Source organism: Myxococcus sp. CA051A, assembly GCF_013336705.1.
GTDB lineage: Bacteria > Myxococcota > Myxococcia > Myxococcales > Myxococcaceae > Myxococcus > Myxococcus llanfairpwllgwyngyllgogerychwyrndrobwllllantysiliogogogochensis.
In genome coordinates, this window is the sequence record NZ_JABUMS010000001.1 from 514,087 (window position 1) to 570,996 (window position 56,910).

Sequence of the window (56,910 nt, forward strand, 5' to 3'; positions counted from 1 at the left end):
CTTGCGGTTGGCCTCCATCGACGGAGTCACGGACACGGTGGTGTCGTCGAACGTCCTGCCGTCGTTGTGCTCCTCGTTCGCGCTCGTCGACAGCACCGTCCGCTTCTTGCCCGCCAGGTCACTTTCATACGCGGTGACGTCCGTGAAGACGTGGGTCGAACCACCCGCGCAGGTGGCGTAGGGGCGAATCTGGAGCGTGGGCCGAGGGGCCTGGGCCTGGGCGTTGTCGGCCTGCTGGGCGCCCTTGCCTCCGGCGGTGCGCGAGTCCTCCACGTGGAGGAAGTGGTCGCAGTTCCATTCGGTGGGCTTCGGCTGCGGACCTCCGCGCACGGCCTTCGCCCGGGCGACGTCCAGCGTCTTCAGGGCGCGCGAGAAGTCCTTGGGAGGCGTCTGCTGTGCCACGAGCCCCTTGGCTCCCGCGGCACCTTGCGCGGCGACAGCCTCCTGGAGCCGGTGCTTCGCGTACTCGTAATGGTCGTCGTTCGCCAGGTCCAGCTCGACGAAGTCCTCGTGCGGCGTGCGCTTCTCGAAGTGCGCGACGACGGCCTCGCGTTGCTCTTCGACAGTCTTGGGCTTGGGTTGAGGTTTGATAACCCAGGGACACCCGGGTAGCAAAGACAGGCATGTAGCGAGAATGGCGAGACGGGTCGCACGACGACCGTGAGTAAAATTCATGACTCCCCCTCTGAGCAGGCCCTCGGTGAGCCCGGATAAGTACTGTCATACGCTCCGTGTTGAAAAGTCAACGTCTGACATATGGCATTGTGTATCGGTCAGGGACGACCCATCCCGTCGCATCGTGATGTTCGCTTCCAATGTGAAGGATTGTCTCGTCGAGCGTAGAGGGCCGGGCGCCCCGTGTTTTCAGGGGTGCTTCAGGGACAGGCTCACGCGCACATTGACTCCGTGCGCCGCATGAGGGACGGGGTGAGGCCATGGCGCTGCAGAAGGTCCCTGTCCCCCACGAGGTCGCCGGAGAGCGGCTGGATCGGTTCATCTCCAAGCACGTCCCCGGCTTCTCGCTGGAGCGCGCCCGGGCCCTCATCGAGGCGGGTGGGGTGCGCATCCGGGGCAAGAAGTGTCAGCCCACGCGGAAGCTGTGGGGCGGAGAGGAGCTCGAAATCGAGCGGCCGGAGCCGCGCGCCTCGCCGCGTTCCTCCGTGGAAGGGCCCACGCTGACGGTGCTCCACGACGACGCGGCGCTGGTCATCGTGGACAAGCCGCCGGGCCTCGTCGTGGAGCCGGAGGGGCGAGCGGCCTCCGTCATCGACCTGCTCGCCGCGCAGCGCCCTCCCTTCGACGTGGAGGGCCAGGCGCTGCCGGGGGTGGTGCACCGCCTGGACCGTGAGACGAGCGGCTGTCTGGCCTTCGCCCGCACGGACCCGGCGGCGGCGGCGCTCCTGCGAGCCTTCCAGGAGAAGCAGGTGGACAAGCGCTACTGGACGCTCGTGCTGGGCCACCCTCCGGAGCACGGACGCCTGGAGGGGCCCTATGCGCGCAATCCCCAGGACCCGCGCCGCTTCACCACGAAGGTGCCCTCCGCGCGGCGGGCGGCGCTGTCGTTCGAGGTGCGCGAGCGACTGGACGGAGCGGCGCTGCTGGAGGTGGACCTGGACACGGGGCGCACGCACCAGATTCGCGTGCAGCTCTCCGAGGCGGGCTTCCCGGTGCTCGGCGATACGCTCTATGGGACGGAGGCCGCGCGCGAGCATCCCGCGGCGAAGGCGCTGGGGCGTCAGGCGCTCCATGCGTTCAGCCTGGAGCTGCCGAGTCTCTTGACGGGTCAGCCCGTGCGAGTCCAGGCGGAGTTGCCCGAGGACTTCCAGCGCGCGCTGGCCCTGCTGCGCCGCTGAGCGCGGGCGCGGGGCCGGACTCCACTCGAAGGCGTGGAGTCCGGCGGACGGCGAACTACTTCGGGTCCACCACGAGGACCATCCAGCGGTCCGTGGAGTGGTCGATGCGCACGTTGGCGGCACCGGCCTCCTGGAGCTGCTGCACGATGCTCTCCAGGAAGGTCAGGTGCTCCTTGGGCGCGTCCACGAAGACGTTCTTCGAGCCGGTGCCCTTGGCCTTGGGCTTCTTCGCGGGGGCGGCGCCGTTGAGCGCCTCCGGCGTCGCGGCGGCCTTGAGCTGGGCGGCGGCGTCCTCCACCACGGTCTCCGGCGCGCTCTCGACCTCGACCTCAGGCTCCTCCGCGACGGGAGTGGAAGCGACCTCCTCCTCGGCCTCCGCGCGCAGCTGGTTGAAGGTCTTCAGGTTGATGGTCGCCCCGAACTTCGTCTTGAAGGACTCCAGCGCATCCTTGCTGCTGATGTCCGGTTGCTGGCGGAAGAGGGTGAGCAGGAACGCGTGGCGCTCCTGGGTCTGCTCCTGGGAAGTCCTCGGCATAATCAAAACTCCTTCAACCCTTGGAAATGAAAGGCGGCGCAACCTAGCCGACGCTGTCCCGGGAGGAAAGGTGGTCGGGTGGACGCGGGGGCGGTGACTCTCCTGGTCCCTCGGCGGGCGAGACGGCCCGTGTGCCTGCCAGCCCTGGGCGCCAGCAGGGCGCTTCGTGTCCACCCTGGAGCCTCATGGAGACCGCTGCCGAGACGAACGTGCCCTCCCGTGAGTCCGCCACGTGGGTGGACATCTCCGTGCCCCTGCGGGACGGGATGGTGCACTGGCCGGACAACCCGGAGGTCCGCATCACCCGGGTGCAGGCCCTGGAGCGTGGAGACGACGCCACCGTCTCCCACCTGTCCCTGGGGGCGCACACCGGCACGCACGTCGATGCGCCCGCGCACTTCGTCCAGGGCGCGGAGGGCGTGGACGCGCTGGCCTTCGACAACCTCCTCGGCGTGGCCCGGGTGCTGGAGATTCGAGACCCCCGCGCCATCCGCGTGGATGAGCTGAAGGCGCATGCGGTCCAGCCCGGAGAGCGGGTCCTCTTCAAGACGGCCAACTCCTCGCGGGGCTGGGCCGCGCAGCGATTCCTGCCGGACTTCGTGTACCTGTCCCTGGAAGGCGCGCGCTACCTGGCGGAGCGGAGTGTTCGCACGGTGGGCATCGACTACCTCTCCATCGGCAGTCCGGAAGAGGGCGTGCCCACCCACCAGGCACTGCTGGGCGCGGGGGTCTGCATCATCGAGGGGTTGGACCTGTCCTCGGTGAGCGCGGGCACGTACGACCTCGTCTGCCTGCCTCTGCGAATCGCGGGAGGCGACGGCGCCCCGGCGCGCGCCATCCTCCGGCGGCGCTGAGGCTCGGGCCCCACGGGCTTCAGGGGCTCGTCGCGCGGCGCTTGCGGCGCAGGTAGAAGGCGGCGCCGAGCACCGCCGGGAAGAGCAGCGCGCCGCCCAACATCATCAGTCGTTGGCGCTTGCCCAGCGCCTGTTGGGCTTGCTGGGCGCGGACCTTCTCGAAGTCCGGCTCGGGACAGGAGTGCCCGAAGGACCACCAGGGCTCGTCGATGGCGGCGCCCACTTTCAGGTACGTCTGCCACAGCCGCTGGACGCGTTCTGGCTCGCTGCTGGAGACGTAGCGCGCAGCGTGGCAGAGCATCATCGCGTACGCCTGGCTGCGCGGAGGAAGGAGGGCCGCGCCCCGCTGGGCGAGGTCCGCCGCCGTGGAGCGATAGTGGAAGCGCCACGGATACGGGGGCGCATGCGATTGCACACGCTGCTGCTCCGGCACTCCGAGGAGCGGTGTTCCGGACAGGGCCTCCCGGGACTGCTCCGCCCCGGCTGAGAGCTCTTCTTGTTCCTCGTAGGTGCCCAGGTCGTAGTTTCCATCCACCCAGCCCCAGTCCGGGGCGACCTCCGTGCCCAACATCTCCAGGCCCAGGCCGCGAGCGAGCTTCGCCGCCGTGAACAGCGCCTCCGCCTGAGTCACGGCGTCGTGGGCCTGGGTGCTCTGCTTCAGCGCGTCGGCGTACTGGCGCGCGGGCCCTTCCCACTGCGTGCCCCGGAAGTGCTCCAGCGCTTCATCGGCGCGCCCGATGCGCAGCAGGCGCCGCGCGAGCAGCAGGCGCAGCCGCTGAGACAGGTCCGCCCCTTCGCCGACGTCATCGTCGTACCAGAGCTGCCCCACCTCGGGCTTGCAGCGCTCCTCGCCGGAGGGCGGGTGGGCCGCGACGAAGCGCTGGAGTTCGTCCACGGACAGCACCCGCTCCGCCACGTAGGCCAGGTCCGGCCAGGAGCAGCTCGCCAGCATCCGCTCGGCGGCCTGGAAGAAGTCACCTCGCGCGAGCGCGAGCACCCCGCGCTCTCCCTCCACGCGGCAGAGGGGACGGCGCGGCACCATTCCCTCGCCCACCCAGTCCTCCGACGCCGGGAGCCCGCGCGCGGCCTCCGACAGATAGACCTCCGCGGACGACGGGTCTCCCCGGCGCAGCGCCAGCTTGCCCTTCACCCACGCCGCCAGCGGGGTCTGCCCGTGCTGGGCGAAACGCTCGGCCAGGTCGAACCGACCCGCGCGCCAGGCTCCCGCCGCCAACCGGTCCGCTCCCGCCAGCCCCTGCACCGACGCGAGCGCTTCCAGCACGGCGGCGAGGCCACCGCCCGATGGGTCCTCGGACCAGTACCACTCCTGGCCACGCGTCCACACGAAGGTGGTCATGAGCCGCTGCGCCAGCGGGTCCTTCAGCGCGGCGTGGAGCCGGGCCTCATCGCGGGCGAGCGCGCGTGCGACCATGAGCAGCGAGGTCACCGCGCCTCCGCTCCCATGAGCGGCCTGCTCCGCGTACAGCCGGATGGCGCCAGCATCGTCTCCCGCCCGGAGCAGGCCGCGCGCCTGCTCGCCCAGGCTGGCGACCGCGAGGCCCAGCGGGTCGTCGAAGCCCTCGCGCGCGAGCTGCCGCGTGCGCTCGAAGCCGTGCTGCGCGTCCTGCTCGAAGCCCGCGCCCGCGTTGCGGCCCAGCATGAAGGCGGCGAAGGTGGAGTAGTGGCGGCGCTCCCCGGCCGGCAGCGCGAGCACGTCGTTGAAGCGGGCGCGCGCCGTCTGCGCATCTCCGCTTGTGAAGGCCCTGGCGCCCGCCTCGTACAGCTCCGTCTCCCGTGCCCCGCCGCCTGTGCGTGCATCGACGGGCTCGTCTCCACCCTCCATCACCCGGAACGACTCCAGGGGCTTGGGAGCCAGTCGTGTGGCCTCGAGCGAGAAGGCGCCGTCTGGCAGCTCGCCGAGGGTGCCCGCGCGGTCCACGAGGAGTCGATGGGGAAAGTCGGGTCCGCAGGCATCGGCCGAGCGCACCGGCGCGAGCAGCATGAGGACGAGCAGGGAGGCCAGCAGACTACGGAGCCACAAGTGACACCTCGGTTCCCCGCACGAAGCCGATGACGCGTCGTTCGCCAGCGCGCAGGCGGGGAGGCGTGCGCGCCACGAGTGAGGTCCCTCGCGGGGCATAGCCGCCCACGCCGTCGAGGACCTCCAGGTTTCCAGAAAGGGTGAGGCGCGCGGGCGCCTCGGTGTCCACGCGGCCGGTGTTCTCGAGGACGATGTCGAGCGTGCCGCCTCCCGCGTCCACCAGCCGGGGCTCCAGTCGGGGCGTGAGCTTCTCGCCGCGCACCACCGCCGATAGCGTGCTCAGGCTCCAGGACTCCGCGTCGCCCGCGTGTCCGAGCCGGAACCAGACGATGCCCTTCATGCCCTTCACCGGGTGCTCCCGCAGTTGGGTGAGCAGGCGCGACACCTCGTGGGGCTCGGACGTCAGGAGCCGTCCGTCGCGAAGCCGCGCGCGGTAGGTGGGCAGGGCAATCCGGAAGGGATGGGGCGAGGCCTTGGCCCACGCCTCGATGAAGCCGCGGGCCTCCTCGGGGGCGAAGAGGGAAGGGGCGCGCACGGCATGCACCTGGACGACGATGTCGTCGGGGATGGACGTCAGGCGCTCCAGGGCGGGCGAGTTCGCCCAGGTGGGCAGCGCGGTGATGGAGAGCGAGAGGTCTCCGAGCCCGCTCCGCTCACGCGCGAGCCAGTCCGCGTAGGCGGGCAGGGAAGAGGTCGCGCAGTCGTGGTCCACCTCCACGCCTCGGACTCGCACGCCGCGCGCCTTCCAGTCGCGGGCGAGCGTCGCCACTTCCTGGAGCGACACGCCGTCGAGCGGCGCCGTCCCGTCCACGCGGAGGACGGCGACCACCTCGCGCCCCGTCTTCGCCAGGGCCGGCACGTCCACCGCCACTGTCACGGGGACCCGCGTGGCCCCGGAGCGCTCCCGCGCGAGGATTCGCAGGGCGCCCAGCTCCGAGGGCAGTTGCGTGAGCGCGTGCCCGAGCTCCGGGCTCCAGTCCCGCTGCCACACGTAGACCTCGTGTCCCAGCGGGGGCGCGGGGGCGCGGGCACAGCAGAGCAGGAGGCACAGCCCCACGCTCGCGAAGCTCGCGAGGACTCTTGGCCAGGACAGGGGTGGGGTGCTCATGCGGAAGCGCTGGAGGGCTCGCGGGGCTCGTCGAAAGGCGCGTGAGCCCACGCCTCACCATGGTGCCACAACGGCATGACGTGGGCTGCACCCCCACGTTCCGCCTGAATGCCAGGCGGGTCCGTTCACGTGCCGTGGGGGCCCTTCCCCCTCTGGACGGACCTTCCTCGGCTCCTACCGGCCATCCACCCAGTAGCGATAGCCGTTGACCCGGTAGGGCACGCCCAGCTCCATGCACAGCTCGGCGATGACATCCGGGGTGAAGAAGTAGTTGCGCACCCGGACGATGCGCTCGCCGTCCGTCTCCACGGCCATCACGGTGCGAACCAGGGGGCCCTCTTCGTGCTCGTACCAGAAGACCAGAATGGGCGAGCCGCGATACGCGCGGACTTCGCAGCGAGGGCTGGTCGACAGGTACCCTTCGAGCAGATGGGGGGGGACGCCTCCCCGCTCGTCGAAGGTGATGGGCGCGAGCGTTCCGGCGAAAGACCCGGTGTCCGGATTCTTCGGTGCGTCCTGGCCGTACTCGGTGACGACGCCGACGATTTCCACGCTGGCGCTGTCGAGCAGGAGGTCGGTCAGTCGCTCCAGGTTCCGGGCATTGAACGCCGCACAGAACGCGTCCAGCACCGCGGGCGCGGGTGCTCGAGTCATGGGCTCCTCGGGCACCGCCAACAGGCCCCGCCCCCGATGGAGCGCGGACTTCACCGCGCCCACCGTCGTCGAGAGTGCGTCCGCGATTTCCTGGAGCGAGAAGTCGAACACATCCTTGAGGACCACCGCGGCCCGCTCCTGGGGAGACAGCCGCACCAGCAAGGAGCCAGCGGCCTCGCGTGGTGCCCGAGGGTCCGGCTCCGTCGCTGAATCCACGGGCGCCTCGAAGGTGAGCTCGAGGCGCATGCGCCGCATGCGGTCCACCCAGAGGTTCGAGGCCACCCGGAAGATCCACGCGCGTGGATTTGGAAGCGCCATGAACACCGTCCCGAGCGTCACGAACGCTCTCGCGAGGGTGTCCTGAACCAGGTCCTCCGCGTCCCACGGGCTGCGTGTGAGGTGGCGGCAGTAGCGAAAGAGCTCGGGACGCATCGGCTCGAAGACGTCGAGGAACCGATGCCAGGACGACTTCACCTCGTCGCTCAGCGCGTTGATTTCGGGGGGCGACTTGCTCACGGTGTCATCGGTTCATAGCAGAGGACCACCAGGCCCTGACCGAGCTGGGTCGTTCGGACCAGCTTCAGCTTCTGTCGGGCTTCGATGTCCTTGAAGAGCGGTGTGCCTCGCCCGAGGAGCACCGGATGGATGATGAGCCGATACTCATCGACGAGTCGAAGCCGGGTGAGGGTCGAGACGAGCCCCGCGCCGGCCCACGCCACAATCGGCTTGCCGGGTTGACGCTTCAGCTCGGTGATTTCCTCGGCGATGCGCTCCTTGATGATGCGGGTGTTGTTCCATGCGGCATGCTCGAGCGTCCGCGACAGAACGACCTTCGGCAGCGCGTTCATCTTGCGGGCGAATACGAGGTCCTGGGGAGAACGGGGGTTGAGCTCCGCGTTCGGCCAGTAGGCCAGCATCTCCTCGTACGAGCGCCGTCCGTACAGCGCCAGACCGACCGAGTCGATCATCTCTTCGCAGTACTGCTCGAACTGAGGATTGCCGTCCTCGAACCAATCGAGCCGCCCGTCGGGGTCCGCGATGAACCCGTCGAGCGAGACGATCATGGAGACAAAAAGGCGACGATTGCTGGGTTCCTGGATTGTCATCCCCGTCAGACGAACCGGCGACCCAGAAGGATACTTCCCCTCGTCACAAAGGGTCGTTTCCAGCACAGTGGAGTGACGGGCTTCAGCGCGCGCGGGCGCGTGCGGGTCGTGGCGGCTGGCTGTGGTCGCAGTGCAGGAGCGACGGCGGGTCGAAGCAGGTGAACTTCTGGTCGACCAGCCTGCACACGCCCCGAGGCGTGCTGGCGCAGCGCACCTCCGTGCGGGTGGCCTTGCAATCGAAGCCGCAGGCCACGGCCTCCGACGCATTGACGCAACGGGGCCTGGGCGTCTCGGCGGCGTACTCGTGGATGACGCTCTCCGGCGGGTCCCAGCAGACGAGCTTCCCGAAGTGGGTGCTGCAGACACCGTAGGGCGTGTCGTTGCAGGCCACCTCGCCGTTGAACAGGCGGCAGTTGAAGCCGCAGGCCACCTTGCCCCGGATGGACTTGCACTCGGGGCTCACGGAAGTGAGGGGTGGGTGCTGGATGGCCACCCGTGGCGGGTCCCAACAGTAGACGCCTCCATTGGTGACCTCGCACGTCCCGTAGGGAGTCTGGGCGCAGTCGATGTCGGAGACGCTCGTCTTGCATTGAAAGCCGCACACCGTGCGCCCCTGGGAGCTGATGCATTCAGGGGTGGGCTGAGGTGGTGGAGGTGGCGGTGGCAGCTCGACGCGGGGCGTGGGCGGCGCGGAGGCCAGCAGCAGCAGGGCGAGGAAGGGGAGCATGTGGCCCCCCGACGCAACGCCGCGCGGTTTATTCAAAGCCCCGCGCAATCCCTGTCACTTTCCTCAGCGCGGTCGTGAGCCCTGGCGTCCCGGGCCCCGGGCCCCCCCGGAACGAGGCTGCGCGGCGGGGGCCTGCGTGTCGCGCGGTGCGTCGTCGGCGTCGCGTGCCTCGGTGCGCTGACGTCGAGCGGCCTCGGCGGGCGTCTCCGGAGGGACGAGCGCCTGCGGGCCTCGGCCGATGAGGTCCGAGCGGCCTGCCTGCCTCAGCGCCTCGCGCGCCAGCGGCCAGTGCTCCGGGTTCCAGTAGAGCAGGAGCGCCTTCTGCAGCCGCTTCTCGCGCAGACCCTGGGCCGTGTAGACGGGCTCCATCTTCAGCGGGTCGATGCCGGTGAAGTACATGGCGGTGGCCATGGCCATGGGGGTGGGGATGAAGTCCTGCACCTGACGCGGCCGCTTCCCGTTCTTCTTCAGCCACAGCGCCAGGTCCACCATGTCTTCCAGCGTGGAGCCGGGGTGGCCGCTGATGAAGTAGGGGATGTCGTACTGCTCCTTGCCGGCCTCTTCGCTGGCGCAGGCGAACATGGCCTGGAAGCGCTCGAAGCTCTCGATGCCGGGCTTCTTCATCTTCTCCAGGACGCGCGGCGAGACGTGCTCGGGCGCGACGGAGAGCTGTCCGCCCACGTGGTGCGCCGCCAGCTCCTTCACGTACTCCGGCGAGCGCTCGGCCAGGTCGTAGCGGACGCCGCTGGCGATGAAGACATGCTTGACGCCTTCCTCCTCGCGCACGTCCTTCATCAGGCTGATGAGCGGGCCGTGGTCCGTCTGGAGGTTCTCGCACACGCCCGGATGGACACAGGACAGCTTGCGGCAGCGCTTCTCGATGTCCTCGCTCTTGCACTTAAGCTTGTACATGTTGGCGGTGGGGCCGCCGAGGTCGGTGATGGTGCCTCGGAAGTCGCCCATGCGTCGCAGCGCGCGGACCTCGCGCAGCACGCTCTCCGCGGAGCGGCTCTGGATGACGCGGCCTTCGTGTTCGGTAATCGAGCAGAAGGTGCAGCCGCCGAAGCAGCCGCGCATGAGGACGATGGAGTGCTTCACCGTCTCGTACGCGGGGATGCCCTCGTTCTTGTAGAGGGGGTGGGGGACGCGGTTGAAGGGCAGGTCGTACAGCTCGTCCATCGCCACGGTCTTCTCACCGGTGGCGGGGTTGCCCACGCCGTCCTCCAGCGGGAGCGCGGGCGCGTTCATGAAGATGGCGCGGTTGCCGTGGCGCTGCGCGAGGGGGCGCGCGTTGCCCGGGTTGGTCTCCATCTGGAAGTCGCGGCTCATCACCGCGAAGGCCTGCTTGTCGGTGACGACGGACTCGTAGGGCGGCAGGACGACCGTCTTGCGGTCCGCGGCGCGTTTGGCCGGGTCGGCCTCGTGGACGCGCATCTGCTCGTCGCTGATGAGGTACGCGGTGCCGCGCACGTCGCGGATGTCCTCGATGCGCTCGCCGTTCCTCATGCGGTCGGCGACTTCCATGATGGGGCGCTCGCCCATGCCGAAGACGAGCAGGTCGGCCTTGGCGTCGAAGAGGATGGAGCGGCGGACCTTCTCGCTCCAGTAGTCGAAGTGGGCGATGCGGCGGAGGCTGGCCTCGATGCCGCCGAGGACGATGGGGACGTCGGGGTAGGCCTCGCGGCAGCGCTGGGCGTAGACGATGGTGGCGCGGTCAGGCCGGCAGTTGGTGCGGCCGCCGGGGCTGTACTGGTCCTCGGAGCGGTTCTTCTTCTGCGCCGTGAGCCGGTTGAGCATGGAGTCGAGGTTGCCGGCGGCGACCCCGAAGAACATGCGCGGAGGCCCCAGCGCCTTGAAGGGCTCGGCCGAGTGCCAGTCAGGCTGGGGGATGATGCCCACCTTGAAGCCTCGGCCCTCCAGGAAGCGGGCGATGAGCACCGGGCCGAAGGCCGGGTGGTCCACGTACGCGTCTCCCGTCACGATGATGATGTCGCACTGCTCCCAGCCACGTGCCTGCATGTCGGCACGGGTGATGGGCAGGAAGGGATGGGCGTAGCGAGTCGGAAGGGCCATAGCGGTGGGGCGGGCTGCTTCGGGGGCGTCTCTCCTAAACACCCCCTGAGCCACGAAGCAAACAGGGCGGAGCGGGGGTGTACACCCAGCAGGGCCTCGTGCCCACCTCGCCTTCCTGGCCCGTGGGTGACTGGCCGGACTGAGGGGCCCTGGAGGCAGTATCCTGTAATTCATGATTATGCCGTCAAAGCGGATGGGCTTCCTGGCGGTGGTGAGGTGGTGGGTCCTGGGGTTTCTGCTGCCGGTGTCATGTGCGACGACGGCGCCGGGTGGGTCGAGTCCGGGGACTCCCGCTCGTTACGAGCAGACCGTGGATTCAGCCACGAACGCTTGTGGGAAGAACCCCGCCTGCTACACGCAACGTGGGAGTGAGGCCATCATGCCCACGCTCCCGCGTGTGGTGGGGGTGGCTCGGGCTGTCGGTGCAGCGTTTCGAGTGCTGGAGTCCGCCGAGCTGGCGCGCGTGGAACAACTCCTGGTCCAGTGTGCGAAGGAGGCGGACCGAGAGGTCAATGAACGCGAATACGGGCTTGGGAAGCGGCCCGATGATGCGGAGTGTGAACGCGTGGTCCGATACGATGGAAAGGGCAATAAGGTCAGGCGCCGCATGGATTTGGGAATACTGAAGCACGAGGTGGCTTTTGCGTGCGTGAGGCGAGAGCTGGTGCGGCTCTTCCCCGACAATATCTCCGTGGAGCCGCGCTATCGGCTAGACCCGGAGACGGGACGGTATGTCCTCACCCAGGTTTGGGCGAAGTCGCTCAAGCCAGACATCGTGGTCCACTTCTCTAAAGACCCCAACCGGGTCCAGTGCGTCTACGACTTCAAGTTTCCATGCACGACTGCCAGCAAGAGCAATCCCCTTGCGAACGACGGCACACTGGATCAATTGAGCAAGTACAAGGATCTAGGGCGGCCTTGCTCTCCGTCGATCGTCACACCTCAACTTGGGGTCAGCCATGTCAGCCCAGAGTGAGCGCTTCCCGCGCATCCGCCGTTTCGCCAACCGTCCTGATGGCGAGCGACTGGTGGTTCGGGATGTGCTGCGCATCGTGTATTACATGCCACATGACCATCAGGAACTCGCTGCTGGTATCGAACATGCTCTCGGAGTCTATCGGCGAGCCGTGGGGGAGGGCCCCGCAGGACTGACCCAGTCATGGGAGGATGGTGAATCCATTCGCCTCAATTCCGAGGAATGGGAAATCGTTCGGGCCTCGCTACGTCCGAGCCCTTCGAGGTGGTTTTTCGAAGACGTCCCCGAGACCGATCCGTTTTACCGGCAGATGTCCAAGACACAGACAGACCGCTCTGTGCTCCTGACTGGCGGAGACCAGTCTGACGACAACGGGTATCTGTTCTGGTATCAGGCGCGCCTTCCCTCTCGAGAGCCTTCCAGGACAGGCGCCAGTCTCCTGAGGGCCACGCTTCCCACCGAGTACGTCGAGGCCCATGGCCCCGGGCACGTGCGAGAACTGGCCATGGAGATGGCCGCTGGATTGCCGCTCTCCTCCGGCCATGCGGGGCTTGCGCTGGCTCTCCATACGGCCAGCTGGCACGCCCTTCCTCGACTGAAGGAGGAACTCGCCCGCTACCCCGGAGTGGATGTGCCAGGAGTCCTGACTCACTGGCACTTGGGCGACCGGGTCGATGGCGTCCACTGGCTGAACTTCTTGGGCCCCTCGCTGCTCGAGTCCCTGGGAGGCCAGGCGAGCTTGCGAGCCCGACTCCATTCACCGGGGACCACCGTTCAAGACGTGGGCACTTCGGGTTCTGCCGTGGTGACGCTCGGTGCGTGGCCCGAAGCCGGAGACCTCTCTCTTGGTGACAACCTCCCTGCCTACCGTGAGCTGGCGCGGGTCCTGGAGCCCTGTCTGGAGGAGTTCCATCCGAGGCATGCAACGGTCTGGAGCGGGTATGACTCCGAACCGGCGTACTCCGAGGAGGAAGTCCGTCGCTGGTGGCGGCGCTTCCTCGACTGACGCCAGGGATGTGGGGGCGTGGATGCGTTGACGGGGATCCACCTGTCCCCTACCTTCGCGCGCCCGTACCCGGCCTGGCCGAAGGGCTCGGGCCCGCCGCCATGACGCACCGGACGCACAACGAAGTCTCCGAAGGGCGCCCCGCGCCGCAAGAGGGAGACTCCGTCCGAGAGCTTCACGTCGAGTACGACGATGCTCCCGTCCCGCCACCGTCCTCGCGTTCCAGTGCGTCTACGCGACAGCTCCCACACGCGGACCCGACCGACGACGTATCCTCGACTCCCGCCTCCGTCCTGGACCCGACGGAGGACATCCCCCGGTCGCCCAATCCGTTGCTGGCCCTTTCCCGCTCGAAAGGCCGGAGCCCGAAGCCCGCCGCGCCTCTCGCCGAGTCCTCGACACCCGATGAGCCGCCCGCCCGCGATGTGGCCGCGCCCACCGACGTCACCACGTCCGAGCGCGAGGCCATGCAGGCCGCCGTGGCGACCGGAAAACGCCGCGAGGCGTGGCGCCCTCCCGCCTATCTCCCCGATGACCTGAGCGACGCGCTCCTCTCCGAGCGCAGCCAGTACCGCGCGAAGCTGCTGCAAGATGTCCGTCAGGTCAGCCTCCAGGGGCCGGGTGTCATCTCCCTGGTCCCCGTGCCCGCCGCCGACCCGGACTGGTCCGGTGGCTCCCTGCTCGGCTTCCTGGGCGAGGAGTGCGTCTTCGGCGGCGACGTCGTCCACCTCGACTTCGAGTCCGGCCGAGTCTTCGCCGCTCCCGAGCACGGCGATGACGTGGACCGCCGCGCCCTCTCCGCCGAGCGCTGGTGCTACCGGCCCTATGACTTCGCGGAGGCGCTTTGCACGGCCGCCTCGGCCTACGAGGAGCGACAGCCCGCGCTCACCCAGGCCCTGCGTCGCGCCAGCGGCGAAGAGCCCGCCGCGGAGGTTCGCCCCCAGCACGCGGAGTTCATGCCCGCCGACCGCCTGTGGGCCCAGCCCTGGGGCTGCATCTGGGGCCCTCCCGGTACCGGCAAGACGACGGCCATCGCGGACCTCATCGCCCGCGCCCTGCGCTCCTTCCCCGGTGAACGCATCCTCGCCGTCGCGCCCACCAACCGCGCCGCCGACGAACTGGTGCTGAGGGTCAGCGCGCTCCTGGAACGCGAGCCCATCCCCCTGCGCCCCCTGGCCCGCAGCATCTTCCGGGGTGGCACCGGCGCCAGTGACGCGCTGGCGAAGCTTCCCACCGTCACGCTCGAGGACACCAAGGGCGGCAAGCTGCGCGCGAGCATCGAGGAGCGCGAGCGCGAGCTGTACCTCCAACGTGTCCGAGGTGGCCCCGCGCACGAACTCGCCAAACTCCAGGCGGAGCTGCGCGGCCTGCGCGGGAAGATGAAGGACCCCACGCTCAAGGAAGCGGAGAAGGGCGACTGCCCGCTCATGGTCCTCACCGTGCACCGCGCCCTGCGTCTGGTGTCGGAGCTGGAAGGCAAGAGCACCTTCGCGCGACTCGTGGTCGACGAGGCCGGCATGGTGACTCGCGCCGCCACCGCGCTGATGGCGCCGCTGGCCGAGCGCGTGACGCTCGCCGGAGACCCCAAGCAGATTGGCCCCGTGTCTCGCGCCGCCGAGGGCGCCGGACGCGGCACCCAGAAGTGGCTGCGCGCCAGCGGCCTGTCCCACCTGGAGGACGCGGTGAAGGACGCCGCGCGGGCGGACGTCCTGCTGCTGCGCACCCAGCACCGCATGCACCCGGACATTGCCCGCGTCGTGAGCCACTTCTGCTACGGCGGCGCGCTGGAGGACGGTGACATCGTCAAGGCCCGCGCGCAGAAGGCCCCGCCCGTGCCCGCGTTCGCCGCCACGCGCGCCGGCTGGGTGGTGCTCGACGGCCTCAGTCGAGATCCGAAGCGCCTCACCCATGGCCGGGGCGAGACAGGCTCCGGCTACCAGCGAGAGCTGTCCGCAGAGCTGGCCGTGTCGCTTGCCCGTGAGGCCGTGCGCGCGGGCCTCAGCGTCCTGTGTGTCACGCCCTACCGCGCCCAGGCCGCGCTCCTGCGCAGGCTGGGCACGTCCGCCGGGTTTCGCGGTGACGCCTTCAGCGCGTCCACCATCCACCGCCAGCAGGGCACCCAGTACGACGTCGTGCTGGTGGACACCGTGGCCGGAGGCCGTCCCTTTCCTCCGCACACGCTGGTGCCCATGCTCAACGTGGCCGCCAGTCGCGCGCGCGATTACCTGCTGGTGCTCGCCTCTCGCGACGAGGCCCGGGGCGCCACCATCCCCCAGCGCTTCCTGTCGCTGCTGCCGCGCCTGAAGGTCCACCCCGGCACGCCGCTTCGCCTGGAGCCGCTGCCCATGCCGCAGCAGCCCCAGCAACCTCCACCCCCACCTCCACCCAGCGCACCGGCCACCCTGGGCGGTGAAATCGAGGGCTCTCGCCCCACGCGGCCCCTCTTCACTCAAGAGCAGGTGTCCCTCTTCGAGCGGCGCTTCGACGACGGCCACCACCTGGTGCGCGGCGTGGCCGGCAGCGGCAAGACCTTTGTCCTGGCCCATTGGGTGGCGCGCTACCTGCTGGAGCACGAGGACACGCGGGTGCTCGTGTCCTTCTTCAACCGCGCGCTCGCGCCCCTGGTGGACAAGCTGCTGATGGAGGCAATCATCCAGCGCGCCGGCCGGGTGCGCGCACGCGAGCTGCGAGCCCGGGTGATGGTGAAGCACGTGGGGGCGCTGCGCCGCGTGGAGCCCGCGTCCTTCGACGGCGTCTTCGTGGACGAGGCGCAGGACATGGATGCTCGTGCGCTGGCCATGCTCCACGCGCTGGTGCTCCCGCACACGCTGGCGGACGGACGAGAGGTGCGCTGTCTCCAGTTGTTCATGGATGACTCGCAGAACGTCTACGGACAGGTGCCCATCGACTCCCTCAAGGAGCAGCTCCCGGAGGGGCTGTCGTTCCGGGGCCGCACTCGCGTCCTCAAGGAGACCTTCCGCGCCACCCGCGACATCCTCGACGTCGCCTTCAACGTGGTGCTGGACCCGCTGCGCCAGCACGCCACCAGCGACCCCGGCATGCGCGAGTACATGAAGGCGGGAGAGCTGGCCCGCGAGGGGCTCCTGTGGCTGCCCGAGGAGACGCTGGAGGGCCTGTACCGCGTGCAGTCCACCGAGCGCGGCGGCGTGCTGCCCCAGGTGCGCGGCTTCGCCTCCGGCGCCAGCGAGGCCCGGCAGGTGGCGAAGGAGGTGGCACGCCTCATTCGCGACGAGGGGGTCCATCCCGGAGACATCCTCGTCGTCGCGCCCGTGATGCCGTCGCAATACACGGAGGCCCTCAACCGCGCGGGAGTGCCCGCGCATGCCTACGGCGGCAAGGGTGGCCGCGACGTGACGGACTTCCGGGTGAGTGGCGTGGACCACGTGCGCGCCACCACCGTGTTCTCCTGCAAGGGGCACGAGTGCCCCATCGTCTTCTTCGCGGGCCTGGACGCGCTGGACACCGTGGAGAACTGGATGGCTGGCGCCCGGGAGCGCAACGCCCGGGAGAACGAACGCATCCGCCGCGCCATGTTCTACGTGGGCGCCACTCGCGCGATGAAGCGCCAGTACCTCACCGGTGTCCGGGGCGCGCGCTTCCTGCGAGTGGCCACGTCCTACGTGGAGACGCTCGCCGGGTTGTCGCCCACCGTGGACGCGGGCGGCAAGCGCCCCTGAAACGACGAAGGCCCCGGCGCCGCTTCCTCGCGGTGCCGGAGCCTCCTGGTGCCCACGTGCTCGGGACTAGCGCTGGGCGGGCCCGTCGACGCGCGGCACCGACGTCACGGTGGGAATGCCGACATGCCGCGTGGACCAGAAGGCCAGGCCGGCCAGTCGCAGCACCTTCTCCTTGAGGCTCTGGTGGCCCGTGGGGTCGCCGCCGCCGCCCGACACGCCACCCGGGTCACCGTCGTTCAGGTCCGCCAGGTTCAGACAGCCCTCCTTCTCGTCCTTGGGCTTGCAGTCGGTGAGCACCTCGACGGTGCCGACATTCTTCGGCGCGGGGGGCGGGGCCTGCTGCATCGACGACGTGGGGGCGCCTTCCTCGGACGCGGGCGCGTCCAGCGCGCTTCGGGAAGAGGCGGGCACGCGGTTCGTCTGGCTGACGATTTCGTTGCGGCTCACGTCGACGGTGAAGAGGGTGGCGCGGTCGGGATTCGTCCTGTCCCGCAGGATGACGCGGACGAGCGCCCCTTCGGGCGCGCTGCGCTGAATCTGCTGGGTCGAAGGAACCGTTTCGACGTGGCGGCACGCCGCGACGCTCAGCAGCAGGGGGACCAACAGGAGGCTTTTCTTCATGATGACTTGGAGCTCGGGGTCGAAAGGAGACGACTATTCGAAGAGGAGCACCTGGCGGACCCAGGCACTCCCCCGACTGCGAAGCCAGTCCTGGCGTGCATCACGCAGGACGAGGGCTGCGGGGATTCCCGCGCGAATGCGCTCCAGCACCGGCTCGAAGAAGGCGGACGCCTCGGTGTCGGGAATCTCCTGGGTGGCGGCGAGCACCGCTCGCGCGCCGGCCTCCACGAACGCCACGGGCAACCCAAACGTTTCGTGGAAGTAGGTCGTGCTGTGCGCGGCATGGCAGGCCGCGAGCAGCACCACGGGCCGCCCCAGGAGCCGCTGCCCCTGGACGTCGGCGGCCGTCAGCGCATAGCGCCCGCCCTGCTCCTCGGGAGAGAGCACGAGCAGGGAACCGTCGGCGACATGCGGGTCGACGACGCCGTGGGCGTGAATCTGCACCTCGGTGGCCTCGTGCATCGCCAGGAGCACCTGGGTCGGCGTGGCCGAGGCCCCCTTCAGGGTCGACAGCGAGCTGTCCTCCGCAGCCGGAGGACTCCAGGCGCGCAGCGATGGCAGGCGCAGCTCCGCGGGCGCATTCACGTCGGCCACGACGAGCCGGCGCTGGGCATGTGGCGAGGACGCCGGGGGCGGCGGGGCCACGCGGTACGTCCAGGCGAGGTCCGGCGGCAGCAACCCGGGCTTGCCCAGGACGGGCGGGCGCGCCAGCACGTCCACGCTGGGACAGTCCCGCAGCGCGTCCACGAGCTTCGCGGGCACCAGGCCCTCGACGCCTTCCAGGCGCTGGCGGCGATCCGCGTCGTAGTGACCGAGGAGCCGTCCGGATGCATCCCGGGCCACCAGGGCCGTGCGCTCGTCATCCACCGTGACACCCAGCGCGCAGCGCTCGGGCAGCGCCAGCGAGCGCTCCTCGGCGAAGAGGGCGAGCGCCTTCTCCAGCTCTCCGTGGTGGGCCGCGTCCAGGATGAGCGACGTGTAGCTGTAGACTCGCGCCTTGCGCGCGGTCACATCCGAGGCGAGCAGCGGCGCCGCCTCGGTGATGGCCTGACGCAGCAGGGCCTGTCCCCGGCGCCGGTCCTGCTCGACGAAGAAGCGCCCTTCGATGTGGCGCAGCATGGGGCCATCCCCCGCGGCCTCCAGCGACGCGGGCGTCGTGCGAATCGCCGCCAGTCCGCGCGTGAGGAGGTCCGCGTCCATGTCGCTTCGGGCGTGGGTATGCGCCAGGTCCGCGATGACGAAGGCCCGCGCCAGGGACGGAGGACGGCCGCACTTCGCCGCGCGGTCCAACTGCTCCCGGGCGCCCGCGAAGTCGAAGGTGCGGTAGTACGCGAGCGCGAGGTTCGCGTAGGGCAGCTCATGGTCCTCGCAGCGCTCCGGCGTGCGCAGGATGGCTTCCTCCATGTACGCGCGGGCCAACGACAGGTCCCCATGGAAGATGGCCACCTGTCCCAGCTCCTGGATGAGCCGGAACTCCTTGGACCACTCCCGGCCACCGCGCGCGCGTGCGAGCGCCGCGAGTCCGCGCGTCCGCGCCTCCACGGGGCGGTGGAGCTGCCGCTCCACCAGGGACAGATTCCGCAGGAGCTCGAGGCAGCGATAGCTGAAGCGCTGCTCGGAGTCGCAGGTTCGCAGGGCCACGGTCAATCGCGTCAGGGCCCGCGGCGCTTGTCCTCGCTGGAGGTCCGCCTTTGCCTGACGCTCCTCGGCCAGCAGGGCGAACCAGGGGTCCTTCGTGGCCAGCGCGAGCGCGCGGTACTCCTCCTCGTGCTGACGCGGGTCCGACACGAAGAGCAATGCGCCCAGCAGGATGTCGTCCTGTCGCGCCTCGCGCAGCTTCGCAATCAGCGTGTCCCTCGACGCCGGCGCCAGTTCGCCTCGAGTGAGGCGGACGTATTCCTTCGCCAGGGGCGCGCGCGCCTCGAAGTCCACCCGCGCGGCGCGGCGCAGGGCGTCCTCCAGATGCGTGCCGCCGTCGACGCGGTCCAACTGGACGGCGAGTGGACGGAGGGACTCCACGCGCTCGGCGAGGGTGGCGGTGCGCAGGGCATCGTAGAAGCACAGGCGGGACAGGCCCGGGTAGCGCTCCACCTCCGCCGGCGAGAGCACACCACCTCCGAGCACCATGTCATCGCAGCGCTGCTTGGCGCCCTTCCAGCCCTTGCGCTGTTCTTCTTCCTGACGCCGCAGCTCCGTGGCGCGTTGCGTGGCCTCATCGCTCCAGCCCGGTTCTTTAAGCCCCGCCACCCGGTCGAAGGCCTCCGCGGCTTGCAGCGACAGGCCCAGGGCCTTGAGCGCCAGTCCCCGGTTCCACAAGGCCTGCGCATGTTCGGGCCGCTGCTTCAGCGCGCGGTCCGCCAGCGCCAGGGCTTCCTCGGGGGCGCCTCGCTGAAGCGCCAGCGCGGCGCGGTCCGAGTCCAGGTCCGGCGATGCGTCCAGCTTGTCCAGGAAGGCGCCGGCCTGGGCCGGGTCTCCGCGCAGCAGGTACGCGGAGGCGATGCCTCGCTCGTCTCCGGCCTCCTCCAGCTTCGCCAGCTCCCGCAGCGACAGCGCGCGGGGCTTGTCGCCGCCACTGCGCATCACCTCGTAGGGGCGGTGCCGGTCCGCGCCCGGATGGGTCAACCGGGCCTCCAACGTGCGCCCGGGCGTCTGCCCCAGCCACAGCTCGGAAGAGTCCGTCGACGAAGCCGGCCGCGTCACGAGCACCCACGCCGCCAGGCCCGCGGCCAGCGCCAGCGGCACCACCATCATCCAGGTCCTTCGCCGCTTCAGCAGGGACGGGGGACGCACGAAGGCGAGCGTGTCACCGGAGGCGTGCAGTGCGTCGTCCGCGATGAGCTCCAGGGCGAGCAGCTCCTTCATCCGCGCCTCACACGCGTGGCAGCGGGTCAGGTGGTGGCGGAAGTTCTCCGCGTCCACCGGCGCCAGCTCGCCGTCGATGAAGGTCTCCAGTGTGTCGCACAGCTCATTCATGGTCTGGCCCTGCCCTCACTCGAGGCGGCGCCGGGGGCCAGCAGCCCTCGCAGAGCCTGCCGCGCCTCGCTGAGCCACCGCCCCACTGTTCCTTCGGGCGCATCCAACTGCCGCGCGATGGCCCGATATCGAAGTCCGGCCACGTGCAGCCGGTACGCCTCCCTCAATTGCGGTGGCCGGAGCTGCTCGATGGCGCGCTGGAAGTCATCCCGAGTGACCTGCTCCCATTGCTCCAGCGGCACCGGCTCCCCGGTCACCTCCTGGTCCTGCACCACGCGCAACGACGGTGCCCCCAACACCTCCGTGCGTCTGCGCCGGCAGTGGTCCAGGAAGCGGTTGCTCAGCGTGGTGCTCAGCCACACGCTCACCGCGCCCGGGTTCTCCGCCACCAACCGGTCGAAGTTCCGGTAGGCGCGCTCGAGTGTTTCCTGCACCAGGTCCTCCGGGTCGATTCCACCCCCGGAGCACAGTCGTCGCGCAAGACGCAGCAGTCCCGGCCGTCGCGAGCGTGCAAAAGCATCGAACTGGCGGTGCTGCCCGTCGTCCATCGTGGCGCGAACCCCTACACCCATCTTCTCATGTCGTTCCACCGGTGGAGCGCCCCCTCCGCTCGTTTGAACGTGGCGGGGAAAATCCCTTCGGTCGGGAACTCGTGACGCGGCGCGTTGCGGGTGGGTGCGGGTATGCCCCCCCCTGGGTCAACCTCGCAGGGAGGCGACGATTGCGGGCCAGTCCGTCCCGGGAGGGAGGCGGCCTTCGGCGTGTTCGGGCCGTCCGCCGCCCCGTCCCCCAGCGGCCTCGGCGGCCCGTTTCAGGAAGGCGCCGCAGCCGAAGGTGGAGGTGGCCCCCCGGGAGATGAGCACGCAGAGGCCGTCGGGTGCGCGGCCCGCGAGGAACACCACCGCGTCGGGTCGGGAGGTGAGGCGGGTGGCCACGGCGCGCAGTTGCTCGGGGCCGGCGCCATCCAGTACGGCGACGACGTGTTTGTCGGCGGAGGCGTCCAACCGGGCGGCGAGCTCCACGGCGGTGTGCTCGGCCAGGCGCGCGCGGGCGGCGCCCAGGGCCTCGCGGGCCTCGGTCAGCTCCCGGCGCAGCTTCTCCACCACGGTGGGCACTTCCGAGGGGCCGCAGGTGAAGGCCCGCCCCATGGCGCGCAGCGTGCCCGCCTCGTCCCACAGCTCGCGCCGCGCGCGCGGGCCCGCGGAGAAGAGGACGCGGCCCTTGCCCTTGTAGCGCTCCACGCCCAGCACCCGCACCATGCCCACCTGTCCGGTGCGAGTGCAGTGGGTGCCGCCGCAGGGGGACACGTCGAAGTCGCCCACCTGGATGACGCGGATGTTGTCCGTCACCTTGGGGGCGCGGCGCAGGGGCAGCGCGGCGAGCTCCTCGGGCGTGGGGAAGAAGGCGCGGATGGGGAGGTCGGCGTCGATGATGGCGTTGACGTGCGCCTCGGCCTCGGCGACCCGCTGCTCGTCCAGGGTGTCCTGGTCCGTGTCGATGGTGCACGTGGCGCCCAGTCGCGAGGACACGGTGGCCGCGCCCGCGATATCCAGCAGCGCGCGCGACAGCATGTGCTGGCCGGTGTGCAGCGACATGTGCGCGCGCCGGCGCTCCGCCTCCACCACGCCCGCCAGCTCCATGCCGGGTGCGGGCAGCGGGCTTGTCCCCGAGACGTCCAGCAGGTGATGCACCGTGCCGTCGTCATCCACCTGCACGTCGCGCACGGCCAGACCTCCGAGCACGCCGTGGTCGGCCATCTGTCCACCCGCCTCCGGATAGAAGGCCGTGCGGTCCAGCACCACGGAGGTCGCGCCATTCCACGTGCCGTGGGCGACGACGCGCGCGGTGAAGTGGTGGAGGAACGGGTCGTCGAAATAGAGGCGCTCGGTGGACATGGTGCGCGGGAAATAACACGCCGCTGAAACTCGCGCGGCGCTGCTGTCACTCTGGTTCGCGAGGGCGACGAGCCCCGCGACGCCCGGTCCCCGAGCAGGAGGCCCGGCGTCCCCATCCACACCCAAGCGAGGTCCTCCCATGAAGTCCCGGGTCTCCGCCATCATGGCGGCCGCCGTCCTGTTGTCTTCGTTCACTCCCGCCTTCGCCCACGAGCCTTCCCCGTCGTGTGACGGCAAGTGCCCCAAGTCGAAGCCGGGCTCTGTCGACAACACCCTCATCGCCGCCACGCCGCGCGCGGACGCTCCGTCGCTGGGGCCGAGGAGCGCGTCGGTGACGGTGGAGGTGTGGTCCGACTTCGAGTGCCCCTTCTGTGCGCGGGGCGCGTCCGTCATCGCGGGCCTGCGCGAGCGGTACGGCGACAAGATTCGCATCGTCTTCCGGCACATGCCCCTGCCGACCCATGCGGACGCGAAGGTGGCGGCCGCCGCGTCCATGGCGGCGCACGAGCAGGGGAAGTTCTGGGAGATGCACGACGTGCTCTTCGAGAACCAGCGCTCGTTGGACCGGGCCTCGCTGGAGAAGTACGCGAAGGCGCTGGGGCTGGACCTGGAGCGCTTCCGCAAGGCGCTCGACACGAAGGCGTGGAACAACTACGTGGAGGCGGACTTCGTGGAGGCGCAGCGCCGGGGCATCGCCGGCACGCCCACCTTCTTCATCAACGGCACCGGGGTGATGGGCGCCCAGCCGCTGGACGTCTTCGCCGGCCACATCGACGCCGCGTTGAAGCGCTGAGTCTGGCGCGTCACTTCGCGCCGCGTCGTCAGGCTGGGTCCCACTCGACGCGCAATTGTCGGGGGCCCCGGTGCAGGAAGTTGGGCACGTAGGTGATGGCGTTGCCCGGTGCCAGTCGCAGGCCGGGCAACCGCTTCAGCAATTGCTCCATGGCCACGCGCACCTCCATGCGGGCCAGGGGCGCGCCGATGCAGTAGTGGATGCCCAGGCCGAAGCCCAGGTGCTTGCCCAGGTCCGAGCGCAAGGGGTCGCCCCGCTCGGGCGCGTGGAACGCGGCGCCGTCGCGGTTGGCGGAGGCGTAGAGGACGAGCACTCGCGCGCCCTGGGGCACCTCCACGTCGCCCACCTTCACCGCGCGCCGCGTGGTGCGCATCATTGCTTGCACAGGGGCGTCCAGCCGCAGCGTCTCTTCAATCGCGCGGGGGATGCGGGAGGGTTCCTCACTCAGCTCGCGCAGCCGCTCCGGCTCCTTCAGCACCCACGCGAGCAGGTTGCCCAGCAGGTTCGCCGTCGTCTCGTGGCCGGCGAAGTGCAACATGGCCAGCAGGCTGATGAGCTCCACGTCGCTCAGGGGCGGGGTGTCCTCGTGGCGAGCCTCGATGAGCGCGCTGATGAGGTCGTCCCTCGGTGCGAGCCGCCGCTCGGCGATGTGGCCCTCCAGGTACTTCTGGATGGAGACGAGCCCGCGCGCGCACTCCACCTGACGGGCCACGGGCGCGTTGCCCGCGGACAGGAGCGACAGGTCCTCCGTCCACCGCTTCAGCCGCTCCAAATCCGAATCCGGCAGGCCGAGGATGGCGCCGATGACGCGCGCGGGGAGCGGATAGCCGAGCTTCTCCACCAGGTCCGCGCGGCCGTCGCGAGCAAAGCCATCCAGGAGCTCCGTGGCGATGGCGCGAATCCGGGGCTCCATCGCGCTCAGGCGATGCGGGGCCAGGGCCTTGGTGACGATGACGCGCATGCGCGTGTGGTTGGGCGGGTCGTCGTCCACCAGCGCCGGAACCTGGGGATAGCCCTCCGTGAGCGCTGCGAGCACCTCGGGCGCGGGCGGCACGGGGTTCTTGAAGGCGTTGGCGGAGAGGAAGTCCTCCGGGTTGAGCACCACCGCCTTCACGTCCTCATGCCGGGAGACCACCCACAGGTGCATCTCCTCGCTGAAGTGGACGGGCGCCTCCTGGCGCAGCCGGGCGTAGAGCGGGTACGGGTCCTCCACGTGGTGGGGCTCGAAGCGGCTGACGAACGTGGGCGGCGAGGACGGGGACATGCGGCGGACTCGATTCTCCGGCGGGGCGCTTCAGGCCGCGTCCGGACGGGGCTTCGTCGAGGGGGGCGTCAGGGGCCCATCGGAGAGGTCGGGCAGACGCAGACCCAGAGGAGGAACTCGAGGCAGGCGGACGGTGAAGCAGGTGCCATTCCGGGGAGCGCTCTCCACGTGGATGCGGCCCTGGTGCGAGGTGATGATGCCGTGCACCACGGCGAGCCCCATGCCCGTGCCCTCGCCCGCGGGCTTGGTGGTGAAGAAGGGCTGGAAGAGCCTGGCCTGCACCTCGGGCGTCATGCCGATGCCCGAGTCGCGCACGCACAGCACCGCCTCGTCCGCCTCCATGCGCGTGGACAGTTGGATGCGGCCACCGTCGGGCATGGCCTGCGCCGCGTTCATGAGCAGGTTCACCACCACCTGCGCGAGCTGTCCGGGGCGCCCCAGCAAGCGCGGCAGGTCCGCCAGCGTCACCTCCACCTCGCAGCGCGACTGCACCTGGGTGCGGGTGATGCGCAGCGCGACGGCGATCTCCTCGTTGAGGTCGTACTCCTCCAGCGCCCCCGGGTCCCCGCGCGCGAAGCGCCGCAGGTCCGAGACGATGGCGACGACGCGGCGGATGCCGTCCGCGGTGGCGGGCAGCACGTCGTCCACGTACTCCCGCAGCTCCGGGGGCAGTGGCTGCAGGGCGCGCAGGTCCATGATCAGCGCGTTCACGTTGCTCTTCACGTAGCTCATGGGGTTGTTGATTTCGTGCGCCACGCCCGCCGCCAGCATGCCCAGGCTGGACAGCCGCTCCTGCTCGCGCGCGCGGCGGTGGGCCACCTCCAACTGCGCGTGCGCCTGGGCCAGCTTCTCGTGCTGGTGCGCCAGTCCCCGCAGGGCATGGTGCGTGAGGAAGACCCGGCCCTCGGAGATGAGGTACGTGAGCACGGACAGCAGCACGAAGCAGGCGGGGAGCAGCGGCGGGCACCCGTCCCAGAGCGCAGCTCCCGCCACCAGCACCAGCAGCAACCCCAGCCGGAGTCGCGCGCCCGAGTCCGCGAAGTAGTCCACCCACAGCGCGTTGAGCGGCAGGTACAGCCACACGGGCAGGGCCCAGTCGCTCGCCATGCCGTAGAAGACGGTGGCCAGCATGTTCATCGTGAAGCGCCCGGCCTCCACGACGCGGGTGTGGCGCGAGAAGAAGTTGCGTGCGAGGACCTGGTTGGCCGTCGTCACCGCCGCGAAGCCCGCCGTCACCATGAGGATGGTGCCCCACTGTCCCCAGAGGCTGGAGACGAGCAGGCCATGGATGAGGAGGCACGCCAGGAGGGTGAACCGCTTGAGCCGGCTGTTCACCCAGTCCGCGTCGATTTCGTTGTCGATGGGCTCCGCGGACGGAGTCGGGGTCATGCCTCTCCGAGCCCCCGTCGGACGACGGGCGTCGGCTCCGCCCGCATCGGCAGCTCCAGCCGCAGGCGCTGGGGACCGCCCACCTCCGCGACGAAGGACAGCCGTCCGCCGAAGCGCTCCAGCAGGCCCCCGACGACCTTCAGGCTGTCATCCGCCAGCAGGCCCGCGAAGCGCTCGATGATGGACACGGCCTGCTCCGCCGGGAACGAAGGGTCCGCCACCTGCACCTTCAGCACGAGCGCCGCGTCCGTCGGGCTCACCTCGGCGCTGACCCCCTGGTGCGCTGAGCGGAACGGAGCGTAGAGCTGGGCGAGCGTCTCGCGATGGCGCAGAAGGCCTGACAGGTACGTCACCAGCTCCGCGTCGTCCCAGGGCTTGCTGATGAACCGACAGATTTCGCCTTCGTTCACCGAGGCCACCACCGACTTGAAGTCGGCGTAGCCCGAGATGATGAGCCGCAGCGCGAGCGGATGGCTGCGCTTGATTCGTTGCAGCAGCTCGCTGCCCGTCATCCCCGGCATCCGGAAGTCCGTCAGGACGATGTCCGGACTGAAGCCCTTGAGCCGCTCCAGGGCCTCCTCTCCGTTGAACGCGAGCTGGACGTCGAAACCCTCGCGCCGCAGCAGCCGCCTCAAGGCGTGTGCCACCTGCGGCTCGTCGTCCACCACCAGCACCTTGTATGCTTCCATGACGCCTTGCTCCTCTGGCGCGGCACTCTAGTACGGGGTCCCGGAGAAAGTGTCAGGACCTGAATACTGGGTCACACCTGCACCTGCTACAGAGTGGGAGTCCCCGGAATGAATGTGAGTGCAGTGCGGCGCGGTGCCGGTGCCTTGTTCGTGCTCTCGGTGCTGATGACGTCCTGCGTCCAGAGGCAGGAGGTGGGACTGGAGCGGGTGCGACGGGCAGGCGAGCTGCGGTGGGGCGCGGATGCGCAGGGTGGGGAGCCGTACGCGATGGAGGACCCGGAGGTGCCCGGGCGCATGCGTGGCTTCGAGGTGGAGCTGGCGGACGCGCTGGCGAGGGAGCTGGGCGTGCGCGCCCGCTTCATCCAGAACGACTGGTCCAGCCTGATTCCCTCACTGGAGCGAGGCTCGTTCGACGTGGCGCTGAACGGGATTGAAATCACGCCCGCGCGCAGTGGACGCATCCTCTTCACGCGTCCGTACTTCATCTTCCAGTTGCGACTGCTGGCCCGGCGCGATGACGACACCGTCACGGGCCTTGCGTCCCTGCGAGGTCGGCGGGTGGGGACGTTGGCCAACTCCCAGGCGTGGGATCTGCTCCAGCGCGAAGGCATCCAGGCGGTGCCGTACGAAGGCGTGGAGGAGCCGTACATCGACCTGGAGCAGGGGCGGGTGGACGCGGTGCTGATGGATGACCTCATCGCCCAGCGCTACGGACAGCCCCGGGCGGGGCTGCGCGTGGTGGGAGACGTGGGCGAGGGCTACTACGCCATCGCCGTGCGGCCGGGGGATGAGGACCTGCGCGCGGCGCTGGACGTGGCGTTGGGGCACATCTCCCGCTCGGGAGAGCTCCGGCGAATCTTCGCGCGGTGGAACATCGACAGCGCGGCGCAGCAGCGGATGGTGGAGTGGTCGGATGCGCAGACGCGCGAGGTGCTCGCGCAGACGCAGGCGCCCAGGCTGGGCTGGGCGCAGTGGGTGATGTTCCTCCAGGCTTCGCTGGTGACGCTGGTGGTCTCCGTGGGGGCGATGGCGCTCGCGGTGCCGCTGGGCATGGGGCTGGCGCTGGCGCGGCTGTATGGCCCGCGCTGGCTGGGGCGGCTGGCGTCGCTGTACGTGGAGCTGTTTCGCGGCACGCCGGTGTTGTTGCAACTCTATGTCCTCTACTACGGCCTCGCGGGCGTGTTGCGACTGGATGCGCTCAGCGCCGCGGTGCTGGGGCTGGGGCTGAACTACGCGGCCTACGAGGCGGAGGTGTACCGGGCGGGGGTGCTGGCGGTGCCTCGCGGGCAGTTGGAGGCGGCGCTCGCGCTGGGCATGTCCACGCCGCTGGCGCTGCGCCGGGTCATCTTCCCCCAGGCGTTCCGCGTCGCGCTGCCGAGCGCCACCAACGACTTCATCGCGCTGCTCAAGGACAGCTCCCTGGTGTCCGTCATCTCCGTTGTCGAACTCACCAAGCGGATGACGATTACCGCGGTGGATGTTCGCAGCTGGTTGTTGCCCGGTGCGCTGTGCGCGGCGCTCTACCTGGCGATGAGCTACCCTCTGTCGCTCCTGGCGAGGCGGTTGGAAGCGAGGTTGGAACGCGGATGATTGAAGTGAAGGACCTGTGCAAGCGCTATGACGGGCGCACGGTACTGGACGGAATCAGCGCCTGCTTCGCCCCCGGTGAGGTGGTGGCGTTGGTGGGCCCCTCGGGCAGCGGCAAGAGCACGCTCTTGCGGTGCCTGAATGGACTCGAGCCGTTCGACGCGGGCTCCATCCGGGTGGGTGACGACGTGTTGACGCCTGGAGCGCAACGTGCGCGGGGCGCCCAGGTGTCCAACATCCGGCGCCGCGTGGGCTTCGTCTTCCAGCAGTGGCACCTGTTCGCGCACCGCACCGCGCTGGGCAACGTCATCGAGGCCCCCCGGTACGTGAGGGGCCTGGACGCGAAGGCGGCCACCGAGCTGGGGCGCGCGCTGCTGGAGAAGGTGGGCCTGTCGCACCGAGAGGGGGCCTATCCGTCGGAGCTGTCCGGTGGCGAGCAGCAGCGGGTGGCCATCGCCCGGGCACTGGCGATGGAGCCGGAGGCCTTGTTGCTGGACGAGCCCACCAGCGCGTTGGACCCCGAGCGGGTGGGCGAACTGGTGGAGCTGCTGTCACGACTCCGCGAGGACGGACTCACCCTGGTGGCGGTGACACACGAGATGCGCTTCGCCCGGGAGCTGGCCTCTCGGATGCTGGTGCTGCATGGCGGGCGCATCCTGGAGGAAGGTCCTCCGGCGCAGGTGTTGGAGCGGCCCCGACATGAGCGCACCCGGGCCTTCCTCGGCCTGGAGCGTACCGTGCGTCAGGAGCCGGCCGTGGAGCCCGAGCCGGGCAGAACCGGCGCCGCCGCCGTGTTCCCCGCGGCGACGGCGAGGGAGTGACATGCGCGCGGAGGTACAGCTCACGGAGGTAGGGCGGGGCGAGGGGCCGAGGGTGCTCCTGCTGCCTGGATTGGGAGCCCGTGGCTCGGGCTTCCGTGCGCTCGCCGGAGTGTTGTCCTCGGTTGCCCGTCCCGTGCTCGTCGAGTACCCGGAGGGTGAGCATGCGGCCCTGGGCGCGGGAGCCCTGGCGCGGCAGGTCCTGCGGGCCGCGGGGCCGATGGACGCGGTGGTGGCCAGCTCGTTCGGAGGCATGGTGGCCGCGCACCTCGCGGCGGCCGGCGTGGTGCGGGGCGTGGCGTTCCTGGGGTCTTTCACGCGCACGGCGCACCTCGGCCCTCGCGGCCTGCTCATCGGGATGATGGGGCCCATCGCCCTGTGGGGTCGGCCCGGTGTGGTCGCCGCGGGGCTGGCGGCGTGGCGGCCCGTCCCCTTCGCCCGAGTCCCGGAGGTGGTGCCCACCACCGCGCTGGAGCGCCGCAGCACGTGGCATCGCGCGCTCGCCATTCACGGCGAAGCGCCTCCTCCCGAGCTGCGGCGGCTGGACGTCTCCTGTGTCTGCATCCAGGGCGACCGGGACATGCTGGTGCCGCCCTCCACGCTGACGAAGCTGGGGGAGTCGCTGCCTCCCGGGACGCCCCGGCACCTGCTGCGCGGGGCGGGACACGTGCCGTACTTCACCCACCCGGAGGCGTGCGCGGAGCTGCTCAGGCCGTGGCTGGCCGGACTGTCGTTCGCGCGGAGTGTGTCGGCGGCCTGACGCGGGGAGATGCTCCTGTCCAGGGGTGGACGGAGTGAAAGGGGGATGTACGGGACGGCGGCCTGCCGCTACCGTGCGTCCCCGAATGCAGAACCGTTTCACGCGTGGTTTCGTCGTCTTCGTCGTCTTCTCCACCGGGTTCGCGTGGGCCGCTCCATCCGCACAGGATGCCGGCTCCGTGTCCGACGCCGTGCGCGCGGCCCCCGTATTGCCGTCGGCTCCCGACGCGGCGGCTCCGGTGCCTCCCGTCGCCGAGCGGCCACGCTCCGTGTTGCTGTTGGGCGACAGCCTCATCGCCACCGGCTTCGGGGACTACCTGCTGGCCAGGCTGGAGGCGCATCCGGAGATTCGCGCGTCGCGCCGCGCCCGGTCGTCCACGGGGCTGGCGCGTCCGGACTTCTTCGACTGGATGGAGGTGGGCGAGGAGGAAGTGAAGCGCCACCAGCCCGACGTGGTGGTGGTCATCCTCGGTGGCAATGATGGGCAGTCGCTGCTGGAGCGGAGTGGTGGCAAGCCGGTCCACTGGGGCAAGCCCGGGTGGGAGGACGCGTACCGTCGGCGCATCGACTCGTTCGCGAGCGTCATCGCCGCGCCGGGGCGGAAGATTGTCTGGCTGGAGCTGCCCGCGACGGGGCTGAAGCGCTTCGAGCAGAAGCTGAGCCTCATCAGGGGACTCCAGCGCGAGGTCATCAGCTCCCGCCCGGATGCGCGCTACGTCGACACGCGCGGGTACTTCACCGATGCGCACGGCAAGGCGCTGCTCCAGGCGCGCGTCGAGGGCTTCCGCAAGCCGATGAAGCTGCGCATGAGCGACGGCGTGCACTTCACCATCGCGGGCGGACGGTACTTCGCCAGCAAGGTGTACCCCGAGGTGCTCGGCGCGCTGGGGCTGCTTCGGGGCTAGCTGGCGACGCGCTAACACCCGCCTGTTGCCGCTCCCGTGAGGACCGAGCGCGGTGCCGCGCTGGTCCACCTTCCTGCAAGGGCGTTGCGGCGTTGCTGCGCACCCGCGAAGACCGAGCCCTACGCGGGTTCACCTTCCTGAAAGGACGTTGTGGCGTTGTCGCACACCCCGCGAGGCCCGAGCGCTGCGCGACCACTGTGACGCCCGCGCGCGGCAACACCGCTGCGTTGCTGCGCACCCGCGAGGACCGAGCGCTGCGGGTCCACCTCCCCGCAAGGGTGTTGCCGCGAGGACCGAGCGCGGTGCTGCGCCGGTCCACCCCTCGCGAAGGTGCGAGCCGAGGGGCCGCGAATACTCGCGGCGCCCAGGGCGAGCTGCTTCAGTGGGGCGCGAGCGCGGTGACGAGCCGATCCGCCTGCTCGCGGATGTTCTTGTCCTCGCTGGCCTGGGCGCGCCGGGCGTGGGTGACCGCCGTCGCCGCGTCGCTGTCCGCCAGCGCGAGCGCCAGGTTGAGGTGCAGGCCCGGGTCGTCCGGGTTCGCCTTCAGCGCCTCGGAGAGCACCTTCCGGGCGGCGTTGGCGCCTCCGGGCTTGGACAGGTGCAGCACGGAGAGGTCGTTGGCCGCGCCCACGTCGCCAGGAGCGAACGTCAGCGTCTCCTCCAGCAGCTTCTTCGCCTCCGCGTCGTCGCCCAGCCTGCGCCGGACCTTGGCGAGCGCCACGCGCACCTGCGCATTGCCCGGGGCCTTCTCCAGCGCCTCGCGCAGGATGCGGTCGGCATCCTCGTTCTTGCCCGCCACGAAGGCGGACAGGCCATGCAGGTAGATGGCGTCCGCGCTCTCCGGCAGCTTCAGCCGCAGCTCGATGGCCGCGCGCATCGCCGCGTCGGGCGCCCCCGCGAAGAGGCACAGCGACGCGAACTCGCGGAACAGCGACGGCTCCGTGGGCTTGCGCAGGATGGCCTGCCGCAGCGTCACCAGCGCCGGACCAATCTGGCCCTGGAGCACCTGGACACGCGAGGCCAGCAGGAAGGGGAGGTGCTCGGTGCGAGTCGCCTCGGCCGCCTCCTGGTACGCCTTGAGCGCCGCGTCCAGGTTGCCCGTCCCCTGGTGCGCCTTGCCCAGGTACGTGAGCGTCTGGGCATTGCCCGGCTGCATCGCCAGCGCATGCTCCAGCGGGCTGACGGCCTGCGCGTACTTCTGGTGCGCGAGCAGCCCCCGGCCGTGGTTGAGCACCTCGAAGAATCCCGCCGTGGGCTGCGCGGCGAGGGCCGCGAGCAGCTCCAGCGCGCTCGCATCCCCCTTCTCGGCGTTCATCCGCGCCAGGTGGCTCAGCGCTTCGGGATGCGTGGGGTGGAGTGAGACCAGTTGGTCCAGGAGGCCGCGCGCCGCGTCCTCGTCGTGCTGCGCGAGGCGCAGACGCGCGAGGCCGAGCAGCGCGCTCGCGTCCTGGGGGTCCTGGTCGAGTGCGAGCTGGAACTCACGGGCCGCCTCTTTGAGGAGGCCCTGCTTCATCAGTCGCGCCGCGGAGGTAGCCAGCTTGGAGACGGCCATGGGTTCGCCAACTCTAGCCCAGCCCCGGGGGGCCAGGCATCGCCGGAATGCTCCGGATTCACATTACAGGCCGAGGAAGTCGCCAACGCCCTCGATGATGTCCTTGCCCTTGTTCACCGCGCCGGAGAAGACGTCGCCGGCCGCGTCGACCACCGCGCCACCCGCGTTGATGGCACCCTCGGCCACGTTCTCCAGGACCTCGCCACCCGCGGCGGCCGCCGTCTCACCCACGGCCTTCAGCACGTTGCCCGCGTTGACCGAGCCCTCGATGTCCACACCCAGGCCCAGGCCCGCGGTGGCCTCGACGCCCACGTCGAACTCCAGGTTGCCGTTGTTCAGCCCGACGTTGGCGTGCGCGTCGCCGCTGACACCCGCGCTGGCGCTGGCGGTGATGCTGCCGGAGGCCAGGGTGTCGCCCTCGTGCTTCAGCTCGATGGAGCCGGTGAGGCTCGCCTGGGCACCCGCGAAGCCCGACGCGGAGGCGTTGATGGACAGGTTGCCGTCCGTGCCCACGTGCAGGTCCAGGTTGATGTGGCCCTCGGCGCCAATCTTGCCCATGGCCTCCAGGTCCAGCTCCACCGAGTACTTCTCACCGGCGATCTCGAAGTCCACCGTCTTGGAGGCCCCGGCGCCCGCTTCCACCAGCGTGGCGTCGATGTCCACCGCGAGATTCACATCGATGCCGGACAGGCCCACGTCCGCGTCCACCTTGGCATCCGCCGTAAAGGTCGGCCCCTGCGCGTACGCGCGGGTGTCGATGCCACCAGGACCCTTGCCGGTCACCTCGGTCCGCGCGCCACCCGCCTCGAAGCTGGACTGGCCGCTGACCACGTTGCCGCGCGGCTGCTCCACGTTGCCCTGCGTCTGCGTGTCCACGCGCGAGTTGCGCTGCTGGGTGCCGTTCCGGGGCGCCTGCTCCTCGCGCACGGGCGGGGGCGGCTCACGACGCGGAGGGGGCGGAGGCGGGCGGTAGGCAATGCGCGGGGGGGACATGAAGGGCTCCGTCTGGATTTCCGCGACGCCCGAAGTGGCGCCATGTGCCTTCATTCTCTGAAACCCCGACTACGAGTTTCCTCGCATCCTTCATTTTTTGAGAATCCGTCCAAGGCTCCGCCCGGACGTGGAGTCGACTCGCACGGGAGGTGAATTCACTGCCGGGCCTGGGGCGCGGAATACCCACGCCTGTTTCTCTTCAATGAGAGTGGTGGGAGGAGCCCGGCTCGCCGCCGGACAGGGGCGAGGGGCCACCGGGGCGCAGCCGCCGCACGGCGCGCAGCAGGAGCTGCTCGTCGCGGGGGTTGGCGAGGAAGCCGCGGGCGCCGAGCTTGCGGGCCCGCTCGAAGCCCTCGTCGTCGGAGCTGCCGTGGACGATGAGGGCGCCTTCGATGTGGACCTCACCGGCCAGCAGTCCCTCCATGGCCTGGATGGGCGCGAGCACCACGTCGCCGGGGCCGGTATGCAGGACGTCCAGGGGCGTGGCGACGCGGGCCTGGTGTCCGTGGCGCGCCAACTGCCGGGAGATGAGGACGGCGGTGACGGGGGGCCATCCATAGAGCAACAGAGGGCCCCCGGGGGCAGGCGCGGGGGTGGCGGCGGGCTCCGCGGGCCCCTCGATGCCGTACAGCTCCGACAGGGCGCGGGTGATGGCTGTGTCGGAGGCCACGTGTGCCTCGACGCGCGGCTTGCCGGTGATGGCGCGCACGGCGTCGACAGCTTCCAACGAGACGGGCGCGGGCAGGGCGATGTGGAGGACCTCGCGCTCGCCCTGCTCCAGCGGCACCAGCTCCACGCGCAGGGGCACGGCGCGGTGCTGCCGCGCGATGCGAGCGGGGAGGAGGTCCGCCATGCCGCGCTCGGGAGGCGTCAGGTCCAGGTCCACGGCCTCCACGCCGAGCTGGGCGGCGAGGCCGCGCAGCACATCCGCTTCCGAGCACACGCCCTCACGCACCAGGGCGCGTCCCAGGGGGACATGCGTCTCATGGTGGTGGACCAGTCCAACCCGGAGCTGGGCGCGGTTGAGCACTCCCATCTCCAGGAGGATTTCCCCGAGCGGACGCCTGGCACTGGATTCCATACACAGCAATCTTCACGCGGCAGCGCGCTTCGCGAGGCTCGAGCGCGGGTGCGCTTGCCCGCCCGCCCGGCCTTCAGCCTCGCGAGGGGAACACGCGCGCCCAGCTCTCCGGCTGGAAGCCCACGAGGACGGCGGTGGGCGTGACGAGCACGGGCCGCTTGACGAGCTTCCCGTCGGCGGCGAGCCACGTATGCAGCTCCGCGTCACTCGCCGCATCGACCTTGGCCTTGCCGAGCGCGCGGTAGCTCAGCCCGCTGGTATTGAGCCACTTCCGGACGGACACACCGCTACGGGGTATCCACTGCGCCAGCTCCGCGACAGTGGGCGGACTGTCGACGATGGGACGCACGCGGTGGGACACGCCCTGGGCTTCCAGCCACTTCAGCGCCTTCTTGCAGGTGGAACAGCCCGAGTAGGAGAGGACGAGGACCTCGTTCGACATGGCGCGCGCTTCTAGCAGCCCGGGCGCGGTTTGCGAGCGGCCATGACGCCGTGCTAGCGCGCCGGGTATGGACACGTCCGCCTCCGAGTGTACGAAGCGCTTCCTCATGATGGTGCTGACCCTGGGGGTGCTCGCCACCGCCTGCTCGTCGACGCCGGAGAAGCCCGGAGTCGTCCCCGAGCCGGATGGCGGCACGTCGGGAGGAGGGGACGGAGGGCCCATCATCGAGGTGCCCGAGGACGGTGGGACGATTGTCACCGGCACCTTGTCCGGGACGCTGACGGAGGCGGGCTCTCCGTATCGCGTGCTCGGCGACGCGCAGGGTGTCGTCACCATCCCCAAGGGGCAGGTCCTCACGGTGCAGCCCGGCGTCATCCTCGACTTCAAGGGGCGCCCCGAGGTGACGGAGGCCGACGTGGAGGCGGGCGCGGCCGACAGCGTGATGAACCACCATGACGGGCGCGTGGAGGTGCGCGTGTACGGCGGCATCCAGGTGCGTGGCACGGCGGACAAGCCCGTGCTGCTCACCTCCACCAACCGCTACGGCTGGTGGGGGATGAACTTCTTCGGTGAGAACTCCGTGGGTGACGGAGACCCCGTCTTCGAGCACATGGTCTTCGAGAAGGTCCGCAAGAATGACTACAACGGCAACCGCGACAAGACGCGCGGCGCGCTGTGGGCCTACTACCCGGGGCCGGTGACGATTCGGCACTCGGTGTTCCGCGACAACATGGCGTCGGCCAAGTGTGGCGCGCTGGACTTGATGTTCACCGTGGGCTCGCGCGTGGAGGACACGCTGTTCGAGGGCAACCGCACGTCGGACATCGACCGCTTCGCGCAAGCAGGCACGTCGTCCATGGCGGGCGGCGGGGCGATGTGCGTGACGCACGGGCGCGACTCCGTGGTGCGCGGCAACACCTTCCGCGACAACGGCCTGGAGGCGTTCCGGGGCGCTGTCACCAGCTCGCTCGAGCCGCGCCCCATCCTCGCGTGGCCCAACTCCCAGAACACCTATGACCTGGGCGGAGGCGGCGTGCTGCACTATTTCCAGCCGAACAATGACCTGGTCGAGGACAACCTCTTCGAAGGCAACTTCGTGACGCAGGGCCCGGCCGCGGCCATCTACCTGGAGGACATGGGCACGCGCGCCCTCACGTTGCGCGGCAATCGCTTCCTGGAGAACCGCGCGGGCGCGGGCGGCGTGGTGGTGTGCAACCGGGGCAGCGGAGCGGTGGAGCTGGTGGTGGCCGCCGACAACGTCTTCACCGGCAACACCGCCAACGGGCGTCCGGCGCCGAATGTGTCGGGGGACTGCACCACGGCGGCGCAATAGCCGCGTGTCCCCTCACGTCACTGGGGAGGCTCTGTCCCGGTGAGTGTCTTCACCACGCGGCGGGCGGCGCGGCCCAGCCTCACGCCCGCGCGGTGGTGGAGCTTGGGCAGGAAGGCGTGGGTGGAGCCGCTCGAGGGCTTCAGGAGCTTGAGCTCGCCCCGGCGCAGCTCGCGCGAGGCCAGGTGCTCGGGCAGCCACCCGTAGCCCAGGCCTTCCAGAATCGCCGCCTTCTTCGCCGCGAAGTCGTTGAGGTGCACCGTGGAGCGCATCTCCAGGGAGACGGTGCTGAGCTGGAGCCGGGGGTCGGAGCCGCGCACGGTGAGCAGCAGGTGCTCCGACAGCTCCTCTTCCTGGAGCGTCCCGCGCCTGCGCCGTGCCAGCGGATGGGAGCGGTGGGCCACCAGCAGCGCCTTCAGCTCCGGCAGCGCGTAGCTGCGCAGGCCTGGTAGCGAGGGCGGAAGCACGGACACCATGAGGTCCGCCTCGTCCCGCACGAAGGCCGCTTCCACTCCGGCCAGGAACTCCGACGACACATGGAAGCGCGTGCCGGCGCCCTCGGCCCGCAGCGCCTTCACCACCCGCAACAAGGGCTCCGCTGGGAAGACGCCGTCGAAGACGATGCGCAGCGTGGGCTCCCAGCCCGCGCGAATCTCCGCGCACGTCGCCTCCAGCTCCCGCTCCGCCGCGAGCAGCTTGCGACAGTGCTCCAGCACGCGCTCTCCCGCGGGCGTCAGCCGCGTCCGATAGCCGCGCCTGTCGAGCAGCTCCAGCTCCGTCTGTCCCTCCAGCGTGCGCAGGGTGTAGAGCACCGCCGTGTGCCCCTTTCCCAGCGCCTGCGCCGCGGCGGCGAACGTGCCGTGTCGGGCGAGGGCGTCCAGCGCACGGGCCTGCTCCAAGGTGACGTTCATCGCCCGCATTGTGCACGCCCCTGACAGTCAGCGCTGACCCACCGTCACAACTGCAACTGTGACGCAGTGCGGCTTACTTGTGTGATGGGTGCTGTTCTAGAGTCAACGCTCCACTCGACGGAGGGGTTTATGACGGGAAGGCTGAGTTGGGCCCTGGCAGCGGCGGTCGCATTGGGTTCCGCGGGCGCGAGCGCTCAGGAAGTCGCGACGTACAGCGCGCCGACGGGACTGGAAGTCACGGTCGGCCTCGGGTTTCAGGCGGGAGCGGGTTACGTCTACAAGAACGGTGCACGGTTGGACCGCACCGTGGGTGATGTGAAGTTGAGCGACGCCGCGAACGGCGCAGTGCCCTTCCTGGTGGAGGTGGGCTACCGCGTGACGCCGAACTGGTTCGTCGGCGCGTACGGCAGCTACTCGTACATCCTCACCAAGGAGAATCCGTACTCCTGCTTCGAGGGTTGGGAGTGCGCGGCCTCGCAGCTGCGCTTCGGTCCTCAGGTGCAGTATCACTTCTCGCCCACGGCCTCGTTCGACCCCTTCGTCGGCGTTGGCTTCGGCATGGTGCTCCTGAACAACGAGAACTCCGGCCCCACGCAGGTTCAGGTGGGACCTGGGGCGCCCGTCACGGCGAACCTGAAGCTGAAGAGCCAGACGCGTGGTCCCGAGTTCGTGAACGTCACCGTCGGCGGCAAGTGGCGCCTGGGGCACTCGCTGTCCTTCGGCCCCTACCTCACCGGCACCTACGCGCGTTACACGACGCGCTCGGGTGACACCACGCTGGCGCTGCCCGCGCCGCTGCCCACCACGACGACGCCGCTGGGCCCCGCCGAGGACGGTCCGTACGGTCTCATCATGCTGGGCATCCGAGGCAGCTGGAACATCTGAACCGTTGAGCTGTTGAACCGGGGGTCTGCTTCGGGCTGACCCCTGGTGTGACGCGGAGTGCCCAACGCTCCGCGTCGCCCCTTCCGCGAGGAAGAGGGCGGTCCTTCCGAGATGATTCAGGCCCGGCAGACGCGTCAGAGTACGGGCGGAGTCGTTCATCTCGATAGGAGTCGCCCATGATTCGGAAGTGGTGGAGTGGCGCGTGTGGTGTCGCGAGCGCGGTGGCCATCCTGGGAGCACTGCCCGCGAGTGCCCAAGCCCTGACGCCGCCTGACTGGCAACGACAGCTGGGAAGTACCGCGGACGAGCTGGCGCTGGCCGTCACCTCCGTGGGCGACGCCGTCTACATGGCGGGCCACACCGGCGGACAGCTCGGCTCCGAGGTGTCGTCGGGCGGTCAGGACCTCTTCGTTTCGAAGCACGGCGTGGACGGCACGCTTCGCTGGGTGCGGCAGCTGGGCACGGCGATGAATGACCGGGCGATTTCGGTGACGGCGGACCTGGCGGGCAACGTCTACGTCGCGGGCTACACGTGGGGCAGCTTCCTTCCGTACGTCAACGCGGGTGGCACGGACTTCTTCGTGCTGAAGCTCGACGCGAAGGGCGCGCTGGAGTGGGTGCAGCAGTTCGGCACGGAGACGGACGACTTCGCCACCGGCATCGCCGTCACGCGCTGCGCGGGACAGGACGGCCTCTTCGTCGCGGGCTATTCGCTGGGGCGCATCGACGGGACTCCCACGCCGGGCAACTACGACGTGGTGGTGGCCAAGTTCGACACGGGTGGCAACCCGTACTGGATGCGGCAGTTTGGCTCGGCGCGGAGCGACATTGCCCTGGGCGTGGCGGTGAGCCCGCGCGAGGACATCTACGTCGCGGGTTACACGCTGGGCAGCCTCGACGGTGTCACGGCGACGGGAAACACGGTGGACCTGTTCCTGGCGAAGTATGACGTGCTCGGGAAGGCGCAGTGGGTACGTCAGCTGGGCTCGGCGAGTGACGAGTACGGCACGGGGGTCGCCGTGGATGAAGACGGCGCGGCCTATGTGTCTGGCTACACCTTCGGTGCGCTCGACGGGAACGTCCGAGTGGGCACGTACGACGCGGTGCTGGTGAAGTATGACGAGGCGGGCACGCGGCAGTGGACGCGGCAGCCTGGTACGACGACCACGGACTATGGGCAAGGCGTCGCGGTGGGTGTGGATGGCACCGTGCACCTGGTGGGGCACACGTCGGGCGCGCTGGATGGCAACGTGTCACTGGGTGGCAGTGACGTGTTCCTGTCCACGTACGACAAAGCGGGCAACCCTCTTGGCACGCGTCAGGTGGGCTCCAGCACGTCGGACCGCGGGCAGGCCGTGGCCGTCGGCGACGACGGGGCCGCGTACGCGGTGGGCTACACCTGGGGCGCTCTGCCCGGGAGCGCCAGGGCGGGTGGCTACGACGCCATCCTCTTTCGCTTCTGAGTAAGGCCGAGCTGGCGCACTCTCGCCGGGGCGGGCGTCGCGACGCAGGTTCGCGGCACCTGCTTGCTTCGATGCGGAGGACCTTGGAGCTCTCATGATGGGCGAGTGTCGCGGCACCTGCTTGCTTCGATGCGGAGGACCTTCGAGCCCTCAAGATGGGCGGGTGTCGCGAAGCAGGTTCGCGGCACCTGCGTGCTTCGATGCGGAGGACCTTCGAGCTCTCATGATGGGCGGGTGTCGCGAAGCAGGTGCGCGGCACCTGCTTGCTTCGATGCGGAGGACCTTCGAGACGTCATGGTGAGCGGGTGTCGCGACGCAGGTTCGCGGCGCCCGTTCGCTTCGCGGGAATGCGCTTTCACTCAGCCACTCGGGGCGAGGCGCGGGCACCGGCACCGGCGGGTGTCGAGGCGGTGGCCTGTCGAGCGCTCGCTGGGGACGGATGTCGGGCGGCAGGCGTGGACACCCGCTCACGCCGAGGCGATGTACCTTTCAATCACGCGGAAGGGCGGACGAAGGAGCGGGGTGATGGAGTTCGATTCAAGCGCGCGGACGGGACGCTACAAACGGGCTGCCGCCGAGGCGGCGGTGGACCGGTTCTTCCTACCGGGGATGCGCGTGGGCCTGGGCACCGGGAGCACCGCGGCCTTCGCGGTGCGACGGCTGGCGACGCTGCGCGGACAGGGACACCTGCTCGATGTTCTCGGCGTCCCCACGTCACGCGCCACGCAGGCGCTGGCGTTGGAACTGGGAATCCCCCTCACCACACTGGAGGAGCACCCCGAGCTGGATGTCACCATCGACGGCGCCGACGAGGTGGCGCCAGACCTGTCCGTCATCAAGGGGGGAGGCGGCGCGCTGCTGCGCGAGAAGATCGTCGCCCAGGCCAGTCGCCGCGTCGTCATCGTCGCGGACGTGGCGAAGCTGTCACCGAAGCTCGGCACCCACTGGCCCGTGCCGGTGGAAGTGCTGTCGTTCGGTTGGCGCTCGCAGCTGCGCTTCCTCGAGTCCCTTGGCGCTCGCGTGACACCGCGCAAGGGCGCCAACGATGCGCCTTTCGTCACGGACCAGGGCAACCTCGTCCTCGACTGCGCCTTCGGTCCCCTCGATGCACCTTCGACACTGGCCGAACGTCTGGGCGCGCGTGCGGGAATCGTCGGCCATGGCCTGTTCCTCGGCATCGCCACGGACCTGATGGTGGCGGGCCCCGGGGGCGTCGAACACCGCGTGCGCCCCACCTGAGTCGGCCCCTGGCATGCGGGGCCCGTGCGAGGGTGCCCATCCGCCCGCATGACGTGCTGGCGGTCGTGTGTCGCGTGGGTGGGCGAGTGTCGCGTGGGTCACGAGCGCTCCACCATTGGGGGCTCTCGCACGTGGGTCGCGCGACGTGGACGTAGGCGACTGTCGGGCGCGCTCGGCGGTGATTCTCGCGGGCTTGGAAGAGCGTGGAGCGCGGCCCTCACATGGTGCGTCAAAAAGTGCGAAGGCCACGACAGCGCGCGCGGTTACACTCGGCTGCGTTCCAGCGCTTCAGAGGGGGTTTCCGGGGGCTGCTGGCTCAGAGGGTGCCTTTCGTATGCGAATCATCCGTTACTGCCTCCCCGCGGCACTGCTGTTGGTGACCGCCTCCTGCTCAGGCGACACATCTGGCGGAGACCCTCCCGAGGTGTCGGAGGCGTCCCCCGCGCGAGTGCGTCGCATCACCCGCGCCGAATACGACAACAGCGTCTACGGCATCGTGAAGAACCCCACGCTGGTGCCCATGGCGCAGCTCTTCGCGCCCGAGGACGCCATCCTCGGCTACACCACGCATGATCGCCTCCAGGTGACGCCGCTGCTCGCGGACCAACTGGACTTCGCGGCGGAGCGGAACTGGGGTCCTGTCGCGGCCAACAACCTGGCCAGCGAGTACGCCTGCGCCGAGGGACAGAACGAAGAGGACTGCGCACGCTCCTTCATCCGCGCGCTGGGCGCTCGCGCCTTCCGTCGGCCGGTGACGGCCGAGGACGAGAAGGACCTGCTCGAGTTGTGGAAGGCGGTGCGCAAGGACACGGACCCGAAGAAGGCGGCCGAGTACGTCATCCAGGCGGTGCTCACGTCGGCGTCGTTCCTCTACCGCACGGAGCTGGGCGAGCCCGGTGGACCGGCGAACAGGGTGGTGTGGCTGACGCAGCAGGAGATCGCCACGGCGCTGGCGTTCGCCGTGACGGGTGCGCCTCCTGACGCGGAGCTGACCACCGCCGCCAGCTCGGGGCAGCTCAAGACGGCCGATGCGCGCGAGGCCCAGGCACGTCGCCTGCTGCAGACGGAAGCGTCCAAGAGGTACCTCCAGCGCTTCGTCATGGAGTGGCTCGGGCTGACCGGCCTGGAGAGCGTCAACAAGAACAACCAGGTGTTCCCGGACTTCAGCCAGATCTTCAAGCTCTCCGCGAGCGCGGAGACGACGACCTTCATCGACCACGTCCTCACCAACGAGGGTGGCTCCGTGAAGGAGCTGCTGGGCGCGAACTACACCTTCGCGAACGGCCTGATGTCGCTGTTCTACGGCACGTCGCAGACGTCAGATGGCCGCATCGGCCGGGTTCCTCTGCCGGAAAACCGGGTGGGCATCCTCACGCATGCGAGCGTGCTGACGACGTACGCGCTGTTCGATTCCAGCTCGCCCATCCGTCGCGGCAAGTTCGTCCTCACGCGCCTTCTGTGCCGTGAAATTCCGCCGCCCCCGCCGTCCGTCATCATCATCCCGCCCGCCGTCAATCCGGACAGCACCACCCGCGCCCGCTTCGCCGCCCATACCGACAACCCCACCTGCGCGGGCTGCCATCGCCAGCTGGACCCCATCGGCTTCGGCATGGAGGACTACGACGGCCTGGGCAAGTACCGCACGACGGAGAACGGCCTGGACGTGGATGCCAGCGGCTCCGTCGAGCACGCCAACGGCAAGTTCACCTTCACGGGCGGCGCCGAACTCGCGCGCTGGCTCGCCAGCAGCGAGGACGTGGCCGACTGCGTGCCGCTGCAGCTCTTCCGCTACGTCATGGGGCGGGATGAGGACACCGTCGATGGGCCGATGCTCACCGACATGCGCTCGCGCTTCCGCGCGGACCCGAAGCTGAAGCTGGGCGATGCCCTCGTCGGCCTCGTCCGCTCACCGTATTTCGTCCACCGGCGCACCACTTCCCCCGAGTAGCCACCATGCTCCGCGAACTCTCACGACGCTCCCTGATCAAGACCCTGGCGGGCTCGGCGGCGGCGCTGCCCCTGGCCAACCTGCTCGGCACCACGGACGCGTATGCCCAGGGCACCACGCCCCCCATGCGCTTCATCGCCATCTTCACCTCCCACGGGTGCCTGCCGGAGTACTGGAGTCCGAAGGGCGGCGAGCTGGACTTCAACCTCGACTTCCCCAACTCCATGCTGGCTCCACTCCAGCGCCACCGCTCCAAGCTGCTGGTGCTGGATGGCCTGGACTACCAGGTGCTCTACGAGCACGGCCTGACGGGCCACGAGGGCGGTCCCGTCACGTTCCTCACCGGCAGCAAGGTCAACACCGCCAGCGGTGACGACCTTCCGGAGAACGCCTCGTTGGACCAGGTCCTCGCGGCGCAGATTGGCGGCGCCACGCGGTTCCGCTCCCTCCAGCTCAACGCGTGGGAGCAGTTCGGCGGCCAGCACGTCTACAACAGCATCAGCTTCACGCCGAACGGCGGCCGCGTGCCCTTCGAGAGAGACCCCGCGGGCGTCTACCAGCGCCTGTTCGGCGCCGCGCCGTCGCCGACCTCGGACCCGGGGGAGAACGCGCGCACGCTCGCGCGTCGCAAGAGCCTGCTGGACTACCTGGTCAAGGACGCCACCCGGCTGCGCAACCGGCTGGCGGGCGCGGAGCGGCAGAAGCTGGAGACGCATCTGGAGTCGCTGCGCGACATCGAGCGCCGGCTGGGCTCGCTGAGCACGGCGCCCGCGCCCTCGCAGGAGCCCGTGCCGGCGGAGGCCGCGTGCAGTGGTGGTGCGGCGCCTCCGGCGTTCGACCTGGGGCAGCTCGGCAACCTGGAGAACATGCCGACGCTGACCAAGCTCCACATGGACCTCATCGTCCGGGCCTTCGCGTGTGACTTGACGCGCGTGGTGACGATGACGATTCCGGGCCCGTCGATGCCGTGGCTCGGCATCCACGAGGACACGCACAACGACCTGGCGCACCGCCTGGACGTGACGGACGAGCCCTTGCGCTCGCAGATTCGCGGGAAGATGGTGCAGGTGCAGCGCTGGTACGCCGAGCAGGTGGCGTACCTCATGGACGGCCTGGCCTCCGTGCAGGAGGGCAGCGGCACCGCGCTGGACAACACCCTCATCCTCTGGGGCAACGAGCTGGGGGATGCGTCCGGCCACATGAACGTGCGCGTGCCCACGGTGCTCGCGGGCGGCGCGGCCGGGAAGTTCCGCATGGGCCGCTTCCTGCGGCTGCGTCCGGAGGGCTCCGACCCGCTGAGCGGCTGGAGTGGCCCAGGCACGCCGATGCCGGATGCGGTGGCCCACAACAAGCTGCTGGTGTCCATCGCCCAGGCCTTCGGGGTGAACGTGAACACCTTCGGCCATCCGGACTTCAAGGGCCCCCTGTCGGGCCTCACCTGAGTCCGGTGCCTCGCGGCGGGGCCGGACGTCCCGCCGCGAGCCTCCCTTCGGGCCTGGAAGACGGGCTCGAAGGGCAGGCGTATCTCCGCCGTCGCGTCAGGGGGACCGGGACTTCGGTGCCGTGTCCCCTCCGCGCCACCGGCGCAGCAGCTCGGAGGCGCTGCCGCCTCGCTCCAGCCGGGCCTCCGTCACCGTCCCCGCCGCATCCACCCGCACCACGAAGGTGAGCGTGGGCTCGCCGTGCAGGTGGTAGCGCAGGTCGGCGACGCGCACCTCTCGCCCCGACTCCACCTGCGTCACCGTCACCACGGGGAAGCGCGCCCACGCCAGGGCCTCGCGCACGGTGGGCACCTCGCGCAAATCTCCGGGCAGCACGTCCAAGGGAGCCGTCACCCTGCGGGCCTCTCGGGGCTCGCCCAGGAGCGTCACGTCTCCGGCGGCCAGGACGTCGCCAGGAAGGCGCGCCACGTACCGCCACGTGCTGAAGGAGAAGGGCGCCGGGAAGACGCGCACGGACTCGGCCCCGGGATGGGCGCCGTCCACCCGCCGCGTCAGCACGCTCCAGGACACGACGCGTGCTCCCACGTAGGCCATGGAGCAGGCGAGCCCCAGGAGCAGCGCGCGCCGCCACACCGCGCGCCGTCGCCACGCCACCACCGCCCCCGCCACCAACGGCAGCGTCACCCACGGGTCCACCACCACCGTCCAGTCCAGGCTCAGCCGCGCATCCGAGAAGGGCAGCAGCACCCGCGTGCCCCAGCCCGTCCACAGGTCCGGCAGCAGGTGCGCGAAGAGCACGGAGATGAGGCTGGTGAGGAACACCGGGGGCAGCCGGGTGTCGCGGCGGAACACCGCCCAGGCGACGAGCGTGGCGGCCAGGGCGACGACGGGCGCGAAGAAGAGCGAGTGGGACAGGCCCCGGTGCGCATGGAGCGCCACCGTCACCGCGTCGCCCCTCGCCAGCAGGGTGTCCAGGTCCGGCAGCTCGGCGGCCAGCACGCTCGCCAGCAACACCGCGCGGTCCGTGGATGAAGAGCGCTCCGGAGAGTCGGGGCGTACGTCGGGCCGGCGCAGCGCGCCGACAGCCAGTCCCAATAGTCCGTGCGTGAGGTTGTCCATGGCGCCCGTGGCTCTAGCGCCTTCCTCCCACGGGGGCCAGCGGCGGGACGCAAGACAACGCCTTGCGCCCCGTCGCCAGTCAGACGACTGCTTCAGCCAGTGGGCCTACGACTACCCGCCCAGCGCGCCGTTGATGAGCGGCGCGACAATGCCCATGCCCGGGTCCTCGGCGTTGTAGCCGTTGGCGGGCTCGTAGATGCGCACGCGCTGGTTGTTGTTCACGAAGCGCGTGAGGAACGTGTCCATGCCCACGAACTCGCTGCGGCACGTCCACGACTGCCACGGCGCTTCAATGTACTCGTACCACTTCTTCTTCTCCATCCGCTGGCAGGCGTGCGCGCCGATGAAGGTGATGATGGTGCTGCAGTGGCTGGAGTTGATGGCCCGCTCGTGCGGGATGAAGTAGCTGAAGTTGTTGTACTTGTTCAGCTCCGTCACCAGCGCGGCCTCGTCCGTCTTCCAGTAGGCGTGCACGGACTCCTTGTCGTTCGGCGTGTGGAAGCGCTCATAGGAGAAGCGCGAGTAGTTGTAGTCACGCGTGTAGCCCGTGTACGCGAGCTGGTCGTTCGGGAACTCCGTGGCCACCATGCGGTTGATGGTGCCGAAGTCGCTCTGGCTGAACGACGCGGGCAGCAGGCCGAACACGGAGTTCAGGTTCCACGACTCACGAATCTTGTCGTGCAGGGCGCGCGACTTGAAGTTGGCGTTGGGCGCCAGGAAGATGGGGCCGGAGTCGTTGAGCAGGTAGCCCTGCGCCGGGTTGATGATGCGACGCGCGAAGTAGTAGCCCGCCGACGTCGCCGTGCCGCCCGCGCTGTAGCCCGTCATCAGGAACTTCTGCACGTTGGGGAACTGCGCCTTCGCGTAGTTCGCCACCGCCAGCGTGTTGGTGTAGCCGCTGTGGTGCCAGGTGAGCGGCGGGTTGGCGCCCGTCTGGTCCACGTACGTCTTCACGTTGTTGCCGATGTGCACGTCGCCGGTGCAGTACGGCACGTAGACGATGTTCCAGCCGTTCGTCACCAGGTTCGTCTTGCTGCGTAGCGGCAGGCCCGGGTCGGCGCCGTTGACGAGCGGCGAGACGTACTTCGCGGTGAACTGGGTGATGTAGTCGTCGGCGATGCCGTTGGGGTTCGCCGCGCCCAGGAGGCCCGCACGGCCGCTACAGGTGTCGTAGTCCCAGCACGCGCCGCCACCTTCGAGCAGCATCAGCAGGTTGGGCGAGTTCGTCTTGTGGATGAAGAACTTGAACTGGGAGCCATTGCCACACTTCGTCCCAGGCAGCTCCACCTTCTGCCAGTTGTAGTTGTTGCCGCCATCCACCAGCACGCTGACGATGGATGAGACGATGACTTCCGAGCGGGCGGCGCTGGGGACCATCAGCGCAGCGACAGCGAGGCACGCCACGAGTACGCGCTTCATGCAGGCTCCTCCGGGTTTGGGGGGAAACCGGTTCTATAGCCCACGTTGACCCGAGAGTCAGTCCTGAATGTGTTGTTTCATGTTTCGAGCATCACGGTGGATTGTGATGCATTGCGGCATGACAAGGGTTGGTTGCCATGTGCGCGAGGCACGCGGTATTCGGACGTCATGTCCGATAATGCTGGGTCGAAGCGGCTGGGCTGGCTGGCGGGGCTCGGGGGCGTGGCGCTGGTGGCCGCGCTCGTGTTCGCCCTGAGCGGAGAGGCGCCGCCCCCGGTGCCCGAGCCAGAGACGGCCACCGCGCCAACCCCGCCCCCCGCCGCGCCCTCGCGGCCCGCCCCGCCCACCCCTCCGCAAGGAATGACAAGCAGCGTCATTCCGGAGACGCTCCGGGCGCCGGAGCCCGAGCCTGAAGGGGACGGCGAGCCCCAGGCCTATCCATTGGATTTGGAGGCGCTGCGCGCGAAGCTGCCGGACAACCTGTACTGGGAGCTGGGCGCGCCGACGAAGGACCCGGAGCTCTTGCGCAAGCGCGAGGAGGAGACGCGCAAGTGGAATGAAGTCTTTGGCCGGGTGCAGTCGGGTGACGCCACCGAGTCTGAGATTCACCAGTACTACGACCGACGACGCAAGGTGTCAGAGGACATGTTGCGGTTCGCGACCACGGTGCTGGAGGAGCAGGGCGACAAGCTGCCCGAGCGTGACAAGGGTTTGTACGAGCTGAGCATCAACATGCACCGCACGCGGCTGTCGGAGTACCCCCGACAGGAAGAGGAGTCGCTCGCGCACCGCCGCTCGCAGGAGCAGCGCCGCGAGCAGTGGCGTCAGGGACAGCCGCAGCCCTGAGCGCGCCCGCTCGTGTCGGATAGTGAAAGCTTGCGGGGGCGCACGGCCGGACGCCGGATTGGAGCGCCCCGCATGCTCCGCTAGAGACGCGGGGCATGGTGGTGGAGACGCGTCGGACGGGTTTGCCCGGAGAGGGCGAACGCGAGGAGGGCTCTTCCGAGGAGGAGTCGCGCCAGCCCACGGGGGAGCTCGAGCAGCGGGTGCTGGAGCGGACGGCCGCCCTGGAGGCGGCGCTGCGGGTGCGCGACGAGTTCCTGTCCGTGGCCTCCCACGAATTGCGCACGCCCCTGACGTCGCTGCGGCTCTACGTGGATGGGCTGGTGCGCTCCGCGCAGCTCGGCGCGCTCGGGCCTGAGGATGTGCCTCGGCGTCTGGCGCGGGTCCAGGACCAGTGCGGGCGGCTCGACAGGCTCATCGCCACGCTCCTGGACGTGTCGCTGTTGTCCACGCAGCGGCCCGTGCTGGATTTGGAGGAGGTGGACCTGGGGCAGTTGGTGCGCCACACCGTGGAGCGGATGGAGGAGGACGTGCGGCGGGCCGGCTGTGATTTGTGCCTGCGCGCCCCGCCCGGCATCGTCGGCGCGTGGGACCGCACGCGCGTCGAGCAGGTCTTCACCAACCTGCTCACCAATGCCTTGCGGCACGCCGCGGGGACGGCCATCGAGGTGGCGCTGCGCGCGGAGCCACACTTCGTGCTCCTCTGGGTGAGGGATGAGGGGCCGGGCATCTCCCCGGAGGACCAGGCGCGGCTGTTCCAGCGCTTCTCGCGTCTGGACCCGACGCGGCCGGGCTTCGGGCTGGGGCTGTGGATTTCCCGCCAGCTCGTGGAGCTCCATGGGGGCAGCCTGTCCGTGGAGAGCGCCCCAGGTCAGGGCGCCCGCTTCACCGTGAGACTGCCGCTGCCGGCACCCTTGCCGCCGCCGGGCCCTTGAGGGCCTGTCTGGCCCCAGGGCGCCGAGTGTTGTCTGACGAGCAGAGGTGTGGGAGGTAGCGGTGGGCTGACACGAGGGAAGTGCTAAGCGGGAGCTGGGGGCCTTGACCCGCATCCGCACCGAGCGCGTGGACCATCACTTGACCGGACAAGGGTTTGCCAACGCCGCCGCGTCCCCCGTGGACGTGGAGGGACTCGACACCGTTCTGTGGGACCAGTTCCCGGAGAGTGTCGCCGTCTGCGCGCCGGACGGTTCGTGCCTCTACGCGAACCCGTCGATGGAGCGTGCCTTCGGAGGCCCCCGGGCGGAGCTGCTCGGCCGCTCGTTGTGGGAGCTGTATCCGCAGGTCGTGCGAGAGCAGCTCCAGGCGCGGTTCCAGCGCGTGGCGGCGGCGGGCGAGCCGGAAGCCTTCGAGTGGCACTTCGCGTCCGAGGACCGCTGGTTCGTGTTGCGCCTGTTCCGGGGCCATGGCCGCGTCTACGTCTTCTCGCGAGAGAACACGGCGGAGAAGAAGCAGGAGGCCATCCTCCGGGGCCTCTACGACGAGACGCGGCGCGCGCAGCGGCATGCGGCCTTCCTGGCGCAGGCCAGCGAGGTGATGACCTCGTCCCTGGAGCACGACGAAATCCTCCAGCGGCTCACCTCGCTCGCCGTGCCTCCCCTGGCGGATGGGTGCAGCGTGGACGTCCCCCTGCCCGACGGGAGCGTGCGGCGGGTCGCCATGGCGCACGTGCGGCCGGAGCTGGTGGCGCGCACGCGTGCGTACCATGAGCGCTACCCCATCCGGATGGATGATGCCCACGGGGTGGGCAAGGTGCTGCGCACGGGGGCCACGGAGTTCGTGGCGGAGCTGCGGCCGGAAGCGCTCGCGCAGGGCATCGCCGACGAGGCCCGGCGCCGCGCGACGCAGGAGCTGGGCCTGACGGCGTACATCATCGTGCCCTTGATGAGTCGGGGGCAGGTGCTCGGGGCGCTCTCGCTCGTCAACACCGAGGGCGGCCGGCGCTACACGCAGGCGGACGTGCGGCTCGCGGAGGACCTGGCGCGGCGCGCGGCCACGTCGCTGGACAACGGGCGGCTCTACACGGAGGCGCAGGAGGCGGTGCGCGCCCGGGACTCCTTCCTCTCCGTCGCCTCGCATGAGCTGAACACGCCGCTCACCTCGCTGACCCTCAACGTCCAGGCGCTGCGCCGCCAGCTGGAATCTCCCAGGGCGAGCCCCGGGGACGTGGCGTCCGAGTCCGTCTCCAACAAGGTGATGGCCGTGCAACGGCAGCTCTCCCGACTGTCCAGTCTGGTGCGCGAGCTCCTGGACGTGTCGCGCATCACCGCGGGCAAGCTGCGGCTGGAGCGGGAGGAGCTGGACCTGGCCGCGCTCACGCGGGAGCTGGTGCCGCGCTACGCGGAGGAGCTGTCGCGAGCGGGGTGCTCGTTGCGGCTGGAGGCGCCGGGGCCCGCGACGGGCAGTTGGGACCGGCTGCGTGTCGAGCAGGTGCTCCAGAACCTGCTGTCCAACGCCATCAAGTATGGCCGGGGCCACCCCATCGAGGTGAGCGTGGGCGCGGACGCGGAGCGGGCCTGGCTGTCCGTGCGGGACGAGGGCGTGGGCATCGCCCTGGAGGCGCAGCCGCGTCTGTTCCATCGCTTCGAGCGGCTGGCCAGCGAGCGGCACTACGGCGGCCTGGGGCTGGGCCTGTGGATTGTCCGGCAGATTGTCGACGCCATGGGCGGGCGCATCCTCGTGCGCAGCGCGCCCGGTCAGGGTTCCACCTTCACAGTGGAGTTGCCGCGCCAGCCGCCGGAATGAGGTGCGAGCGCGCGCCCGAGGACACCACCCAGAGCTGATGGGAGGTGCGGGTGATGGCCACGTGCAGGCGGCGGCGGGACTCGTCATCCACGGGCCAGGCGCGCGCGGTGACGTCCGGGAGGATGACGTAGTCGAACTCCAGGCCCTTCACGCTGCCCACGTCCGTCACGTCCACGCCGGGCTCGAAGGAGAACTCACCGTCCTTCACCCGACGCGCCCACGCCTGGTCCGCGACGACGCGATAGACGGCGTCGGCCGACTCGGGGCTGCTGGCGATGACGCCCACGGAGGCGTGGGGCTCGCGTGAGACGAGGTCCCTCAGGGCCTCGCCGACGAAGAGCTGGGCCTGGGCCTCGACGGGGAAGTGGTGGAAGCCCACCGGCGCGCCCGCGCGGGGAGGCTGCGCGGTCGACTCCGCTGGAGCCTGGGTGCCGAGCACCTGTCGCGCCAGCTCGACGACGGACGCCGGACAGCGGTAGGAGACCTGCAGCCGGCAGGTGGACGCGTCGCGGATGCCCAGTTCGTCGAGCGCCTCGGGCCAGCCCGCGAAGCCCGCCTCGGTCTGCTGCATCTCATCGCCCGCGAGCGTGCAACTGCGGCCCTTGCCCAGCAGCTTGCGCACGACGAACAGCTCGAAGAGGGAGAAGTCCTCCGCCTCGTCCAGGACCATGTGGGCCAGTCGCTCCAGGCCGAGCGGACCCTGCTGGGCCTTGAGGAACATGAGGATGGGCAGGTCCTCCAGGTCCACCGTGCCGGCCAGGGCGTAGGGCGTGTCGTCCTCGAGCGCCTTGCCGTCCACGGTGATGAGTCGCTCCGGGTCGGTGATGTCCTTGAGCTCCTTCTCCAGCGGCGTGGAGCGCTGCAGGCGCGTGTGCTCCAGCACCTCGTCGATGACGGTGCGCGGCAGTTCGCCCTTCGCCTTGTTCACCACGTCTTCGACGAAGTGCCGGTCCAGGTACGCGTCCGCCAGGCGCCGGTGCAGCCGCTCCAGCGTGGTGCCCGCCTGTGTCTTGGGCGCGCCGATGCGGCCGAGCAGCAGGCGCCGCAGCGCGGGGTGGCGCTTGAAGCGCGACACGAGCGGCGGCGTCTCCGGGCTCAGCTTGATGCCTGGCAGATTGAACGCGGAGCGCGCCGTGGCCAGGAGCCAGTGGTCCAGCGTATCCACCGAGACGCGGCCCAGGCCCAGGGGCGCCAGCAGTCGGCGCGACAGTCGGGCGAGGCCCTCCTCGGGGACGATGAGCTTCATCCGCGCCTGCGGGTACTTCGCCGGGTCGTCGAAGGCAATCTTCGCCAGCCGGTGCAGGGCCACCGTCGTCTTCCCGCTGCCCGCGCTGCCCAGCACCAGCAGCGGGTGTGAGGCGTCCACGCTGACGGCCTCGTACTGCTCGGCGTCCAGGAGGGCGGTGACTCCGAAGGCATCCTCCGCGCGCCGTGCGCCCTTGCCCGTCCCCAGGGCTCCGGGCCGGGCGGCCGACCCCGCGCCACCCGCTCGCAGCGCGGTGACGTCTCGGCCCACGCCATGCCACGTGCCGTCCTGCGCGCGCTCCAGCACGAGGGCGCCGGAGATGATGCGCGTCAGCACTCCTCGCTCGATGACGACGAGGCGGCGCACCTCGACGGTGCCCTCGGCCAGCCGCTCGCCGAACTGTTCCTCGTACGCGTCGCCCTCCTCGTACGAATAGAAGACGCGGGCGATGGGTGCGAAGCGCCAGTCGATGACGCGCACGCCGGCGCTCACATCCGCGAAGGTGGTGCGCCCGAGCAGATAGTCGCGCGGACCGGCGTCGCCAGCCAGGCGCAGGTGCGCGAAGTAGGGGGCCTGGGCGTCCGGAAGCTGCGCGCTCTCCTGCCGGTCCAGCAGGGCCCGCGTCTGGTCCATCTGGAAGAAGAGGTGGGGAAGGTCGGCCTCGGCCGCGCTCGCCGCCTCGTCGCGGAGCGCCTGGAGCTGCGCGACGAGCCCCCGGTCCTCCTGCGCCCGTCCGGCCTTGCGACGCGCGGCCTCCAGCGTCGCCTGGACGCGCGTCAGCAGCGCCTCCTCCTCGGCGATGATGGCCCGGACGTCTTCGGAGAGGTGTCCCTGCGCATGCGTCATGGGCGCCAAGGTGAACCGCGCGAAGGGGCACGTCAACCCGTTGGTTTTCCTGGCGGAAGTGCTACTTTGAATGGCGGTCGGAAGGAGTGGGCATGCGGCGCTTCAACCCTCGCCTGGCGCTGCTGGTGCTGGCCTTCCTGTCGTGCGCGTCCGCCAGTCCGCGCACCGTCCTCCACCAGAAACAGTCGCCCTATACGCTCGTCGCGGTGACGCAGGACGCGGAGGGCCGGCGCTACCTCCAGTTCGACGAGTCGGGCGCGCTCCAGAGCGTTGTGTGGCCGGGGCAGCCGTTGAAGCTGGAGCTGGGCTACACGCGCATGGCCATGGTGGGGCTGGCCTTCGTCCCCCGTCCCCAGCGCATCCTCGTTGTCGGGCTGGGCGGAGGCGCCATGCCCATGTTCCTGCGCGCGGTGCTGCCCGAGGCGCACATCGACGTGGTGGACATCGACCCGGATGTGGTGGACGTGGCGCGGCGCTACTTCGGCTTCACCGAGGACGCGCGACTGAAGGCGCATGTGGCGGACGGCCGGGCCTTCATCGAGGCGAAGCGCCCCGCGTATGACCTCGTCTTCCTGGACGCGTACGGCCCCGACAGCATCCCCGAGCACCTGGGCACGGTGGAGTTTCTCGCCGTGGTGCGCGCGCGGCTGACGGCGCGTGGGGTGGTGGTGGGCAACGTCTGGGAGGACCCGCCCAATCCGCTTTTCTCCTCCATGCTGCGCACGTGGCAGGCGGGCTTCCGCCAGCTCTACACCTTCGAGGTGGAGGACCACGCCAACCGCATCTTCGTGGGTGTGCCGTCCGCCGAAAAGCAGTCACGCGAGGCCCTGGCGTCCCGCGCCCAGAAGCTGGAGCGGGAGCGAGGCGTGCCCTTCGACTTGAGCGCGATGGTGCTGGAAGGCTTCGCCGACGTCACCGGGCGCAAGGAATTGTCAGGACAGGTGTTGAAGGACAAACGCCAGGCGTCCCCGGCTCCGGTCCCCTGACGCGCGGAGGGGAGCCCGTCGATTGCGCTTCGATGAGGCGCGCGGGATAGACTCCTGCCGCCTCACGGCGTGTCGTGTACCCGTTTCGTTTCGGAGGATGCGATGTCCCCGTCTCACGTCGGGCCGCCCGCGCTGTCGCGTCGGGGCCTGCTCAAGCGAGGGGTGTTCGGAGGCGCGCTGCTCGCGTTGGGGGGCAGCGGAGTCCTCATCCTGCGGGAAGGGCTGTCATTGCCCCTGCCTGAGGAAGGGCTGCTCGTCCTCGGGCCGCGCGAGTACGCCACGTTCCAGGCCCTGGCCCGCCGTGCGTTCCAGCCGCGTGAAGGCTGGCCGGACGCGGACACGGTGCGCGTGGCCTTCCTGGCGGACAGGCTGCTCGCGCGGGGAGACCCCTCCATCGCGCGGGAGGTCCGGGACGTGCTGGGAATCTTCGACAACGCGCTGGCGGGGCTGCTCTTCGCGGGCGGCGTCACGCCCTTCTCGCGGCTGGCTCCCGAGGCGCAGGACGCCGTGCTGGAGGACTGGCGGACGTCGAGGCTGGTGTTTCGTCGCGGCGCCTTTCACGCGCTGCGCTCGCTGGCCCATGCCGCTTATTACTCACATCCGGCGGCCATCGCGGCCACGGGTTATGTGGTGCCACAGGGCTTCCATGTCGCGGACGCTCCGGTGTGGCGGGGGCCTGGAGACGGCTCCTTCGCGGGCAGCGGAGGGTCCACGCCATGAGCGGCCGCATCAGGACGGGAGACGAGCTGACCGAGGACCAGACGCTCGCGTGTGATGTCTGCGTGGTGGGCAGCGGCGCGGGCGGCGGGGTGCTCGGGCTGGAGCTGGCGAAGCGCGGGCTGGACGTGGTGATGCTGGAAGAGGGCGGCTACCACACGCGTCGCGACTTCGACCTGAACGAGGCGAAGGCGTACTCGACCTTCTACCAGGAGGCCGGCAACCGGGCGACGGACGACCTGTCCATCGGCATCTTCCAGGGGCGCACCGTGGGCGGGGGCACCGCCATCAACTGGTGCGCCTGCTTCCGCACGCCGCCGGAAATCCTCGAGCGCTGGCGCGACACGCACGGGGTGAAGGGCCTGGATGCCGCCACGCTCGCGCCGCACTGGGACTGGCTGGAAGAGCGGCTGAACATCCGCGAATGGCCCATTGAGCAGTCCAATCGCAACAACCGGATTCTGTGGGAGGGATTGGGCGCGCTGGGCTACAGCCGGGGCACGGTGAAGCGCAACGTCCGCTCGTGCGCGTCGCTGGGCGCGTGTGGCCTGGGCTGCCCCACCAACGCCAAGCAGTCCATGCTGGTGACGCTCATCCCGGAGGCGGTGGAGAAGGGGATGCGGCTGTTCGCCAACGTCAGCGCGCGGCGACTGGAGACCCAGGGCGGGCGCGTGGTGGCCGTCCACGCGGAGGTGCTCAATCCGGGCACGGACCGACCCACCGGCAAGCGGCTCACCGTGAAGGCGAAGGTGACGGCCGTGTGCGGCGGCGCCATCAACTCCCCGGGCTTGTTGCTGCGCAGCGGACTCACCGGCCGGGGCCGCGTGGGCAAGCGCCTCTTCCTGCACCCGGTGGTCGTCTCCAATGCCCACTTCCGGGAGCCCGTGGAGGCGTATACCGGCGCGCCGCTCACCGTGTACTCGCGGCAGTTCATCGACCGGGGGCAGGGCAGGCTGGGGTGGCTCTTGGAGGTGCCTCCGCTGCTCCCCATCCTGAGCTCACTGGCGTTGACCGGCCTGGGCCCGGCGCACCAGGACCAGATGGCGCGGCTGCCGTATGCCAATGCGCTCATCTCCATCTGTCTGGATGGCGTACACCCGGGCGACGAGGGCGGCACGGTGGCCCTGCGCGGCGAGGGGGAATACACGCGCTTCAAGGTGAACTACCCGCTCAACGACTTTCACTGGGAAGCCTTTCGCGAGGCCCTCAAGGTGTCCGCGCGCATCCAGTTCGCCGCCGGTGCCGAGCAGGTGTCGAGTCCACACTCGCGGCCCGTGGTGATGCGCAGCGAGAAGGACCTCGGCTTGCTGGACGACGCGCCCTATGGCCCGCTCCAGCTCTCGGTCCTCAGCGCGCACCAGATGGGCGGTTGCTCCATGGGCGGCAGCCCGGAGACGAGCGTGGTGGACAGCACGCTGCGCTATTGGGACGCGGACAACCTCTTCGTCGTGGATGGCTCCGTCTTCCCCACCGCGCTGGGCGTCAACCCCATGGAGTCCATCCTCGGCATCGCCCACTGGGGAAGTCAGCACGTGGCCGCGGCTGTGTAACAGTTCATGACGGAACGATGATGGTGTTCACGCCATCAGTTGGTCTATGGAGCACTCGTTGTCTCCCAGGCGCGCATGCCTGTCCTTGCGCGCCGTCCCCCACGAGTCCATTTCATATGAGCTCCCAGATTCTGTCTCGGTCTTCTCCGCGTGCTCGGAGGATGATGGCGGCCGTCGTCGTCCTTTCCGCCGTGCTTGGCGCCTGTTCAACGCTGCCGCAGCGTGGACAGGTCGTGATGCGCGACGTGTCCTTCCCTCTGCGGGATTTCCGCATGCCCTCGGGGCTGCGCGTGGTGGTGGAGCAGGACACGCGCGCGCCGGTGGTGGCGGTGGTGGCCCTGGTGGGCACGGGCGGCTCCAGCGACCCGGTGGGCAAGGAAGGACTGGCGCACGTCGTGGAGCACCTGGCGTTCCGCTCGCGTCACGCGGGGAGCCCGTCGGTGTGGACGCGCCTGGAGGACGTGGGCGCCGGCCAGTTCAATGCCTTCACCAGCCTGGACCACACGCTCTACCAGACGCTGGCGCCCAAGGAGTCGCTGGCCGCGCTGCTGAAGATGGAGGGGCAGCGGATGTCCGCTCCGCTCGCCGGTGTCACGCCGGAGGTCTTCGCGGTGGAGCGCGAGGTGGTGCGCAACGAGCTGCGCCAGCGCAACGAGACGGGCTACGTGGGCCAGGTCTTCAGCTGGATGCACGCCGCCGCCTATCCGGCGGAGCACCCGTACTCGCGGCCCATCATCGGCACGCACGAGTCGCTCACGGCGCTCGCCCTGGCGGACGCCCAGCGCTTCGCGCGCAACCACTACCGTCCGGACAACATCACCCTGGTCATCGCCGGGGACGTGGACCTGGCCGCCGTGGAGGCGGTGCTGATGCAGAACCTGCCCCCCGCGTGGGTGGGCACTGGCGCGCCGCTGGCCGTGGGCACGCGCATGCCGCAGGTGACGGAGCCTCCGCTCAAGGCCGCCTCGCCGTCGATTCCGGAGTTCAAGGCGTCCGTCGGCTCGCCCGAGCTGTACCTGTCCTGGGTGTTGCCGCGCTCCTTTGACGAGGCCAGCGCCATCCATGACTTCGTCCGGGTGAACCTGAACCGGAACCTGCAGGGGGCCATGCGCAATGACGGCGACATCGCCGGCATCGGCACGCAGGTGGTGTCTGGCACGCGCTCGTCGCTGCTGGTGGTTCGCGTGGCGCTCACCACGGGAGAGCACCCGCGCAAGTCCGCGGACAAGGTGCTGGACCAGGTCCACGAGACGTGGACGCAGACCATCAATGCCGGAGCGGTGCTCGGCCGCGAGTTCGACTTCCAGTCCATGCGCCGCAACGTCATCACCGGCATGGTGCTGGAGTCCGAGGACCTGATGGCGCGCACCGTCCGCCGCGCGGAGCTGACGCACTTCATGCTCGACGTGCGCGGCTACACCCGCTCGCAGATGGCGCTGATGACCATCGATGGCGGCAAAGTGACGGACTTCGCCTACAAGTGGCTCCAGCGAGACAGGGCTCGCATCATCCTGGTGCGGCCCGGTGAGAGCGCTGGCGTCTCGGTGGCGGCGCCCCCGCCCCTGCCGGTGGAGTACTCCACCCTGACGGCCGAGCAGCGCATCACCCCGTCCATGCTGACGGCCCTGTCCGCGCCCGTGCAGACGCTGAAGCTCGACAACGGCATGGAGGTACTGCTCGCGCCGAGGCCGGGGCTGCCCGTGGTGCGGGTGGGAGCGGTGCTGGGCGGTGGCTCCACGTACGGTGCCCGTGCGGGCGCGGCGGCGCTGGCCGACTACGGCTCCTTCCGCGAGTCGTGGTTCGAGGGCCATGCCAGCCACTGGGGCCTGCAC

46 protein-coding genes (2 of these 46 cut by a window edge) are annotated in these 56,910 nt (G+C 69.9%); 23 read left to right on the forward strand and 23 right to left on the reverse strand.

The annotated features are described in order from the left end of the window. Positions 1-675, reverse strand: partial view of a Hint domain-containing protein gene (locus HUA74_RS02085; RefSeq protein ID WP_174453200.1) — the start only. It extends 1,209 nt beyond the left edge of the window; 675 of the gene's 1,884 nt are visible here — the first part of the coding sequence; the start codon lies at positions 673-675; its stop codon lies beyond the left edge, outside the window. 260 nt (positions 676-935) lie between these two features. Here HUA74_RS02085 and HUA74_RS02090 point away from each other — a divergent pair, with 260 nt between their 5' ends. Further along, the gene (locus HUA74_RS02090; RefSeq protein ID WP_141645078.1) at positions 936-1,853 is read left to right on the forward strand and encodes an RluA family pseudouridine synthase; all 918 of its coding nucleotides are present in this window, start codon (positions 936-938) and stop codon (positions 1,851-1,853) included. Positions 1,854-1,908: 55 nt separating this feature from the next. Here HUA74_RS02090 and HUA74_RS02095 read toward each other — a convergent pair whose 3' ends face one another. Further along, on the reverse strand, positions 1,909-2,388 hold the full coding sequence (locus tag HUA74_RS02095) for a hypothetical protein (RefSeq protein WP_141645077.1): 480 nt from the start codon (positions 2,386-2,388) through the stop codon (positions 1,909-1,911). Positions 2,389-2,573: 185 nt separating this feature from the next. On the opposite strand from HUA74_RS02095, the gene HUA74_RS02100 reads away from it, so the two are divergent. Further along, on the forward strand, positions 2,574-3,242 hold the full coding sequence (locus HUA74_RS02100; protein WP_174453201.1) for a cyclase family protein: 669 nt from the start codon (positions 2,574-2,576) through the stop codon (positions 3,240-3,242). Positions 3,243-3,261: 19 nt separating this feature from the next. Here the strand turns inward: HUA74_RS02100 and HUA74_RS02105 are convergent, their stop codons facing one another. From HUA74_RS02105 to HUA74_RS02130, 6 genes are all read right to left on the reverse strand, one after another. After that, entirely contained in the window at positions 3,262-5,283 is a 2,022-nt protein-coding gene (locus tag HUA74_RS02105; protein ID WP_174453202.1) for a hypothetical protein, read from the reverse strand. Then, positions 5,270-6,391, reverse strand: a complete 1,122-nt coding sequence (locus HUA74_RS02110) for a DUF3142 domain-containing protein (RefSeq protein WP_174453203.1) — start codon at positions 6,389-6,391, stop codon at positions 5,270-5,272. The genes HUA74_RS02105 and HUA74_RS02110 overlap by 14 nt, the downstream gene beginning before the upstream one ends. A 174-nt stretch (positions 6,392-6,565) precedes the next feature. After that, a complete protein-coding gene (locus HUA74_RS02115) occupies positions 6,566-7,561 on the reverse strand; it encodes an RNA polymerase sigma factor (RefSeq protein ID WP_371745480.1) in 996 nt (331 codons plus the stop codon). Next, positions 7,558-8,109: a dihydrofolate reductase family protein gene (locus tag HUA74_RS02120; protein ID WP_246137396.1), complete on the reverse strand. Its 552-nt coding sequence runs from the start codon at positions 8,107-8,109 to the stop codon at positions 7,558-7,560. The genes HUA74_RS02115 and HUA74_RS02120 overlap by 4 nt, the downstream gene beginning before the upstream one ends. Before the next feature lie 124 nt (positions 8,110-8,233). After that, complete coding sequence (locus HUA74_RS02125; RefSeq protein ID WP_174453204.1) at positions 8,234-8,878, reverse strand: hypothetical protein; 645 nt, start codon at positions 8,876-8,878, stop codon at positions 8,234-8,236. A gap of 63 nt (positions 8,879-8,941) precedes the next feature. Continuing rightward, positions 8,942-10,951: a YgiQ family radical SAM protein gene (locus tag HUA74_RS02130; protein WP_174453205.1), complete on the reverse strand. Its 2,010-nt coding sequence runs from the start codon at positions 10,949-10,951 to the stop codon at positions 8,942-8,944. Positions 10,952-11,330: 379 nt separating this feature from the next. Between HUA74_RS02130 and HUA74_RS02135 the strand changes: the two genes are divergently transcribed. The 3 genes from HUA74_RS02135 (at position 11,331) to HUA74_RS02145 (ending at position 16,631) form a co-directional block, all read left to right on the forward strand. Beyond that, the gene (locus HUA74_RS02135; RefSeq protein WP_174453206.1) at positions 11,331-11,927 is read left to right on the forward strand and encodes a hypothetical protein; all 597 of its coding nucleotides are present in this window, start codon (positions 11,331-11,333) and stop codon (positions 11,925-11,927) included. Between the two features lie 64 nt (positions 11,928-11,991). After that, complete coding sequence (locus HUA74_RS02140) at positions 11,992-12,933, forward strand: type VI immunity family protein (RefSeq protein ID WP_217442018.1); 942 nt, start codon at positions 11,992-11,994, stop codon at positions 12,931-12,933. 101 nt (positions 12,934-13,034) lie between these two features. Further along, complete coding sequence (locus HUA74_RS02145) at positions 13,035-16,631, forward strand: AAA family ATPase (protein WP_174453207.1); 3,597 nt, start codon at positions 13,035-13,037, stop codon at positions 16,629-16,631. A 66-nt stretch (positions 16,632-16,697) separates the two neighbouring features. Here the strand turns inward: HUA74_RS02145 and HUA74_RS02150 are convergent, their stop codons facing one another. The 4 genes from HUA74_RS02150 to HUA74_RS02165 all read right to left on the reverse strand — a co-directional run bounded on the left by HUA74_RS02150 (position 16,698) and on the right by HUA74_RS02165 (position 22,261). Continuing rightward, positions 16,698-17,252: a hypothetical protein gene (locus HUA74_RS02150; protein WP_174453208.1), complete on the reverse strand. Its 555-nt coding sequence runs from the start codon at positions 17,250-17,252 to the stop codon at positions 16,698-16,700. A 33-nt stretch (positions 17,253-17,285) separates the two neighbouring features. After that, a complete protein-coding gene (locus HUA74_RS02155; RefSeq protein WP_174453209.1) occupies positions 17,286-20,225 on the reverse strand; it encodes a CHAT domain-containing protein in 2,940 nt (979 codons plus the stop codon). Beyond that, positions 20,222-20,797: an RNA polymerase sigma factor gene (locus HUA74_RS02160; protein WP_141645082.1), complete on the reverse strand. Its 576-nt coding sequence runs from the start codon at positions 20,795-20,797 to the stop codon at positions 20,222-20,224. Before HUA74_RS02160 ends, HUA74_RS02155 begins: the two co-directional genes overlap by 4 nt. A gap of 126 nt (positions 20,798-20,923) precedes the next feature. Next, the gene (locus tag HUA74_RS02165) at positions 20,924-22,261 is read right to left on the reverse strand and encodes an alanyl-tRNA editing protein (RefSeq protein ID WP_254624865.1); all 1,338 of its coding nucleotides are present in this window, start codon (positions 22,259-22,261) and stop codon (positions 20,924-20,926) included. Between HUA74_RS02165 and HUA74_RS02170 the strand changes: the two genes are divergently transcribed. After that, complete coding sequence (locus tag HUA74_RS02170; RefSeq protein WP_174453210.1) at positions 22,260-22,913, forward strand: DsbA family protein; 654 nt, start codon at positions 22,260-22,262, stop codon at positions 22,911-22,913. The genes HUA74_RS02165 and HUA74_RS02170 overlap by 2 nt on opposite strands. 28 nt (positions 22,914-22,941) lie before the next feature. On the opposite strand, the gene HUA74_RS02175 is transcribed toward HUA74_RS02170, so the two are convergent. The 3 genes from HUA74_RS02175 to HUA74_RS02185 are packed head-to-tail and all read right to left on the reverse strand — an operon-like array spanning position 22,942 to position 26,255. Continuing rightward, on the reverse strand, positions 22,942-24,177 hold the full coding sequence (locus tag HUA74_RS02175; RefSeq protein ID WP_174453211.1) for a cytochrome P450: 1,236 nt from the start codon (positions 24,175-24,177) through the stop codon (positions 22,942-22,944). 30 nt (positions 24,178-24,207) lie between these two features. Beyond that, the gene (locus HUA74_RS02180) at positions 24,208-25,566 is read right to left on the reverse strand and encodes a sensor histidine kinase (protein ID WP_174453212.1); all 1,359 of its coding nucleotides are present in this window, start codon (positions 25,564-25,566) and stop codon (positions 24,208-24,210) included. Continuing rightward, the gene (locus HUA74_RS02185; protein ID WP_141645062.1) at positions 25,563-26,255 is read right to left on the reverse strand and encodes a response regulator; all 693 of its coding nucleotides are present in this window, start codon (positions 26,253-26,255) and stop codon (positions 25,563-25,565) included. Before HUA74_RS02185 ends, HUA74_RS02180 begins: the two co-directional genes overlap by 4 nt. 108 nt (positions 26,256-26,363) lie before the next feature. Between HUA74_RS02185 and HUA74_RS02190 the strand changes: the two genes are divergently transcribed. The 4 genes from HUA74_RS02190 to HUA74_RS02205 all read left to right on the forward strand — a co-directional run bounded on the left by HUA74_RS02190 (position 26,364) and on the right by HUA74_RS02205 (position 30,324). Continuing rightward, positions 26,364-27,845 carry an ABC transporter substrate-binding protein/permease gene (locus HUA74_RS02190; RefSeq protein ID WP_254614261.1) on the forward strand — a complete coding sequence of 494 codons (1,482 nt, stop codon included), beginning with the start codon at positions 26,364-26,366 and terminating at the stop codon, positions 27,843-27,845. Further along, positions 27,842-28,663, forward strand: a complete 822-nt coding sequence (locus tag HUA74_RS02195; RefSeq protein WP_174453213.1) for an amino acid ABC transporter ATP-binding protein — start codon at positions 27,842-27,844, stop codon at positions 28,661-28,663. Before HUA74_RS02190 ends, HUA74_RS02195 begins: the two co-directional genes overlap by 4 nt. A 1-nt stretch (position 28,664) precedes the next feature. Next, entirely contained in the window at positions 28,665-29,420 is a 756-nt protein-coding gene (locus tag HUA74_RS02200; protein WP_174453214.1) for an alpha/beta fold hydrolase, read from the forward strand. Positions 29,421-29,505: 85 nt separating this feature from the next. Beyond that, positions 29,506-30,324: a DUF459 domain-containing protein gene (locus HUA74_RS02205; protein WP_174453215.1), complete on the forward strand. Its 819-nt coding sequence runs from the start codon at positions 29,506-29,508 to the stop codon at positions 30,322-30,324. A gap of 379 nt (positions 30,325-30,703) precedes the next feature. On the opposite strand, the gene HUA74_RS02210 is transcribed toward HUA74_RS02205, so the two are convergent. From HUA74_RS02210 to HUA74_RS02225, 4 genes are all read right to left on the reverse strand, one after another. After that, a complete protein-coding gene (locus HUA74_RS02210) occupies positions 30,704-31,876 on the reverse strand; it encodes a tetratricopeptide repeat protein (RefSeq protein WP_174453216.1) in 1,173 nt (390 codons plus the stop codon). Between the two features lie 63 nt (positions 31,877-31,939). Then, complete coding sequence (locus HUA74_RS02215; RefSeq protein WP_174453217.1) at positions 31,940-32,869, reverse strand: Circumsporozoite protein; 930 nt, start codon at positions 32,867-32,869, stop codon at positions 31,940-31,942. 199 nt (positions 32,870-33,068) lie between these two features. Beyond that, a complete protein-coding gene (locus tag HUA74_RS02220; protein ID WP_174453218.1) occupies positions 33,069-33,950 on the reverse strand; it encodes a general secretion pathway protein GspE in 882 nt (293 codons plus the stop codon). A 73-nt stretch (positions 33,951-34,023) separates the two neighbouring features. After that, positions 34,024-34,392, reverse strand: coding sequence for a Spx/MgsR family RNA polymerase-binding regulatory protein (locus HUA74_RS02225; protein WP_174453219.1), 369 nt, complete (start codon positions 34,390-34,392; stop codon positions 34,024-34,026). A 106-nt stretch (positions 34,393-34,498) separates the two neighbouring features. Between HUA74_RS02225 and HUA74_RS02230 the strand changes: the two genes are divergently transcribed. Then, the gene (locus HUA74_RS02230; RefSeq protein WP_254624866.1) at positions 34,499-35,725 is read left to right on the forward strand and encodes a right-handed parallel beta-helix repeat-containing protein; all 1,227 of its coding nucleotides are present in this window, start codon (positions 34,499-34,501) and stop codon (positions 35,723-35,725) included. Positions 35,726-35,742: 17 nt separating this feature from the next. Here HUA74_RS02230 and HUA74_RS02235 read toward each other — a convergent pair whose 3' ends face one another. Then, on the reverse strand, positions 35,743-36,633 hold the full coding sequence (locus HUA74_RS02235) for a LysR family transcriptional regulator (protein WP_246137871.1): 891 nt from the start codon (positions 36,631-36,633) through the stop codon (positions 35,743-35,745). Positions 36,634-36,762: 129 nt separating this feature from the next. On the opposite strand from HUA74_RS02235, the gene HUA74_RS02240 reads away from it, so the two are divergent. The 5 genes from HUA74_RS02240 to HUA74_RS02260 all read left to right on the forward strand — a co-directional run bounded on the left by HUA74_RS02240 (position 36,763) and on the right by HUA74_RS02260 (position 43,610). Beyond that, entirely contained in the window at positions 36,763-37,518 is a 756-nt protein-coding gene (locus tag HUA74_RS02240) for an outer membrane beta-barrel protein (protein ID WP_174453221.1), read from the forward strand. Positions 37,519-37,694: 176 nt separating this feature from the next. Continuing rightward, positions 37,695-38,981: an SBBP repeat-containing protein gene (locus tag HUA74_RS02245; protein WP_174453222.1), complete on the forward strand. Its 1,287-nt coding sequence runs from the start codon at positions 37,695-37,697 to the stop codon at positions 38,979-38,981. Between the two features lie 525 nt (positions 38,982-39,506). Next, the gene (gene rpiA / locus HUA74_RS02250; protein WP_174453223.1) at positions 39,507-40,220 is read left to right on the forward strand and encodes a ribose-5-phosphate isomerase RpiA; all 714 of its coding nucleotides are present in this window, start codon (positions 39,507-39,509) and stop codon (positions 40,218-40,220) included. A 334-nt stretch (positions 40,221-40,554) separates the two neighbouring features. Then, positions 40,555-42,168 (forward strand): DUF1592 domain-containing protein, encoded by a 1,614-nt coding sequence (locus HUA74_RS02255; RefSeq protein ID WP_174453224.1) that lies wholly within the window; start codon positions 40,555-40,557, stop codon positions 42,166-42,168. A 5-nt stretch (positions 42,169-42,173) separates the two neighbouring features. Further along, positions 42,174-43,610: a DUF1552 domain-containing protein gene (locus tag HUA74_RS02260; RefSeq protein WP_174453225.1), complete on the forward strand. Its 1,437-nt coding sequence runs from the start codon at positions 42,174-42,176 to the stop codon at positions 43,608-43,610. A 96-nt stretch (positions 43,611-43,706) separates the two neighbouring features. On the opposite strand, the gene HUA74_RS02265 is transcribed toward HUA74_RS02260, so the two are convergent. Next, a complete protein-coding gene (locus HUA74_RS02265; protein WP_174453226.1) occupies positions 43,707-44,729 on the reverse strand; it encodes a metal-dependent hydrolase in 1,023 nt (340 codons plus the stop codon). A gap of 111 nt (positions 44,730-44,840) precedes the next feature. Further along, positions 44,841-46,148, reverse strand: coding sequence for a pectin acetylesterase-family hydrolase (locus HUA74_RS02270; RefSeq protein ID WP_174453227.1), 1,308 nt, complete (start codon positions 46,146-46,148; stop codon positions 44,841-44,843). 168 nt (positions 46,149-46,316) lie between these two features. On the opposite strand from HUA74_RS02270, the gene HUA74_RS02275 reads away from it, so the two are divergent. The 3 genes from HUA74_RS02275 (at position 46,317) to HUA74_RS02285 (ending at position 49,733) form a co-directional block, all read left to right on the forward strand. Beyond that, entirely contained in the window at positions 46,317-46,994 is a 678-nt protein-coding gene (locus HUA74_RS02275) for a hypothetical protein (protein ID WP_174453228.1), read from the forward strand. A 95-nt stretch (positions 46,995-47,089) separates the two neighbouring features. Next, positions 47,090-47,926: a sensor histidine kinase KdpD gene (locus HUA74_RS02280; RefSeq protein ID WP_174453229.1), complete on the forward strand. Its 837-nt coding sequence runs from the start codon at positions 47,090-47,092 to the stop codon at positions 47,924-47,926. 103 nt (positions 47,927-48,029) lie between these two features. Continuing rightward, the gene (locus HUA74_RS02285) at positions 48,030-49,733 is read left to right on the forward strand and encodes a PAS domain-containing sensor histidine kinase (protein WP_174453230.1); all 1,704 of its coding nucleotides are present in this window, start codon (positions 48,030-48,032) and stop codon (positions 49,731-49,733) included. Here the strand turns inward: HUA74_RS02285 and HUA74_RS02290 are convergent. After that, positions 49,699-51,825, reverse strand: a complete 2,127-nt coding sequence (locus HUA74_RS02290; protein ID WP_174453659.1) for an ATP-binding domain-containing protein — start codon at positions 51,823-51,825, stop codon at positions 49,699-49,701. The genes HUA74_RS02285 and HUA74_RS02290 overlap by 35 nt on opposite strands. Before the next feature lie 92 nt (positions 51,826-51,917). Here HUA74_RS02290 and HUA74_RS02295 point away from each other — a divergent pair, with 92 nt between their 5' ends. From HUA74_RS02295 to HUA74_RS02310, 4 genes are all read left to right on the forward strand, one after another. Then, complete coding sequence (locus HUA74_RS02295; RefSeq protein ID WP_174453231.1) at positions 51,918-52,811, forward strand: spermidine synthase; 894 nt, start codon at positions 51,918-51,920, stop codon at positions 52,809-52,811. A 102-nt stretch (positions 52,812-52,913) separates the two neighbouring features. Next, on the forward strand, positions 52,914-53,531 hold the full coding sequence (locus HUA74_RS02300) for a gluconate 2-dehydrogenase subunit 3 family protein (RefSeq protein ID WP_141646901.1): 618 nt from the start codon (positions 52,914-52,916) through the stop codon (positions 53,529-53,531). After that, entirely contained in the window at positions 53,528-55,078 is a 1,551-nt protein-coding gene (locus HUA74_RS02305; RefSeq protein ID WP_174453232.1) for a GMC family oxidoreductase, read from the forward strand. Before HUA74_RS02300 ends, HUA74_RS02305 begins: the two co-directional genes overlap by 4 nt. A gap of 116 nt (positions 55,079-55,194) precedes the next feature. Continuing rightward, positions 55,195-56,910, forward strand: the 5' portion of a protein-coding gene (locus tag HUA74_RS02310) for a pitrilysin family protein (protein ID WP_174453233.1). Its footprint extends 1,038 nt past the window's final position; the window shows 1,716 of its 2,754 coding nt (coding positions 1-1,716); the start codon lies at positions 55,195-55,197; its stop codon lies off the right edge, out of view.

Bases quoted from the DNA above. Each gene is read 5' to 3' on its own strand.
- HUA74_RS02150 (WP_174453208.1), bottom strand. From the start codon at position 17,252: ATGAAGAAAAGCCTCCTGTTGGTCCCCCTGCTGCTGAGCGTCGCGGCG.
- HUA74_RS02200 (WP_174453214.1), top strand. From the start codon at position 28,665: ATGCGCGCGGAGGTACAGCTCACGGAGGTAGGGCGGGGCGAGGGGCCG.
- HUA74_RS02210 (WP_174453216.1), bottom strand. From the start codon at position 31,876: ATGGCCGTCTCCAAGCTGGCTACCTCCGCGGCGCGACTGATGAAGCAG.
- HUA74_RS02185 (WP_141645062.1), bottom strand. From the start codon at position 26,255: ATGGAAGCATACAAGGTGCTGGTGGTGGACGACGAGCCGCAGGTGGCA.
- HUA74_RS02245 (WP_174453222.1), top strand. From the start codon at position 37,695: ATGATTCGGAAGTGGTGGAGTGGCGCGTGTGGTGTCGCGAGCGCGGTG.
- HUA74_RS02230 (WP_254624866.1), top strand. From the start codon at position 34,499: ATGATGGTGCTGACCCTGGGGGTGCTCGCCACCGCCTGCTCGTCGACG.
- HUA74_RS02300 (WP_141646901.1), top strand. From the start codon at position 52,914: ATGTCCCCGTCTCACGTCGGGCCGCCCGCGCTGTCGCGTCGGGGCCTG.
- HUA74_RS02190 (WP_254614261.1), top strand. From the start codon at position 26,364: ATGAATGTGAGTGCAGTGCGGCGCGGTGCCGGTGCCTTGTTCGTGCTC.
- HUA74_RS02305 (WP_174453232.1), top strand. From the start codon at position 53,528: ATGAGCGGCCGCATCAGGACGGGAGACGAGCTGACCGAGGACCAGACG.
- HUA74_RS02180 (WP_174453212.1), bottom strand. From the start codon at position 25,566: ATGACCCCGACTCCGTCCGCGGAGCCCATCGACAACGAAATCGACGCG.
- HUA74_RS02275 (WP_174453228.1), top strand. From the start codon at position 46,317: ATGTCCGATAATGCTGGGTCGAAGCGGCTGGGCTGGCTGGCGGGGCTC.
- HUA74_RS02120 (WP_246137396.1), bottom strand. From the start codon at position 8,109: ATGATCGTCTCGCTCGACGGGTTCATCGCGGACCCCGACGGGCGGCTC.
- rpiA (WP_174453223.1), top strand. From the start codon at position 39,507: ATGGAGTTCGATTCAAGCGCGCGGACGGGACGCTACAAACGGGCTGCC.
- HUA74_RS02100 (WP_174453201.1), top strand. From the start codon at position 2,574: ATGGAGACCGCTGCCGAGACGAACGTGCCCTCCCGTGAGTCCGCCACG.
- HUA74_RS02255 (WP_174453224.1), top strand. From the start codon at position 40,555: ATGCGAATCATCCGTTACTGCCTCCCCGCGGCACTGCTGTTGGTGACC.
- HUA74_RS02125 (WP_174453204.1), bottom strand. From the start codon at position 8,878: ATGCTCCCCTTCCTCGCCCTGCTGCTGCTGGCCTCCGCGCCGCCCACG.
- HUA74_RS02280 (WP_174453229.1), top strand. From the start codon at position 47,090: ATGGTGGTGGAGACGCGTCGGACGGGTTTGCCCGGAGAGGGCGAACGC.
- HUA74_RS02160 (WP_141645082.1), bottom strand. From the start codon at position 20,797: ATGGGTGTAGGGGTTCGCGCCACGATGGACGACGGGCAGCACCGCCAG.
- HUA74_RS02215 (WP_174453217.1), bottom strand. From the start codon at position 32,869: ATGTCCCCCCCGCGCATTGCCTACCGCCCGCCTCCGCCCCCTCCGCGT.
- HUA74_RS02170 (WP_174453210.1), top strand. From the start codon at position 22,260: ATGAAGTCCCGGGTCTCCGCCATCATGGCGGCCGCCGTCCTGTTGTCT.
- HUA74_RS02295 (WP_174453231.1), top strand. From the start codon at position 51,918: ATGCGGCGCTTCAACCCTCGCCTGGCGCTGCTGGTGCTGGCCTTCCTG.
- HUA74_RS02130 (WP_174453205.1), bottom strand. From the start codon at position 10,951: ATGGCCCTTCCGACTCGCTACGCCCATCCCTTCCTGCCCATCACCCGT.
- HUA74_RS02175 (WP_174453211.1), bottom strand. From the start codon at position 24,177: ATGTCCCCGTCCTCGCCGCCCACGTTCGTCAGCCGCTTCGAGCCCCAC.
- HUA74_RS02235 (WP_246137871.1), bottom strand. From the start codon at position 36,633: ATGAACGTCACCTTGGAGCAGGCCCGTGCGCTGGACGCCCTCGCCCGA.
- HUA74_RS02095 (WP_141645077.1), bottom strand. From the start codon at position 2,388: ATGCCGAGGACTTCCCAGGAGCAGACCCAGGAGCGCCACGCGTTCCTG.
- HUA74_RS02220 (WP_174453218.1), bottom strand. From the start codon at position 33,950: ATGGAATCCAGTGCCAGGCGTCCGCTCGGGGAAATCCTCCTGGAGATG.
- HUA74_RS02165 (WP_254624865.1), bottom strand. From the start codon at position 22,261: ATGGGAGGACCTCGCTTGGGTGTGGATGGGGACGCCGGGCCTCCTGCT.
- HUA74_RS02240 (WP_174453221.1), top strand. From the start codon at position 36,763: ATGACGGGAAGGCTGAGTTGGGCCCTGGCAGCGGCGGTCGCATTGGGT.
- HUA74_RS02195 (WP_174453213.1), top strand. From the start codon at position 27,842: ATGATTGAAGTGAAGGACCTGTGCAAGCGCTATGACGGGCGCACGGTA.
- HUA74_RS02110 (WP_174453203.1), bottom strand. From the start codon at position 6,391: ATGAGCACCCCACCCCTGTCCTGGCCAAGAGTCCTCGCGAGCTTCGCG.
- HUA74_RS02145 (WP_174453207.1), top strand. From the start codon at position 13,035: ATGACGCACCGGACGCACAACGAAGTCTCCGAAGGGCGCCCCGCGCCG.
- HUA74_RS02090 (WP_141645078.1), top strand. From the start codon at position 936: ATGGCGCTGCAGAAGGTCCCTGTCCCCCACGAGGTCGCCGGAGAGCGG.
- HUA74_RS02205 (WP_174453215.1), top strand. From the start codon at position 29,506: ATGCAGAACCGTTTCACGCGTGGTTTCGTCGTCTTCGTCGTCTTCTCC.
- HUA74_RS02135 (WP_174453206.1), top strand. From the start codon at position 11,331: ATGCCCACGCTCCCGCGTGTGGTGGGGGTGGCTCGGGCTGTCGGTGCA.
- HUA74_RS02290 (WP_174453659.1), bottom strand. From the start codon at position 51,825: ATGACGCATGCGCAGGGACACCTCTCCGAAGACGTCCGGGCCATCATC.
- HUA74_RS02270 (WP_174453227.1), bottom strand. From the start codon at position 46,148: ATGAAGCGCGTACTCGTGGCGTGCCTCGCTGTCGCTGCGCTGATGGTC.
- HUA74_RS02260 (WP_174453225.1), top strand. From the start codon at position 42,174: ATGCTCCGCGAACTCTCACGACGCTCCCTGATCAAGACCCTGGCGGGC.
- HUA74_RS02225 (WP_174453219.1), bottom strand. From the start codon at position 34,392: ATGTCGAACGAGGTCCTCGTCCTCTCCTACTCGGGCTGTTCCACCTGC.
- HUA74_RS02265 (WP_174453226.1), bottom strand. From the start codon at position 44,729: ATGGACAACCTCACGCACGGACTATTGGGACTGGCTGTCGGCGCGCTG.
- HUA74_RS02155 (WP_174453209.1), bottom strand. From the start codon at position 20,225: ATGAATGAGCTGTGCGACACACTGGAGACCTTCATCGACGGCGAGCTG.